Origin of the sequence: Candidatus Solirubrobacter pratensis, from assembly GCF_000425945.1 — a bacterium.
Lineage (GTDB): Bacteria > Actinomycetota > Thermoleophilia > Solirubrobacterales > Solirubrobacteraceae > Solirubrobacter > Solirubrobacter pratensis.
In genome coordinates this window covers 114,286-169,325 of sequence record NZ_AUEK01000013.1, presented here as the reverse complement: position 1 = coordinate 169,325, position 55,040 = coordinate 114,286, and the positions used below count along the sequence as shown (strand labels likewise).

At 71.0% G+C, this 55,040-nt stretch carries 56 protein-coding genes, 2 tRNA genes and 1 pseudogene (2 of these 59 only partly in view); 27 read left to right on the top strand and 32 right to left on the bottom strand.

Features of this window, described 5'->3' with window-relative positions:
- The 7 genes in view from H958_RS43785 to H958_RS0120450 are tightly spaced (at most 46 nt apart) and all read right to left on the bottom strand, a layout consistent with a single transcriptional unit that may run on beyond the window.
- Positions 1–383, bottom strand: the 5' portion of a protein-coding gene (locus H958_RS43785; RefSeq protein ID WP_196807472.1) for a GAF domain-containing protein. Its footprint begins 2,749 nt before the window's first position; only the first 383 of its 3,132 coding nucleotides appear in the window; its start codon is at positions 381–383; its stop codon lies off the left edge, out of view.
- A gap of 46 nt (positions 384–429) precedes the next feature.
- Positions 430–1,452: a sugar ABC transporter substrate-binding protein gene (locus H958_RS0120475; RefSeq protein ID WP_028060014.1), complete on the bottom strand. Its 1,023-nt coding sequence runs from the start codon at positions 1,450–1,452 to the stop codon at positions 430–432.
- A 6-nt stretch (positions 1,453–1,458) separates the two neighbouring features.
- Positions 1,459–2,439, bottom strand: coding sequence for an ABC transporter permease (locus H958_RS39080; RefSeq protein ID WP_231379329.1), 981 nt, complete (start codon positions 2,437–2,439; stop codon positions 1,459–1,461).
- Positions 2,440–2,441: 2 nt separating this feature from the next.
- Positions 2,442–3,983: a sugar ABC transporter ATP-binding protein gene (locus tag H958_RS0120465; RefSeq protein ID WP_028060013.1), complete on the bottom strand. Its 1,542-nt coding sequence runs from the start codon at positions 3,981–3,983 to the stop codon at positions 2,442–2,444.
- Positions 3,980–4,891 carry an NAD(P)-dependent oxidoreductase gene (locus H958_RS39075; protein ID WP_051324578.1) on the bottom strand — a complete coding sequence of 304 codons (912 nt, stop codon included), beginning with the start codon at positions 4,889–4,891 and terminating at the stop codon, positions 3,980–3,982. The genes H958_RS0120465 and H958_RS39075 overlap by 4 nt, the downstream gene beginning before the upstream one ends.
- Positions 4,888–6,975, bottom strand: a complete 2,088-nt coding sequence (locus H958_RS0120455; RefSeq protein ID WP_028060012.1) for a hydantoinase/oxoprolinase family protein — start codon at positions 6,973–6,975, stop codon at positions 4,888–4,890. Before H958_RS0120455 ends, H958_RS39075 begins: the two co-directional genes overlap by 4 nt.
- Positions 6,972–8,723: a hydantoinase B/oxoprolinase family protein gene (locus H958_RS0120450; RefSeq protein ID WP_028060011.1), complete on the bottom strand. Its 1,752-nt coding sequence runs from the start codon at positions 8,721–8,723 to the stop codon at positions 6,972–6,974. The genes H958_RS0120455 and H958_RS0120450 overlap by 4 nt, the downstream gene beginning before the upstream one ends.
- A gap of 373 nt (positions 8,724–9,096) precedes the next feature.
- Here H958_RS0120450 and H958_RS39070 point away from each other — a divergent pair, with 373 nt between their 5' ends.
- Together H958_RS39070 and H958_RS0120435 are read left to right on the top strand one after the other, a co-directional pair.
- Complete coding sequence (locus H958_RS39070; protein ID WP_081686101.1) at positions 9,097–9,648, top strand: (2Fe-2S)-binding protein; 552 nt, start codon at positions 9,097–9,099, stop codon at positions 9,646–9,648.
- On the top strand, positions 9,645–11,984 hold the full coding sequence (locus H958_RS0120435) for a molybdopterin cofactor-binding domain-containing protein (protein WP_028060010.1): 2,340 nt from the start codon (positions 9,645–9,647) through the stop codon (positions 11,982–11,984). Before H958_RS39070 ends, H958_RS0120435 begins: the two co-directional genes overlap by 4 nt.
- A 111-nt stretch (positions 11,985–12,095) precedes the next feature.
- Here H958_RS0120435 and H958_RS0120430 read toward each other — a convergent pair whose 3' ends face one another.
- Both H958_RS0120430 and H958_RS39065 read right to left on the bottom strand, forming a co-directional pair.
- On the bottom strand, positions 12,096–13,016 hold the full coding sequence (locus tag H958_RS0120430; RefSeq protein WP_028060009.1) for an acetamidase/formamidase family protein: 921 nt from the start codon (positions 13,014–13,016) through the stop codon (positions 12,096–12,098).
- Between the two features lie 24 nt (positions 13,017–13,040).
- On the bottom strand, positions 13,041–14,510 hold the full coding sequence (locus H958_RS39065) for an APC family permease (RefSeq protein WP_037410904.1): 1,470 nt from the start codon (positions 14,508–14,510) through the stop codon (positions 13,041–13,043).
- A gap of 184 nt (positions 14,511–14,694) precedes the next feature.
- Here H958_RS39065 and H958_RS0120420 point away from each other — a divergent pair, with 184 nt between their 5' ends.
- Positions 14,695–15,351 (top strand): ERCC4 domain-containing protein, encoded by a 657-nt coding sequence (locus H958_RS0120420; RefSeq protein ID WP_028060008.1) that lies wholly within the window; start codon positions 14,695–14,697, stop codon positions 15,349–15,351.
- 683 nt (positions 15,352–16,034) lie between these two features.
- Here H958_RS0120420 and H958_RS0120415 read toward each other — a convergent pair.
- On the bottom strand, positions 16,035–16,412 hold the full coding sequence (locus tag H958_RS0120415; RefSeq protein WP_028060007.1) for a VOC family protein: 378 nt from the start codon (positions 16,410–16,412) through the stop codon (positions 16,035–16,037).
- A 370-nt stretch (positions 16,413–16,782) separates the two neighbouring features.
- On the opposite strand from H958_RS0120415, the gene H958_RS39060 reads away from it, so the two are divergent.
- Positions 16,783–17,628 carry an enoyl-CoA hydratase/isomerase family protein gene (locus H958_RS39060; protein ID WP_037410903.1) on the top strand — a complete coding sequence of 282 codons (846 nt, stop codon included), beginning with the start codon at positions 16,783–16,785 and terminating at the stop codon, positions 17,626–17,628.
- A 564-nt stretch (positions 17,629–18,192) separates the two neighbouring features.
- Here the strand turns inward: H958_RS39060 and H958_RS0120400 are convergent.
- The gene (locus H958_RS0120400; RefSeq protein ID WP_028060006.1) at positions 18,193–18,741 is read right to left on the bottom strand and encodes a TetR/AcrR family transcriptional regulator; all 549 of its coding nucleotides are present in this window, start codon (positions 18,739–18,741) and stop codon (positions 18,193–18,195) included.
- A gap of 77 nt (positions 18,742–18,818) precedes the next feature.
- Between H958_RS0120400 and H958_RS0120395 the strand changes: the two genes are divergently transcribed.
- On the top strand, positions 18,819–19,514 hold the full coding sequence (locus H958_RS0120395) for an alpha/beta fold hydrolase (RefSeq protein ID WP_028060005.1): 696 nt from the start codon (positions 18,819–18,821) through the stop codon (positions 19,512–19,514).
- 80 nt (positions 19,515–19,594) lie between these two features.
- Here the strand turns inward: H958_RS0120395 and H958_RS39055 are convergent, their stop codons facing one another.
- Positions 19,595–19,912, bottom strand: a complete 318-nt coding sequence (locus H958_RS39055; RefSeq protein WP_037410901.1) for a hypothetical protein — start codon at positions 19,910–19,912, stop codon at positions 19,595–19,597.
- Positions 19,913–21,017: 1,105 nt separating this feature from the next.
- Here H958_RS39055 and H958_RS0120380 point away from each other — a divergent pair.
- Positions 21,018–21,575, top strand: coding sequence for a dienelactone hydrolase family protein (locus tag H958_RS0120380; RefSeq protein ID WP_028060003.1), 558 nt, complete (start codon positions 21,018–21,020; stop codon positions 21,573–21,575).
- 306 nt (positions 21,576–21,881) lie between these two features.
- Here the strand turns inward: H958_RS0120380 and H958_RS49140 are convergent, their stop codons facing one another.
- Positions 21,882–22,520: a cupin domain-containing protein gene (locus tag H958_RS49140; protein ID WP_196807471.1), complete on the bottom strand. Its 639-nt coding sequence runs from the start codon at positions 22,518–22,520 to the stop codon at positions 21,882–21,884.
- 54 nt (positions 22,521–22,574) lie between these two features.
- Positions 22,575–23,329 (bottom strand): annotated as a pseudogene (locus H958_RS47730) (NADP-dependent oxidoreductase).
- Between the two features lie 603 nt (positions 23,330–23,932).
- Between H958_RS47730 and H958_RS0120370 the strand changes: the two are divergent.
- Both H958_RS0120370 and H958_RS43780 read left to right on the top strand, forming a co-directional pair.
- Positions 23,933–24,859: a TIGR03560 family F420-dependent LLM class oxidoreductase gene (locus H958_RS0120370; RefSeq protein ID WP_028060002.1), complete on the top strand. Its 927-nt coding sequence runs from the start codon at positions 23,933–23,935 to the stop codon at positions 24,857–24,859.
- A 264-nt stretch (positions 24,860–25,123) separates the two neighbouring features.
- Positions 25,124–26,008 (top strand): tyrosine-type recombinase/integrase, encoded by an 885-nt coding sequence (locus H958_RS43780; RefSeq protein WP_051324576.1) that lies wholly within the window; start codon positions 25,124–25,126, stop codon positions 26,006–26,008.
- A 26-nt stretch (positions 26,009–26,034) separates the two neighbouring features.
- On the opposite strand, the gene H958_RS46520 is transcribed toward H958_RS43780, so the two are convergent.
- Entirely contained in the window at positions 26,035–26,181 is a 147-nt protein-coding gene (locus tag H958_RS46520; RefSeq protein WP_156028108.1) for a hypothetical protein, read from the bottom strand.
- 371 nt (positions 26,182–26,552) lie between these two features.
- Between H958_RS46520 and H958_RS0120355 the strand changes: the two genes are divergently transcribed.
- The gene (locus H958_RS0120355; RefSeq protein ID WP_028060001.1) at positions 26,553–26,810 is read left to right on the top strand and encodes a hypothetical protein; all 258 of its coding nucleotides are present in this window, start codon (positions 26,553–26,555) and stop codon (positions 26,808–26,810) included.
- 174 nt (positions 26,811–26,984) lie between these two features.
- Here H958_RS0120355 and H958_RS0120350 read toward each other — a convergent pair.
- A tRNA-Pro gene (locus H958_RS0120350) sits at positions 26,985–27,058 on the bottom strand.
- Positions 27,059–27,637: a peptidyl-tRNA hydrolase gene (locus H958_RS43775; RefSeq protein WP_051324575.1), complete on the bottom strand. Its 579-nt coding sequence runs from the start codon at positions 27,635–27,637 to the stop codon at positions 27,059–27,061.
- On the opposite strand from H958_RS43775, the gene H958_RS0120340 reads away from it, so the two are divergent.
- From H958_RS0120340 to H958_RS0120300, 9 genes are all read left to right on the top strand, one after another.
- On the top strand, positions 27,636–28,703 hold the full coding sequence (locus tag H958_RS0120340; RefSeq protein ID WP_051324574.1) for a threonine aldolase family protein: 1,068 nt from the start codon (positions 27,636–27,638) through the stop codon (positions 28,701–28,703). The two genes, H958_RS43775 and H958_RS0120340, sit on opposite strands and share 2 nt — an antisense overlap.
- 86 nt (positions 28,704–28,789) lie before the next feature.
- A complete protein-coding gene (locus H958_RS43770) occupies positions 28,790–30,475 on the top strand; it encodes an efflux RND transporter periplasmic adaptor subunit (RefSeq protein WP_051324573.1) in 1,686 nt (561 codons plus the stop codon).
- The gene (locus H958_RS0120330) at positions 30,472–31,161 is read left to right on the top strand and encodes an ABC transporter ATP-binding protein (protein ID WP_028059999.1); all 690 of its coding nucleotides are present in this window, start codon (positions 30,472–30,474) and stop codon (positions 31,159–31,161) included. The genes H958_RS43770 and H958_RS0120330 overlap by 4 nt, the downstream gene beginning before the upstream one ends.
- The gene (locus tag H958_RS0120325) at positions 31,158–32,375 is read left to right on the top strand and encodes an ABC transporter permease (protein WP_028059998.1); all 1,218 of its coding nucleotides are present in this window, start codon (positions 31,158–31,160) and stop codon (positions 32,373–32,375) included. The genes H958_RS0120330 and H958_RS0120325 overlap by 4 nt, the downstream gene beginning before the upstream one ends.
- On the top strand, positions 32,372–32,935 hold the full coding sequence (locus H958_RS43765; protein ID WP_051324572.1) for a hypothetical protein: 564 nt from the start codon (positions 32,372–32,374) through the stop codon (positions 32,933–32,935). Before H958_RS0120325 ends, H958_RS43765 begins: the two co-directional genes overlap by 4 nt.
- Entirely contained in the window at positions 32,932–33,600 is a 669-nt protein-coding gene (locus H958_RS43760) for a hypothetical protein (protein ID WP_028059997.1), read from the top strand. Before H958_RS43765 ends, H958_RS43760 begins: the two co-directional genes overlap by 4 nt.
- Positions 33,601–33,624: 24 nt before the next feature.
- Positions 33,625–34,284 (top strand): NUDIX hydrolase, encoded by a 660-nt coding sequence (locus H958_RS39020; protein WP_051324571.1) that lies wholly within the window; start codon positions 33,625–33,627, stop codon positions 34,282–34,284.
- Positions 34,285–34,384: 100 nt separating this feature from the next.
- Positions 34,385–34,457: transfer RNA gene (locus H958_RS0120305), tRNA-Arg, on the top strand.
- A gap of 65 nt (positions 34,458–34,522) precedes the next feature.
- Positions 34,523–35,662 carry a hypothetical protein gene (locus H958_RS0120300; protein ID WP_231379320.1) on the top strand — a complete coding sequence of 380 codons (1,140 nt, stop codon included), beginning with the start codon at positions 34,523–34,525 and terminating at the stop codon, positions 35,660–35,662.
- Positions 35,663–35,726: 64 nt separating this feature from the next.
- Here H958_RS0120300 and H958_RS0120295 read toward each other — a convergent pair whose 3' ends face one another.
- Both H958_RS0120295 and H958_RS0120290 read right to left on the bottom strand, forming a co-directional pair.
- Complete coding sequence (locus H958_RS0120295) at positions 35,727–36,536, bottom strand: NAD(P)H-binding protein (RefSeq protein WP_028059995.1); 810 nt, start codon at positions 36,534–36,536, stop codon at positions 35,727–35,729.
- A 9-nt stretch (positions 36,537–36,545) separates the two neighbouring features.
- Positions 36,546–36,980 (bottom strand): ester cyclase, encoded by a 435-nt coding sequence (locus H958_RS0120290; protein ID WP_028059994.1) that lies wholly within the window; start codon positions 36,978–36,980, stop codon positions 36,546–36,548.
- 156 nt (positions 36,981–37,136) lie between these two features.
- On the opposite strand from H958_RS0120290, the gene H958_RS0120285 reads away from it, so the two are divergent.
- Complete coding sequence (locus tag H958_RS0120285) at positions 37,137–37,322, top strand: STAS domain-containing protein (protein WP_028059993.1); 186 nt, start codon at positions 37,137–37,139, stop codon at positions 37,320–37,322.
- Between the two features lie 177 nt (positions 37,323–37,499).
- Here H958_RS0120285 and H958_RS46515 read toward each other — a convergent pair whose 3' ends face one another.
- From H958_RS46515 to H958_RS39015, 3 genes are all read right to left on the bottom strand, one after another.
- Entirely contained in the window at positions 37,500–37,658 is a 159-nt protein-coding gene (locus tag H958_RS46515) for a LysR family transcriptional regulator (protein ID WP_196807469.1), read from the bottom strand.
- Between the two features lie 298 nt (positions 37,659–37,956).
- Positions 37,957–38,946: an SDR family NAD(P)-dependent oxidoreductase gene (locus tag H958_RS0120275; protein WP_196807468.1), complete on the bottom strand. Its 990-nt coding sequence runs from the start codon at positions 38,944–38,946 to the stop codon at positions 37,957–37,959.
- Positions 38,947–39,757: 811 nt separating this feature from the next.
- Positions 39,758–40,612: a helix-turn-helix domain-containing protein gene (locus tag H958_RS39015; protein WP_196807467.1), complete on the bottom strand. Its 855-nt coding sequence runs from the start codon at positions 40,610–40,612 to the stop codon at positions 39,758–39,760.
- Between the two features lie 68 nt (positions 40,613–40,680).
- Here H958_RS39015 and H958_RS48345 point away from each other — a divergent pair, with 68 nt between their 5' ends.
- On the top strand, positions 40,681–41,388 hold the full coding sequence (locus tag H958_RS48345) for an antibiotic biosynthesis monooxygenase (RefSeq protein WP_231379319.1): 708 nt from the start codon (positions 40,681–40,683) through the stop codon (positions 41,386–41,388).
- Positions 41,385–41,972 carry a YdeI/OmpD-associated family protein gene (locus H958_RS0120255; protein WP_028059991.1) on the top strand — a complete coding sequence of 196 codons (588 nt, stop codon included), beginning with the start codon at positions 41,385–41,387 and terminating at the stop codon, positions 41,970–41,972. Before H958_RS48345 ends, H958_RS0120255 begins: the two co-directional genes overlap by 4 nt.
- A gap of 124 nt (positions 41,973–42,096) precedes the next feature.
- Here H958_RS0120255 and H958_RS0120250 read toward each other — a convergent pair whose 3' ends face one another.
- Both H958_RS0120250 and H958_RS46510 read right to left on the bottom strand, forming a co-directional pair.
- Entirely contained in the window at positions 42,097–42,279 is a 183-nt protein-coding gene (locus H958_RS0120250) for a hypothetical protein (RefSeq protein WP_028059990.1), read from the bottom strand.
- 80 nt (positions 42,280–42,359) lie between these two features.
- On the bottom strand, positions 42,360–42,764 hold the full coding sequence (locus tag H958_RS46510; protein WP_156028105.1) for a hypothetical protein: 405 nt from the start codon (positions 42,762–42,764) through the stop codon (positions 42,360–42,362).
- Between the two features lie 4 nt (positions 42,765–42,768).
- Here H958_RS46510 and H958_RS0120245 point away from each other — a divergent pair, with 4 nt between their 5' ends.
- Together H958_RS0120245 and H958_RS0120240 are read left to right on the top strand one after the other, a co-directional pair.
- Positions 42,769–43,716: an NAD-dependent epimerase/dehydratase family protein gene (locus tag H958_RS0120245; RefSeq protein ID WP_028059989.1), complete on the top strand. Its 948-nt coding sequence runs from the start codon at positions 42,769–42,771 to the stop codon at positions 43,714–43,716.
- A 2-nt stretch (positions 43,717–43,718) separates the two neighbouring features.
- The gene (locus H958_RS0120240; protein WP_028059988.1) at positions 43,719–44,645 is read left to right on the top strand and encodes an RNA polymerase sigma-70 factor; all 927 of its coding nucleotides are present in this window, start codon (positions 43,719–43,721) and stop codon (positions 44,643–44,645) included.
- Positions 44,646–44,765: 120 nt separating this feature from the next.
- Here H958_RS0120240 and H958_RS43750 read toward each other — a convergent pair whose 3' ends face one another.
- The gene (locus tag H958_RS43750) at positions 44,766–45,674 is read right to left on the bottom strand and encodes an SDR family oxidoreductase (protein ID WP_081686094.1); all 909 of its coding nucleotides are present in this window, start codon (positions 45,672–45,674) and stop codon (positions 44,766–44,768) included.
- Positions 45,675–46,023: 349 nt separating this feature from the next.
- Between H958_RS43750 and H958_RS0120225 the strand changes: the two genes are divergently transcribed.
- A complete protein-coding gene (locus tag H958_RS0120225) occupies positions 46,024–46,416 on the top strand; it encodes a RidA family protein (protein ID WP_028059986.1) in 393 nt (130 codons plus the stop codon).
- A gap of 170 nt (positions 46,417–46,586) precedes the next feature.
- Here the strand turns inward: H958_RS0120225 and H958_RS0120220 are convergent, their stop codons facing one another.
- Positions 46,587–47,897, bottom strand: coding sequence for a DUF456 domain-containing protein (locus tag H958_RS0120220; protein WP_028059985.1), 1,311 nt, complete (start codon positions 47,895–47,897; stop codon positions 46,587–46,589).
- Positions 47,898–47,990: 93 nt separating this feature from the next.
- On the opposite strand from H958_RS0120220, the gene H958_RS0120215 reads away from it, so the two are divergent.
- Positions 47,991–48,314, top strand: a complete 324-nt coding sequence (locus tag H958_RS0120215) for a PadR family transcriptional regulator (RefSeq protein ID WP_196807465.1) — start codon at positions 47,991–47,993, stop codon at positions 48,312–48,314.
- Complete coding sequence (locus H958_RS0120210) at positions 48,311–49,144, top strand: hypothetical protein (protein ID WP_028059983.1); 834 nt, start codon at positions 48,311–48,313, stop codon at positions 49,142–49,144. The genes H958_RS0120215 and H958_RS0120210 overlap by 4 nt, the downstream gene beginning before the upstream one ends.
- Before the next feature lie 119 nt (positions 49,145–49,263).
- Here H958_RS0120210 and H958_RS0120205 read toward each other — a convergent pair whose 3' ends face one another.
- From H958_RS0120205 to H958_RS0120190, 4 genes are all read right to left on the bottom strand, one after another.
- Positions 49,264–50,208, bottom strand: a complete 945-nt coding sequence (locus H958_RS0120205) for a hypothetical protein (protein WP_156028104.1) — start codon at positions 50,206–50,208, stop codon at positions 49,264–49,266.
- 126 nt (positions 50,209–50,334) lie between these two features.
- On the bottom strand, positions 50,335–51,129 hold the full coding sequence (locus H958_RS0120200; RefSeq protein WP_028059981.1) for an ATP-binding cassette domain-containing protein: 795 nt from the start codon (positions 51,127–51,129) through the stop codon (positions 50,335–50,337).
- On the bottom strand, positions 51,126–52,133 hold the full coding sequence (locus tag H958_RS0120195; protein ID WP_028059980.1) for an ABC transporter permease: 1,008 nt from the start codon (positions 52,131–52,133) through the stop codon (positions 51,126–51,128). Before H958_RS0120195 ends, H958_RS0120200 begins: the two co-directional genes overlap by 4 nt.
- A 42-nt stretch (positions 52,134–52,175) precedes the next feature.
- Positions 52,176–53,213 carry a sugar ABC transporter substrate-binding protein gene (locus H958_RS0120190; protein ID WP_028059979.1) on the bottom strand — a complete coding sequence of 346 codons (1,038 nt, stop codon included), beginning with the start codon at positions 53,211–53,213 and terminating at the stop codon, positions 52,176–52,178.
- 166 nt (positions 53,214–53,379) lie between these two features.
- On the opposite strand from H958_RS0120190, the gene H958_RS39000 reads away from it, so the two are divergent.
- The gene (locus H958_RS39000) at positions 53,380–54,477 is read left to right on the top strand and encodes a LacI family DNA-binding transcriptional regulator (RefSeq protein WP_081686093.1); all 1,098 of its coding nucleotides are present in this window, start codon (positions 53,380–53,382) and stop codon (positions 54,475–54,477) included.
- Positions 54,478–54,511: 34 nt separating this feature from the next.
- Here the strand turns inward: H958_RS39000 and H958_RS0120180 are convergent, their stop codons facing one another.
- Together H958_RS0120180 and H958_RS0120175 are read right to left on the bottom strand one after the other, a co-directional pair.
- The gene (locus H958_RS0120180; protein ID WP_028059978.1) at positions 54,512–54,796 is read right to left on the bottom strand and encodes a YciI family protein; all 285 of its coding nucleotides are present in this window, start codon (positions 54,794–54,796) and stop codon (positions 54,512–54,514) included.
- 98 nt (positions 54,797–54,894) lie between these two features.
- A protein-coding gene (locus H958_RS0120175; RefSeq protein WP_081686092.1) for a M1 family aminopeptidase crosses the window boundary here: on the bottom strand, positions 54,895–55,040 show its final stretch. It continues 2,506 nt past the right edge of the window; the window shows 146 of its 2,652 coding nt (coding positions 2,507–2,652); the start codon falls outside the window, past its right edge; its stop codon occupies positions 54,895–54,897.

Below are 55,040 nucleotides of genomic sequence, written 5' to 3'. Positions count from 1 at the left end.
TCCGTGAAGGACACGACGGCCCCGCGACCGTCCCGCAGATCGAGCGGGACCGAGAGGTAGGAGACGGGGAACATCGAGCCGTCGCGGCGGACGAACCAATCCAGCTCGCTCGTGCTGATGCGGCCGGTCGCCAGTGGCCGGAGGAGCGGGCACTCGTCGGCGGGATACGGCGTTCCGTCCTTGTGCCGGTAGTGGATCGTCGCGTGGCTGTTGTGCCCCGAGAGCTCGTCCGCCCGTTCGTAGCCGAGCGCCCTGATCGCCGCCGGATTGGCGAACCGGATGCGGCCGTCGTGATCGATGACCCACAGGGGCTGCCCGGTCGTCTGGAGCACCGTCGCGAGGAACTCCTCGGCTCCGACCCCTAGGCTGGCGAGATCAATCACGGACGCGGGCATCCGACGCCTACTGGCGCCAGTGTATGACGCGGGCTCAGCCGGAGGGAGGGCGCACGAGCGGCACCGTGGCCAACGTGTAATGGCGCTCACGCGGGGGCTTGTAGAGGTCGATGTTGTCCAGCGTCCACCTGTCGCTCTTGACCACGAGCTCCCTGGGCGGATCGTCGACCCTGTGCTTCCCGACGAACCCGGAGAGCGCCTTGATCAGGGCCCAGCCGGTCGCGACCGGGTTGGGATCGAGCGTCCCGGTGAGGCGATGCTCCCTGATCGCCGTGATCGCGTCGACGTCGCCGTTCTGACCGAACACGATGACGCCGTCGCCCGAGCCGTCGTAGACCTTGCCTCCTTCGGACATTTGCGCTGCCGACGCGCCGAGCGCGGTGGCGTCGTTGTAGGCCCAGATGGCGTCGACGTCGCGGTTCTTGGTCAAGAGGTCCGCGACGATCGGCTGCGCCGAGGCGGCCGTGTCCTTCGTGTTGTGCGCAGTGCCGACGATCGTGAGCCCGTTCTTCTCGGCGTTCTCCGCGAAGCATCTCTCGTACGCCTGGATCGACGGGACCGGCGGGCCGCCGATCTCGAGCACGTGTGCGCCCGGCTTCTCCGCGGCGATGTACTTCGTGAGCTTCGCAACGGGCGAGCCGGCGCCGCAGAGGTTGATCTCCCACCACACCGTCGCGTCGATGCCCGCGCCCGCGGAGTTGACGCCGACGACGGGAATGTGTGCTGCCCCGGCCTGTCGGTATGCGCCTGCGGCCGCGCCGGGGTCAAGTGTCCAGCTCGCGATGCCGGCCTCGCCCTGGGTCACCATCGTGGCGATGTCGGCGACCTGCTTGTCGGGCGACAAGTTGGCGTCGATGGACTCCGCCGTCCAGCCGAGCTCGGAGGCCCCGGCCTTGAACCCGAACACGATGTCCTGCTGGCCCGGTTGCGCGCCGACCGGATCCGAGTACGCCACCTTCGTCGCGTGACCACTCGACGCGTGCCGGTGGTTGCCCCCGCACGCGGCGACGACCAACGCGGCGATCACCGCTGCGGCCTTCGCGGACAGCTTCGCCATGCCCTCCTATTGTGATCGCTCACGCGAAAGCGTGGGCGCCATTCGTCCTGTGCGCAGGGCCCATCCGCCGTCGCGCCGGACGCCGAGCGCGACCGCGGCGATCAGGACCACGCCACTGACGATGCCGTGCCAGAACGAGGACACGTCGGAGAGGGTGAGCCCGTTCTGGACGACACCGAGGAACAGGACGCCGATGATGGTGCCGAGCACGCCGCCCTCACCCCCCGTGTAGGCGGTGCCGCCGATGAGCACCGCGGCGACCACCGTCAGGAGCAGGGTGGGGTCGGCCTGGGGGGATGCGCTGGTGAGGCGGCCGACCTGCACGACCGAGGCAAGTGCGGCCGCGAGCCCGGCGATGCCATACGCGACGAGGACGATGCGCCCGACGTCGATGCCGTTGAGGCGCGCCGCCTCCGGGTTCGAGCCGACGGCGAACAACGCGCGCCCGAAGCCCGTGTAGCGCAGGACGCCGCCGGCGATGAGCGCAAGCACGAGATCGAGGACGAGCAGGATCGGGAACGGGCCGATCTCGTTGTTGACGAGGTCGCTGACGAACGAGAAGCCGGGCTTGCCGAAGACCGTGATCGTCTGGCCGTCGTTGACGACAAGCGCGAAGCTTTGATAGATCGAGAGCGTGCCCAGCGTCACGATCAGGAAGGAGATCCTGAGCTTCGTGACGAGGAATCCGTTGAGGAGGCCGAGCAGGACGCCGAAGACCAGCGTTGCCGCGAGCACCACGGCGATGCTGCAGCCGGCGTCCATCGTGAGCCCGAGGATCATGCCGGCGGCGGTCGCCGCTGACGCGGTCGAGAGGTCGATGCCGGCCGAGATCACGACGAACGTCTGACCGATCGCGAGCAGGAGGACGACGGTGTTCGACTTGGCGATGTTCGTGAAGTTGTCCCATGTCAGGAACACGTCCTGCGCGATCGAGAGGTAGACGCAGACCAGGACGAGCGCCACGAGGACGCCGGCATAGCGGCCCACCGTCAAGCTGCGCGCTCCCGGGGCACGCCGGAGACCGCCACGTGGGCGACCTGCTCCTCCTCCAATCCCGCGGCGGGGAACTCGCCGCGGACCTCGCCTCGGAAGAAGACGAGGATCCGGTCGGCGATGCCGAGCAGCTCGGCGACCTCGGACGAGATGACGATGATCGCGGCGCCCCGCTCGGCACGCTCCTGCATCAGGCGGTAGATCTCGCTCTTGGCGCCGATGTCGATGCCGCGCGTCGGCTCCGAGAGCACGAGCACGTCCAGATCGCGCTCGAACACCCGCCCGAGCACGACCTTCTGCTGATTGCCGCCCGACAGCGCCGTGATGCGGCGCTGGGGGGACGCCGTCAGCACGTCGTAGCGCTCGATCGCCGCGGCCACGCGCCGGCGCTCCGAGCGCAGATCGAGCAGTCCGGCGCGCGTGAGCTCGCCGGTCCACGCGACGGAGAAGTTCTCGGCCACGCTGCGCGTGGGCAGCAGCGCGGCGCGCTTGCGATCGTCGGGGACGAAGCCGATCCCGCTGGCCAGCGCCGCGCGCGGTTGCGAGAGGTCCGCGGGCCGGCCGTGGACGCGCACGCTGCCCTCGCTCGGGATCGCCCCGCCCAGCGCCAGGCCGAGCTCGGCCTTGCCCGACCCGGCGAGGCCGGCGACCCCGACGATCTCGCCGCGGCGGACGCGTAGCGTCGTGGGCCGCAGCATGCCGTCGCGCGAGCGCAGTCCCTCGACCGCGAGGACCGTTTCGCCGGGCTCGAACGCGCGCTTGCGGTAGTAGTCGCGCAATTCGCGCCCGACCATCAGCCGCACCAGCTCGCTCTCAGGTGTGGACGGCAGCGGCACGTCGGCGACGCGGCGCCCGTCGCGGAGCACCGTCGCCGTACTGGCCGTGCCGTAGAGCTCGTGCAGCCGGTGCGAGATCATCAGCACCGCGACGCCGCGCGAGCGCAGGTGCTCCACGACCTCGAGCAGCCGCGAAGTGGTGGCCTGCGAGAGCGAGCTGGTGGCCTCGTCGAGGATCAGCAGGCGCGATGGCGAGGAGACCGCGCGCGCGATCTCGACCTGCTGCTGGAGCTCGAGGCTCAGCTGGCCGACGGCGCGGCGCTCGTCGACGTGAACGCGGAGACGGTCGAGGACCTCGCGCGCGTCGGCGCGCAGCTTGGTCCAGTGGATGCCACGCATGCGCCGGCGCGGCAGGCGGCCGATGAAGAGGTTCTCCGCGACGCTGAGGGTCGGGGCCAGCATGGGCTCCTGCGTGATCGTCACGATGCCGAGAGCGAGCGCCTGCTTCGGCGAGCCGAGGGTGCGCGCCACCCCGTCCACCTCGATCCGGCCGGCGTCGGGGGCGAGCGCTCCGGCGGCGATACGCGCAAGCGTCGACTTCCCCGAGCCGTTCTCGCCTGTGAGCGCATGCACCACACCGGCGTGGAGCGTGAGATCCACGCCGTCGAGGGCCACCACCCCGGGGAAGCGCTTCGTGATCCCGGTGAGACGCAGCACCGGCGGAGCGACCGGCCCGCTCGTGGGATCGCCGACGCTCGTCAACGTGGCTCGACGTCGATGGGAAGCGGTGCGCCGGCCTCCGCGGCGGACATCGCGACGAGCACCGAGAAGTCCTGCGCGCCGTGGCCGGTGTCGCGCAGCCCGGTGAACGTCTCACGCGCGAGCTCGCCCGCGCGCAGGGGCACCCCCAGCTCGCGCGCATAGGCCTCGAGCACGTCCATGTCCTTGACCATCAGGTCCACGGCGAAGTCGGCGTCGGTTCGCCCGGCGAGGACGGTCCGCGGGAGCCAGTCGTTCAGGATCCAGCTCGCGCCGCTGCCGGCGGCGATCGCCTCGCGCACCTTGTCGAGGTCGGCGCCGGCCTTCGCGGCGAGCGCGAGGCCCTCGGCGATCCCGAGCGCGATCACCGAGCCCATCAGGTTGTTCGCGAGCTTCGCGATCTCGCCATGCCCGATCGGCCCGACGTGGACGGGGCGGCCGAGTGTCTCGAGCAGCGGCAGGCAGCGTGCGTACGCCGCGTCGGAGCCTCCGGCCATGATCGCCAGGGCGCCGGCGCGTGCCGCGACCGGGCCGCCGCTGACGGGCGTGTCGAGGATGTCGACCCCGCGCGGCCCGAGCCGACGTGCCAGGTCCTGAGCCGTGGACGGCTTCACCGTGCTGACGACCAGCAGCGCGGCGCCGTCGCGCAGGCCCGCCTCCAGCCCGGTCTCCCCGCCGAGCGCCGTCTCGATCTCCGGCGTGTCGGGAAGCACCACGAGCACGATGTCGCTGCGGTCCGCGAGGCCGCCCGGCGAGTCGGCCGCGTCCACGCCGAGCTCGGCGAGCGCGGCCACACGATCGGCGTCGACGTCGTAGGCGGCAACCTCGACGCCGACGGCCGCGAGCCGCGCGGCGATCGCGCTCCCCAGCGCGCCGACGCCCAGCACTCCGCAGCGCTCGCCGGCGGTCACAGGAATCCCACGCCTTCCAGCCGGCGCGCGGTCTCGGCGCCGCGCTCGCGGCTGTGGATCGCGAACGCCCCGTGGGCGTCGACGTCGAGCGTGAAGCCGCGCGGTACGACGATCGTGGTGCTTGCGAGCTCGACGATCGCCGCGCCGGCGAGCGTCGAGGAGACCGCCAGCGTCCGGCCGTCCCAGACGGGCGTCGGCTCGAGCGCGCGCTCGACGGGATCCCACACCGGGCGCTCTCCGCGCCGCGCGTCGGCGTGGGGGCCGTCGGGGCCGCGGACGAGCTCCGGCTTCTCCGTTCGCCCCAACGCGCTGAGACGGACGGCGAGAACCTCGACAGGTGCGCCGGGCGACGCGTGGCCGAAGAGCCGGTCGTGTTCGGCGTGGAAGGCGGCCTCCGCGGCGTCCACGTCGAGCGGCAGGTCGGCTGCGACGGTCAGCTCGTGCCACTGCCCGATGTAGCGCAGGTCGAGCGAGGCACGCAGCTCCACGGCCTCGCCGGTCACGCCCTCGCGGGCGAGGGTGTGGCGCCCGGCGGCGCTCATCTCGTCGGCCAGGGCGCGCAGGTGGGCCGGGTCAGCGGCGGCGAGGGGAGCCTTGTAGGCGCGCACGTAGTCGTGCTTGAAGTCGGAGAGGAGCATGCCCTCCGCGCAGAAGATCGACGACTCACGGGGCACGAGGAGCGCGTCGACGCCGAGCTCGCGCGCGATCGCCGCCGCATGCAGCGGCCCAGCACCGCCGGCGACGACCAGCGGGAAGTCGCGCGGATCGAGGCCGCGGAGCAAGCTCACGTGACGGACCCCGGTCGCCATCGTCACGTTGACGAGGTCGTACACGCCCGCCGCAGCCTCCTCGACGCTGAGCTCGAGCGCCGCTGCGAGCGGTTCGAGCGCCCGCACGGCGGCGTCGCGGTCGAGTCGCATCCCGCCGTGCTCGAAGGACTCCTCGCCGAGATACCCGAGGACCAGATCGGCGTCCGTCACGGTCGGCTGCGTGCCGCCGCGCCCGTAACAGGCCGGGCCGGGCTGCGCGCCCGCGCTCTGCGGACCGACGTGCAACATGCCCCCGTCGTCGAGCCAGGCGATCGAGCCGCCGCCGGCACCGATCGTGTGGATGTCGATCATCGGCAGCGCGAGCCGCCAGCGGTCGACGATGCCGTCGACTCTCACGAGCGGCTCGCCGCCGCTCACCAGCGCCGCGTCGAAGCTCGTCCCGCCCATGTCCACGGTGATGCAGTCCCGCAGGCCGTACGGCGCGACCTGGCGCAGCGCGGCCGTCGGCCCGGACGCGGGACCCGAGTGCAACGACAGGGCGGCGCGCCGCGAGATCTCGGCCGGCGTCGCGACGCCGCCGTTGGACTGCATCATGAGCAGCGTGCCGGCGAATGCGAGTTCCTCGAGGCGCCTCGTCAGGGCGTTCAGATAGCGGGAGATGATCGGCCCGACGTAGGCGTTGAGCACCGTCGTCGAGGTGCGGTCGTAGTAGCGGACCTGCGGCAGCAGGTCGCTCGATGCGGTGACGTATGCGTCGGGCATCAGCTCCGCGACCAGGTCGTGTGCACGGCGCTCGTGCGCGGGCTCGGTCGGCGAGTGCATGAACGCGATCGCGACCGCCTCTACTCCCTCGGCCGCGAACGTCGCGACCGCGGCGCGCACGTCTGAGCTCTCGAGCTCCGCGAGCTCGTCGCCCTTGTAGTCGATCCGGCCCCGGACGGGCAGCCTCAGGTAGCGCGGCACGAGCGGCCTGGGCGGCGCGAGCCGGTTGTCGTAGGGGTCCTCGCGGGTGCCGTCGCGCAGCGCGAGCGTGTCGCGGAAGCCCTCGGTCACGAGCAGTCCGGTGCGCGCCCCGCTGTGGGTGAGCACGGCGTTCGTCGTGACCGTGGTGCCGTGCACGATCAGATCGAGCCGGGCGACGAGCCCCTCCAGCGTGAGGTCCAGCCGCGCGGCGAGCTCGGCGAGGCCGGTCACGAGCGCACGCGAGGGATCGTCGGGGGTGCTGCTCGTCTTGTGGACGAGCCGCACGTCCCCACCGACGAGGAGGAAGTCGGTGAACGTCCCCCCGACGTCGATCCCGACTCGGTAGCTCACGCCGCGCCCCGCAGGCGCGCCGTCGCCTGCGCGTCGACCGAACGCCCGTCGGCGGCCAGCGCGACGCCGTACTCCCGCGTCGCGGCCCCGGGTGAGAGCAGGCCGTCGCGCACCTCGGCGAGCACGAGCTCGGGGTCGCGCCGGCGGGCGTCCCCGTACCCCCCGCCGCCGCCGTTGACCGCCTCGCACACGGTTCCCGGCGGGATCTGCTCGATGATCTCCTTGGAGCCCCAGTCGCGCGTGCTGCCGTCCGGAAAGCTCAAGCGCAGCTCGTTGAGACTGCCGGGGCCGCCGCCGAACAGGCCCTCGGGCGGGTCGGCACCCTCGGCCGCGACGTCGTCGCCGATCGTCGTGCCCGTTTCGCCCTCGCCGTAGAAGGTCCAGCTCGAAGTGGTGCCGTAGCCGCCGCGCCACTCGCCGTGGCCGGCGGAGTCCGGCAGGTACTCGCAGTAATGCATGAGGTGGGGCGTCGAGAGCTCGAACATCTCCATGTCGGGCGAGCGCATGCTGCCCGGCGTGCCCGTGAAGCCGAGCGCGTCGTAGCCGTCGGCGCCGCGCATCGCGCCCGGACCGCCGCGCTGGAAGATCGTCAGCGACACCGAGGGCTGGTTCGTCCGCGGGTCGATCGCGCTGAGCGCGGTGCACAGGTACTGGTTCCAGCCCGCGGTGACGCGATCGGGCAGCACGTCGGCGAGCGCCCGCATGATCGCCTCGAGCACCTCGTCGCACATCTGGTTGCCGAAGATCGTCGAGGCCGGGAAATGCGGGTCGAGCAGCGATCCCTTGCGGAAGACGGTGTGGACCGGCGCGAACAGGCCATGGTTCGTGGGGATCGTCAGCCCACCGGCGGCCAGGAGCATGAGGAAGGCGATCCGGATCGCGCCGATCGCCGACGCGGCGGGCATGTTCGTGAACCCGGGCGCCTGGTCGTCGGTCTCAGAGAAGTCGAAGGTGATCTCCGACCCGGCGATCGTCACGGCGACCGCGATCCGGTAACGCCTGGCCGGATCGAGGCCGTCGGAGACCATCCAGCTCTCGCCGTGGTACGTGCCGTCAGGCCAGCGCAGGAGTTCGGCGCGTACCCGGCGCTCGGAGGCGTCGATGACGTACTCCATGTGCGCGTTGAAGCGCTCGACGCCATAGCGTCCGAGCACGTCGACGAGGCGGCGCCTGCCGATCGCGCATGCGCCGATCATCGCCTTGATGTCCTCGGCGACGATCTCGAACCGGATGTTCGCCCGCACGAGGTCCCACACATCGCGGCGCAGTTGCCCGCGGTCGTGGATCTTCAGCGGCGGGATGCGGAACGCCTCCTGCCAGATCTCTCGCGCGCGCGGGTCGTAGCCCCCGGCCGTCATGCCGCCGATGTCCGCGACGTGCCCCTTGCTCGCACTCCACGCGACGAGCCCGCCCTCGTAGAAGATGGGCAGGAAGACGCCGACGTCCGCGTTCTGGTTGCCGCCGCTGTAGACGTCGTTGTGGAGGATGACGTCGCCGTCGTGGAGGTCGTCGCCGAAGTACTCGATGATCCGTTGCAGGGGCGGCTGAGCGCCGTTGGCGATGATGGATGCGTACTCGGTCTGGGCCAGCGTGCGGCCGCCGCGATCGAAGATCACGGTCACGAGATCGCCGATCTCGTTGAAGATCGGCGACCGCGAGGCGCGCATCAGCACCGTCGCCATCTCGTGGGAGATCGCCTGCACCCGGCGCTGCAGGACGGAGGCGAGGATCGGGTCCGCGCCGGCCATGGACGCATGAGAGCACAGCGGCCTGTCGACCTCCAAACGCCCGTCCGCGATGGATCAGACGACCGCATGCCTCGACGGGCCGGCCGCGGGTGGCGCGCAGAGCCAGATCTCGCTGCGGGCCGGAACCGGCGGGACGTCATGGTTCACGCGATCGAGCGTCACCTCGCCGACACCGCGATCGTCGCCGCGTCCAAGAAGCCGGCGACCCCGGGACCAGGCCTCGCATCCGCAGGCCTTACGAGATCCGGCTGACGAGCGGCGCAGCGCCAACTCGCTCCGCGTCCGAACGGCCGTGACGGCGCCGGCGTAAGTCCCTCCGGGTGTCTCCGGTGGGTCCCGGGGGCTTGGTGTTCGATGCCGGAAGGAGGGACGGATGCCTCAGCGCACTGTCCGGCTCAATGGTAAGAAGGTGTCGGCGGAATATGGCGATGTGCCCGCGCAGGGCGGTGCGGCCGAGGCCTCGGAGCCGTTGCTGTACTGGCTGCGCGAGCGGCACGGCGAGCGCGGCCCGAGGTTCGGCTGCGGAGTGACGCAGTGCGGCGCTTGTACCGTGCTCGTCGACGGCACGCCGGTACGCTCGTGCACGCGCCAGGTGCACACCGTCGCCGACGGCGCGGAGGTCCGGACGCTTGACGGCCTTGCGTCGGGCAAGCCGCATCCGCTGCAGGCCGCGTTCGTCGACCAGCAGGCGGCGCAGTGCGCGTTCTGCATCAACGGAATGGTGATGGGCTCGCTCGGCTGGCTGGAGAGCCGGTTCGCCGCCGGCGACCGCCGCGTGCCGTCCGACGCCGAGGTGCGCGACTTCCTCTCGGGCGAGACCGCTGCCAAACCGGGCGACCAGCCGCTGAACTACCTGTGCCGCTGCGGAGCGCACAATCGCATCGTGGCCGCGATCCGCCAGGCGGCGGAGGAGATGGTCAAGTGAGCGCGCCGGGCCTCAACACCACGCGCCGCGACTTCCTCACCGGCGCCGGCGCGCTCGTCGTCGGCTTCACGTTCCTCGGCCGCACCGGCGCCGCGCTCGCCGCCAAGCCCGACGGCCTGATCCGCGTGCTCGCCGAGGGCGCGCAGCCCTCGGCGACCGAGTCCTGGCTCGTGCTCACAGAGGACGCGATCACCGTCTACTCGGGCAAGGTCGAGCTCGGGACCGGCATCCAGACCGCGCTGTCCCAGGTCGTGGTCGAGGAGCTGCGGCTCGGCGTCGCCGACATCCAGTACGTGCAGGGCGACACGCGGCTGAGCGTCAGCCAGGGCATCACCGCCGGCAGCAAGTCGATTCAGATCGGCGGCGTGGAGCTGCGGCAGGCGGCGGCCACCGCCTACCAGGCGCTGCTCGAGCGCGCGGCCGAGTATCTCGATGCGCCCGCTGATCGGCTTGTCGCCGAGGGCGGCCGCTTCCGCGTCGCCGACAAGAACCTGAACCGCAGCGTCGCCTACGCGGAGCTCCTCAAGCGCGGCGTGGCGTTCGTCCAGCTCGATCCGAACGTGCCGCTGGTCGATCCGGACGACTACCGCGTCGTCGGCACCAGCGAGCCGCGCGTGGAGCTGCCGGCGAAGCTCGACGCGACGTTCCCGTACACCGGCGACATCTACCTGCCGGGGACGCTGCACGGCCGCGTCATCCGCCCGCCGGGCCGCAACGCCCGCTTCGCCTCGCTCGACGGCGCGAAGGTGGCGCAGCTCGCGGCCGACGGCGTGACCGTCGTCCAGCGCGGCAACTTCGTCGGCGTCGTCGCGCCGACGGAGTGGCTGGCATCGCGCGCCGCCGCCACCCAGGGCCTGGTGACGTGGACCGCGGGCGCCGCGCTGATGCCCCAGGCCACGCTCGACGCCGCGCTGCGCGACCCCGACAACCACTACGGGACGGTCACGGACATGGCGGTGCCGGCAAGCGACCCCGGCGCCGCCGACGCGGCGATCGCCGCCGCCGGCGACGCGGCGGTCAAACGCCGTTACTTCACGCCGTTCTACATGCACGCGGGAGTGGGCGCGTCCGCCGCGGTGGCCGACTTCCGGCCACAGCCGGATCCGGAGACCGGCATCCAGCTGACGCTGTACTCCGGAACGCAGAACGTGACCGGGCTGCGCGACACGGTCGCCGTGCTGCTCGGGATCGAGGCCGCGCGCGTCCTCGTCCTCTACGAGGAGGCGTCGGGCTGCTACGGGCACAACGGCGCCGACGACTGCGCGGCCGATGCCGCCGTGCTCTCCGACGCCGTCCGCAAGCCGGTGCGCGTGCAGTGGCGGCGCCAGGACGAGCACGCCTGGGAGCCGCTCGGCGCGGCGATGTCGCACGACGTCGAGGGCGTCGTGGACGCGAGCGGCATCACGGCTTGGTTGCACCGGATCTACGCGCTGACGGCGAACAGCCGCCCGACGGCCTCGGCGGCGGGCTCGCTGCTGGCGGGCGAGCTGATCGGTTCGCCGCCCGCCATCCTGCCGGCCAACGTGCGCAACTCGTCCGGCCGCAACGCGCCCGTCACGTACGGCTTCCCGCGCCAGCGCGTCGAGGGCAAGCTCGTCAAGAGCTTCGACACGTCGACCGGCGGGCGGCCGGCGTCGCCACTGCGCCACCGCTTCCCGCGCACGACCGCGCTGCGCTCGCTCGGCGGCTACTCGAACTCGTTCGCCAACGAGTCGTTCTTCGACGAGCTCGCGCACGCCGGCACGCACGATCCGCTGGCCCTGCGCATCGCGTCGCTGCCCGACCCGCGGGCGAAGGCGGTCTGCGAGGCGCTGCAGCCGGCGTGGGCGTCGCGCCCGGGCGGGAACGGCCGGGGCGCCGGCGTGGCCTACCACCAGTACGAGACGACCGAGGCGCACGTGGCCACCTACGTCGAGGTCGCCGTCGACGCCGCCACCGGCGCCGTCCGGGTCACGCGGGCGGTCGTCGCGCATGATTGCGGCCTGATCATCAACCCGGACGGCCTGCGCAACCAGATCGAGGGCAACGTCATCCAGGGCATCTCACGCGCGCTGAAGGAAGAGGTCAACTACACGGCCGACCGCATCACCACGACGGTGTGGGAGTCCAACACGTTCAACCCGCTTCCCCAGTACACGCCGATCCGCTTCAACGAGGTGCCCCCGATCGAGATCATCCTGATCGACCGGCCTCGCGAGCCCGCCTGGGGCGCCGGGGAGCCGGCGATCGGGACGGTCGGCGCGGCCGTCGCCAACGCCGTCTACGCAGCCACCGGCAAGCGGATCCGCACGCTGCCGATCACGCCCGCGCGCGTGCTTGCAACGCCGATGACCTGAAGTCGGAGGTCTGCTCCATCCGCTCGCGCATGGCTTCGGGTTCGCCGAGTGTCGCCGGTGGACGCCGGGCAGCTGGAGCGGGGCGACGGTCGGCGGCGTCAGGCCGCGACGCTACGCGAACGGCCGCGGACAGGCCCCGAGCTTCGGGATCGAGAAGCGGCCGATCGTCCCGAACTGCGGCGCCGGCTTGCACGCCTGGGCGACGCCGGCGTCGCACGCGACCGAGAGGAAGATGAACGCGTCCTCCATCGAGAAGCCGTGCTCGTCGACGAGAAGCCGCGCCGCCTCCTCCGACACGCGCTTGAGCGCCTCGTCGTAGTCGTCCGCCGTCGCGTGTGGCACCCAGCGGTCGGCCAGTTCCGTCACCGGCCAGGTCGCCTGCTTGCCCTTGAGCAGATCGAAGCGGACATCGACCTCGCCGGCGATCTCGACGCCGGTGAAGCAGATCTCGCCGTCGCCCATCGACGCGTGCATGTCGCCGACCGCGAACATCCCGCCCGGCTGGCGGACCGGGAAGTAGATGCGCGCGCCCTTGCCGTGCAGGCGGTCGTCGAGGTTGCCGCCGTGGCGGCCGGCGAGGCCGTTCGAGAGCGTGTCCACGTCGGTCGCGACGCCGACGACGCCGACCATCGGCCGCGCGGGGAACGCGACGCGCTCGTTCATCCGGACCTCCCCGTCGCGCACCTGGAACCGCCGCGTCAACGGCGACTGCACCAGGTCGATCAGCTGGCCGAAGCCGGGGATCAGCGTCGCGACGCCCCACTCGGCGGGCCGGATGTCCAGGATCTCGGCGATCAGCGAGTCACCCGGCTCCGCGCCCTTCACGGCGACCGGGCCAGTCGCGCTGTTGATCCGGCTCATGTCGATCCCGGTGACGAGGTCGTCCTCGCTCGTGATCTGTCCGGTGAAGCAGTCGTTCGTCTCGAACGTGACCGTGGCGCCGGCCTCGACCTCGAGCACCGGCTCGAGCTCCGGTCCGAACGACCAGATCACCTGGTCGCGCGAGAGCCGGTGCGCCGTCGTGACCGCCATCGATGCCTCCCTGATGAAATCGGACTATCCCACCTCGACCGCCGACCGCCCCTCCGGCGGGACCGTCTCGTCCTCGACGTACACGCGCTCCATGTCGCCCAGCTTCTCGGGCCGCTTGCGCACGAGCCACACGGTAAGGGCGATGCCCGCGATCGTCCACACGAGCACGACCCAGTTCGCGGCCCTGACCGGATAGTCCGGCGGTGCCTTGTAGAACTGGTAGTAGAGCGGGAAGAAGAACAGCACGATCCCGGCGACCGGCAGCAGCAGGTGCAGGAGCGGATTGAACTCGGCGCGCCGCACCGTCCGGTAGTGCACGATGCTGCCGACCGAGACCAGCATGTAGACGACGATGACGAGCGGCACGGCCATGGTCGCGATCATCGAGAAGCCGGTCAGCGGTCCCCACCGCCAGCCGAAGAACAGCGCGACCACGAACGCGAAGATCGACAGCCAGATGATCGCGACGTTCGGCGTCTTGAACTCGGGGTGCGTGTTCCCGAGCTGGCGCGGCGCGAGGCCGTTGCGGGCGAGCGCGTAGAACACGCGCGTGGCGGCGTTGACCGCCGCGTTCGAGTTCGCCGCGATCGAGTTGCAGATCGCCAGGAAGATGAGGATCCAGCCTGAGCTCCAGAAGACCTCGCCGAGATTGCGCCACGGGTCGGCGCCCGTCGCCTGCTCGACGAAGTTGTCGAAGCCGGCGCCGAACACCCACGCGTACGAGCACAGGATGTAGAACAGGCCGATCGCGATCGCAGAGCCGACGACCGCGCGCGGGATGGTGCGGCGTGGATGCTTGGCCTCCTCGCCGAGCGGCGCCGCCGCCTCGAAGCCGATGAAGGCGAGGATCGCGAACACCATCCCCTTGAACACGCCGCCCCAGTCGCCGGCGGCGTGGCTGGGGTTGAACGGCTGCGCGTTGAGGTCGCCGGCGTTCGAGAGCAGCATCCACAGCGAGAGCGCGGCGAAGACGCCGATTTCGAACGCGCCGAGGATCACGCCGGCCGTGGTCGAGATGCGGATGTCGCGGTACGTCAGCAGGAACACGATCACCGTCATCAGCGCCACCCAGATCCACCATTGGCCGCTGTAGTGGAAGCCGACGTGGTTCTCGAACACGTCGCTCATCGCCCAGCCGAACTCGAGGTAGAGGAACGGCGCCACCAACGGCTCGAACAGGATGAACAGCCAGGCGACGAGGAAGCCCGCCCACGGGCCGAGCGTCCGCGCCGCGTACGTGTACATACCCCCGGCCGACGGGAACAGCTTGGCCAACTGGCCGATTGCGGTGGCGGCGCAGATGCAGGCGATCAGCGCGAGGCCGACCGAGAGCGGCAGCGCCTGCCGCGCGTCCGGCACCGAGATGAAGATCGAGTATGCGACGGCCGCGGCGGGCGCCATGTGCGTGATCGACTGGAAAAGCACCTGCGGCAGGCCGATCGAGTGCTCGCGCAGGTGGTTGAACCCGCGAGACCCGGTGCTTGCGCCCTCCATCGCGACCTCCTCGTGATCGACTGCTCGCCGGAGCAGGGCGCAGTTTCTCAGAAACCTGTCGCGCGGGGGAGGGGGCGCCCACGCTCCGCAGGTCACCGGGGACCTGAAGGGCCGCGCGCGCGTGCCGGTGCCCGGCACGGCTAAGCGGCAGCGTGGTGCTCTTCGTTGCGGGTAGTCACGGAGCATGCTGCTCTTCGACCACGGCGAACGGCGGTCCGGCGTTCCCGGCGAGTTGGAGCGGCTTGGGGTCGACGTGCACGGCACCCGGCTGCCGGCGGGTGACTACGTGGTGTCGGATCGGCTGGTCGTTGAACGTAAGGGTCCGGCGGACCTTGCCGCGTCGATCAAGGATCGGCGGCTGTTCGAGCAGCTTGCGCGGCTCGCCGATGCGTATCCGTCGGTGGTGCTGATCGTCGAGGGCGCGCCGGTGCACATGCACGAGGCGGCGTGGCAGGGCGCGCTCGGCCGTGCGCTCACGCTCGGCGCGAGCGTGCTGCGCACCGGGGGCGCGCAGGACACGGCCGAGTGGATCGCGCGGCTGTACCGGCTGGAAGGCAAGCCTGCGTCCGAGCCGCGCGGCACGCCGCGTGTGCGCCGCGCGACCGAAGACGACCTCCAGACCGCCGAGGACGTCCTGCGCTCGCTGCCGGGGATCTCCACGGTCGGTGCCGGCCGGCTGCTCGCGCACTTCGGCTCGCTCGAGCACGTCTTCGCTGCCCGGCGTGAGGAGTTGCTCGAGGTACGCGGCATCGGGCCGGTGCGCGCACGGACGCTCGACCGGCTGTTCCGGGCAACCGCGCCGAGCGCGACCGGCGGGGACGTCAGCTCGCTCGCGGCTTGACGGGTTGCACGGCGAAGTGTCCACCGTCGCCGCCGGATCGTCACCGCTTCCTTGCTCTTGAAGGGGACGCGCTACGTCGGCTGTTCAAGCGCGATGCGGAGACCGCGCGAGCCGCGAATCGCGGACCGCAGCCGGGCTGTGGGATCGGCGAACTGCGCGGGTAAGGGATGCGGGCCTATCTCGCATGGCGGTCGCGATCGACGCGGAGACCCCGCGAGCGGTGACGGCGCCGGTCACGCTCGATCACCGACACGGGCGGTTCGCGCGCGAGCGATCATCTTCGCGCACGAGACCCAGGAGCACGCTCGTCGCCCACCACGCGGCGGTTGAGCCCGCTTGCCATCGCGTGTGCCTCATCGCTATGGCGACTGTGCTCGAGATCGACCCCGATCGGGAGCTCGCGCCGGGCCGACGTCGTGCCTATACACCGGTACAACGGGTCCGCCGGGTGGCGCTTCTGTGGTCGTCCATTGCAGGCACCAGATCAGCCGTCCGGCTGACCTCCGGCGCGCCGAGGCAGAGCAGGCGCCCCGTACGCGCAAAGCGTGTGCCCACCGCAGATCGCGAGATACCCGGTGCGCAAAGGAGCACGGGCGGCGCCGACCGCGCCGGCGGCTACCCGAGGTGCTCGATCTCGGGTAGCGCCGGGCGACCGCGGCGCTGAGCCGTTGCCGCTCTGCGGACTAGCGGCCCTGTCGTATCTGTAGCCGGTTGCCGTCCGGGTCCTGGAACTGCGCGACGTAGCCCCAGGGAAACTCGAGCACGTCCGAGACGAACTCGACGCCGCGCGACTTCAGCTCCTCGACCGTCTTCCGGCAATCGTGGGTCTCGATCGTGATCGACGCCGGGGGGCGTCCCATCGCCGGCTCGGCCTGCCCCGGTGTCCCGGGCCAGAGAACCAGCTGGAAGTCGTCCCCCTCGACGCCGACGGTCAGAAACCGCGGCCCGTCGGGTGTCGGGTTCTCAACCCGCTTTTCCAGGCCAAGGACGTTCGTATAGAAGTCGAGCGCCTTGTCCTGGTCGCTGACGAGCACGCTCGTGTAGAAGACCTTGTCCAGCATCGCTGTTCCTCCGGTGGTCGTGGTCACTGCTCCCATGACACGCCGCGGGCTGGAAACGTGACAGCCAAGGCCGCACGGATCGACGAGCAGAGCGCGCGACGCCGAGTTCAGGCAAGGCGCTGGTGCACGTCACGGGAAGACGAAAGCGGGCGTCGATCGGGAGGGCGTCACGGTCTCGCAGATCGTTAGAGGCGGCCGAGGCCCTCCTTTGCCTGGGCGAGCAGGAGCGACAGAGCGTGGGGGTTCCGACCGGCCGCGTTGCTCGCACGGCCTCTGCCTTCGCAACCGCCTGAGGTGCCCGCAACGATCACCATTCGGTGCAGCAGCCATCGCCCCGATGTGTTCGGCGGCGAGTGAAAGGACCACGACGATGACCGCATCGAACGCTGCCTCCCCGACCATCGCGGTGCGCAGCGAAGGGTCCGTGCTGTTCGCGGACATCGCGGCGCCGCCCATGAACCTGCTCGGGCCGGAGTTGGTCCGCGACCTGGTCTCGCTCATTCTGCGGGCCGAGGCCGATGATGCCGTTCAGGTGCTCGTGTTCACGAGTGGCGATCCCGACTACTTCGTCGCCCACGTCGACGTGACGCGGATCGGCGAGTACCGCGCGGAGGCGGCGAAGCTCACCGGCGAGCCGTCGATCGCGGCGCTGTTTCATCATCTCGGCGCCAGCCGCCTGGTCAGCATCGCGCAGATCGAGGGTCGGGTCCGCGGTGCCGGCAGCGAGTTCGTGCTGGCGTGCGACATGCGTTTCGCCGCGCGCGAGTCGGCGGTCTTCGGGCAGTTCGAGCCGGCGTTCGGTCTGCTGCCGGGCGGTGGGGCCGCGCAGCACCTCACGCGCCTCATGGGTCGTGCTCGCGCGCTCGAGGTCATGCTGAGCGCCGACGACTACGACGCGGAGCTTGCGGAGCGCTATGGCTGGGTCAATCGGGCGTTGCCCGCCGATCGGCTCGGCGAGTTCGTCTCCTCGCTCGCGCACCGGATCGCGGCGTTCCCGGCGGCGGGCCAGGCGATCGTCAAGGAGCGCGTGAACGCCATCGCGCTCGCGCCCGCCGATGAGTTCCGTCGCGACAGCGATCTCTTCGGCGAGGGTGTGCGCGACCGGGCGGCGCAGCACCGGATCCAAGCCGCGATGCAGCGCGGCTTGCAGACTCGGGACGCGGAGTTGGCGCTGGGCGCGAGGCTGGCCGAGTGGCGCCTCCCGGGTGACGACTAGGGCGTGCCCGGGTGCGACCGCGACGCCCGGAGCGCAGGCCATGCCTCGTCAGCACACGAGAGAAAGAGGCCCCCGATGCATGTTCAACACACGCTCCCCGCTCCGCACAGCGATCCCGACGGTTCCGCGGCTATCCCGACGAGCGCGCTTCTGGGCGGTCGCGTTCTCGCGCCAACTCCGTCTTCCGCTCCGCGCGGCTGGACGGCGGCGCGTCGCCCGCGGACGTGCCGATCGGCGACGCGTTGACGGCGTCGCGCGACGGCGACCGCATCGCGTACGTTCGCTACCAGTCCGGCATCGACACGCTCGCCGTCACCACCAGCGAGCACCCGGCCGGTCGCCATGGAGGCGGTCGCATCGCCCGATGCCCGCGCCAAGCCCATGAGAGCCATGGCGCGTGGTGGAGCCGAAGCGGACCCGCGCGTTGGGAGTGCCGTCGGGAACGAAGGCCGTGACTCGATAGCCGCCGTGGACCTTTGTGATCGAGCCGGGTCCCACGTCGGCGAAGTTGGCGGCGCCTGTGCCGATGAGGAGGCTGCGCCGCGGCAGCGTCCTTCCGGGTCGTCAGGCGCTATCGATGGTGGCGAGGAAGTCGTGGAAGGCCCGGTCGGTGCGTGCGGTGTCGCCGGTGGCGTCGAGGTCCGTGAGCAGGCCGCGGATGACGGCGAGCACGACGGTCGCCAGCTCGGGTCGGCCGAGACTGCGCATGCCTTCCTCGAGTGGTGCGAGCCAGTCGGTCGTCGCGGCCCGCCGGAAGCCGGGCCAGAGCGGTTCTCCCGCGGTGTCGTGGAGCCGGCCGAACATACGGAGGTAGGGCTCGCCCTGCGGCCCGGAGATCACGGACCAGGCGCGGGCCAGGGTGGTCGGATAGGGCTCGTCGGGTCGCAGGCGTATGACGTCGGTGAAGGCCTCGACCTGGCGCCGGCGGGCCTGTCCGAGGACCTCGCGGAACAGTCCGTCACGGGTCCCGAAGTGGTAGATCAGCATCCGGTTCGACGTGCCTGCGGCGGCGGCCAGCGGCCCAAGCCGGTCCGGGAGCCCGTGCTCGAGCGCGTGGTCGGTGCACGCGTCGAGGAGCCGCTGTCTGATTTGGGGTTGGCGCTGCCTGCCCATCGCCTCATGTTTTCACGTAACGATCGGTACGTCTATCGTTGCTCGACGGTAGATCGACACACCACGAGGAGGTCATGATGCGGATCGTTTTCGTGCACGGGGCATGCGTGAAGGACGGATCGTGGTGGTGGCACCGAACCGGTGAGCTGCTGGCCGAGCAGGGCCTCGCCAGCGAGGCGCCCGCCCTGCCGAGTTGCGGCGAGACGGGTGTGTGGATGGATGCGGGAGGGCCCGGGCTGGCCGAGGATGTCGCCGCGGTCCGGCGCGTCTTGATCGCGAGCGACGAGCCGACCGTGGTGGTCGCCCACAGCTACGGCGGGATCGTCACCGCGGAGGCAGCGGCGGGCGTCGAGCCCGTGCGCCATCTGCTGCTCGTGTCCAGCTACCTGCCCGAGGTCGGGCAGAGCCTCTCCTCCTTCGGCGGGGAGGAGCCCGCCCCGTTCCTCGACTTCGACCCCGAGGGCGGCACCTTCAGCGTGCGACCGGACGCCTTGGCTGAGACGTTCTTACAGGACTGCGACCCGGAGATCCAGCGAGGGGCCATGGACAAGACGGCCCGCCAGAGCCTGGCGGTGCTCGAGCAGCCGGTGCAGTCGGCGGCCTGGCAGCAGGTGCCCTCGACGTACCTCGTCTGCGCCGAGGACCACGGCACCCCCGCCGAGTTGCAGCGCCAGTTCGCCGGTCGGGCGGGCAGCGTCGTGGAACTCGACGCCGGCCACCACCCCTTCCTCTCCCAGCCCGCCGCCGTCCGCGACCTGATCCTCGCGCTGTGACGGCGACCACCGGCGTGCAGGCGGACCACCGAGAACTCCTACTCCCGGCGAGCGGATCGTCGAGCGCGCACCCTCGCTCGTCAGGCCCCCCAGCCGACGGCGTCGCCGGTGTCGAGCGCGCGCCAGAACGTCGTTTCCGGTGGAGAGGTCACGCCGGCGGCCTGCATGACCGGGCCGATGTCGGGTCGGGCCTCATTGAAGAAGGCGTGGAAGCTGTCCGCGTCGGGCCATTCGTCGACGGCCATGTATTGGCCATCGGCGCCGTACCAGCGATGGGCGATGAGCCCGTGACGCTTAGCGACGTCCATAATGCGACCGATCGCGTCGGCGTGCGCGGCGGTCGCCTGCTCGAACCTCGCTGGATCGCCGCTCACGCGCAGGGTGACGATGACTGACATGGCTCCTCCTCGTCGTCTGCTTGGCGAGCCTACTCCGCCGCAGGGACCTAACACCAGCCCTCGCGAGAGCAGCGCGCCCACCCGGCCCGGCCTACAGACACGCCCGCCAGCGGGCTCCCGCTTTCTCGTCGAGCGTCGCCTTGGTGTCAACGGCGCGGTTGGACCGGAGGCCGTGGTTGTGGTCGGTGTGCCGACGGGGCCAGGCGGCGTAGCCGATCAGCTTGCGTGGCGACCCGAAACGCGCGAGATCGCCGATCTTTGACGCCAACGTGGGCGAGCAGGTCGCCGCGCCCGGGGTGTGCGTCATCGACCGCGAGGCGGCGGTGTCGAGAACTTGGCCGCTCGTGAACGACCCTGCGCTCGGTGTTCACCATGAGCGAGCTGCCCGCCGCCGCGCTGGTCGGGCCGGTCACGAGGCACACCGTGGCGCCGGCCGTCAGTGAACAGCGAGGGGTTGCCCTTGCGGTCGTCGTGTCGCGCCCCCGTCTGGACGGCGAATGCCACAAAGTTCCCGCCGTTGGCTCCCGGTCGCGACGGTCTCGTCCAGCAACGAGAGCGGTTATGCCGCGGTTGTCCGCGGCTAGGTCGAGCGCAGGCCGGCGCCTCGTCGTCCATGAGCTCGGCTGCTGGGCAGCGTTACCGCGAGCCGCCTCGCGTCCACGAGCGGGAAGATCTGGTCGTCCGCCGACCAGGCGATCAGTGCGGGGCGCTCGAACTGGGCAGTCGTTCGGCCGCGCGCAGCGTCGTCTCGGGCGCGAGCGAGGCGGTGAAGCGCCGCAGGCCGTGACGCACGCGGCGGTCGCAGAGCGGCGGTGACAGCCATTCGCGGGCGAGGTCGCGCCGTCGTCGGGCCGGGTACGGCGCGAACTCTCGTCCGGGCGATCGCAAGGCGGCCACATCGGACCCGACCGTCCCGCCGCGGCTGGTGCTTACGCGCGCGAAACGCGAGTCACACATCACGGCGCAATTGACTCGCAGCGCGCGCGGACGCGGGGGACGCCCGCGTTCGTCCGAAAGCGCGAGATGTGGCTGTCCCGTTAGAGGATCGGTCAGGGGGGACGGAGATGAGGCGCGACGGCGTGCGATGCGATTACGCTTTCGCCGCATGGCCGAGGTCGTTGTCTTTCATCACGCGCTCGGGTTGACCCATCCGCTACGCCGGTTTGCCGAGGAGCTGCGGGCCGCCGGCCACGTAGTGCACACGCCCGATCTCTTGGACGGCCGAACGTTCTCCGAACTTGAGGACGGCGTCGCCTACTCAGAGCAGCTCGGGGGGCCGATGGCGGTCGTCGAACGCGCCCGTGCTGCCGTCGCGTCACTTCCCCAGCAGGTCACGTATGTGGGGTTCTCGCTCGGCGTGCTGGCGGCGCAGTCCCTTGCCCAGACGCGCCCGGGCGCACGGGGAGCCGTGCTCTGCTACGCGGCGCTGCCGCTCGGCGAGTGGGGCGACAACTGGCCGGCGACCTGGCCGAACGGCGTCGAGCTACAGCTGCACATTCTCGAGGGCGACGAGGACTTCGCGTTCGCGCAAGGGCTCTCCGAGACCGTGCCCGACGCCCAGCTCTTCGTCTACGCCGGGACCGAGCACTACTTCGCCGAGCACGACGACGAAACGGCACGCCTGCTCACGAACCGGGTACTCGACTTCCTCCAGGCGCAATAGACGGATTCATGGCCGGCGTTTCGCTACCCGAACCCCCAGAGGGGCCACACCGCCGGCGGCCACATGTATGCCGCCCGTGGGGTCCGGGTGTCCCGCAAGCTCCGCCCTATGAAGCGTCCGCTGAGGGCCCGCATGGGCACCACGTCGGCGAGCGCGAAGCGCCGACGGTGCAGGAGCTCGAAGATCGTCGCTCTCGCAATGAGGGCGAGACCCAGCAGCGCTGGAGCGGCCCAGAGTGCCCATATTCGACGCCTTCGAGCCTTCGGTCGTCGAGACCTGGTGTCCTGTCAGGTGGAGCGCTCGCTGTTAGTTGAGCGAGCGGCTGTAGCCGGCGAAGGATCGTCGGGATGCCGGCGCCGACCGCGGGGAGCGCCGTGCCCGTGGGTAGCGCTCGCACACTCGCTCAGGTGTACCGACACTTCGGTGAGGTCGACGCCGCTGAAAGATTGCCGCTGCACGACCTCGCCCTCGCCCGCCGGAGTCACCTTCCGATGCTGAACACATCGGTAGTGAATGCCCTTGGAATGCCCCTATTTTGCCGGATCGTCGACTTTGAGCTTCTCCCGTGCGTGAGATGAAGACGACGAGCAGCTTCGCTGGTTTCGTCCGGTTGGTATTTGCGGTGAGCACGTGGTGGGCGCCGGGCTGTTCGACCCAGTTTTCGCCTTGGTGGTAGGTACGCGTCGGCTCGCCCTCGAGTCTGCTGGCGACAGTTCCCTCGAGCACGTAGGCATAAACGAAAGCTGCGCCGTGACGATGCGGCGCCGCACGTGCCCCTGGAGGGAAGTCTACGATCGCCGAGGTGAACGTCTTGCCCTCGACATTCGGAAGCGCCGTTTGGAACAGCGAGGACAGCGTCTCGGACGGCGCTCGCCCGCTGGCAACAACTGGCTCCTTGCCGGTCGCGCGCTCTGCCGAGTTCCCGCATGCGGTGGCCGTGGCCATGATGCCGGCAGCTATAAGGCCGCAGGTGAGCCATCTTCTGACCATGCTGCTCTCTTAGCCGGTGTCGGTGATTCGGATGATCGTCTTGCCGTGGGTGCGTCGGTCGGGGACGAACGCGGCGGGCGCCTCGGGGAGCGTGCGCACGGCTCCGACGATCGGCTTGAGCCGGCCGTCCCGCACCCGCTGTGCAAGGTCGGTGAGCCGACCGCGATCGGGTTCGACGACAAAGAAGATCGCCCGCCCGTCATCGGGCCGCACCTCGACCGGCGAGACGATGCTGACGAGCGTGCCGCCGGGGCGCACCAGGCCGGCCGAGCGATCGCGGATATCGCCGCCGATGACGTCGAACACGAGGTCGACCTCGCCGACATCGTCCAGTTGATCGGCCTGAGTGTCCACGAAGTCATCGACGCCGAGACCGAGTGCGGTCTCCCGATCGGCGGCCCTGCCGGTGCCCATCACTCGGGCTCCTACTTCGCGCGCGAGTTGCACCGCGATCGATCCGACACCGTCGGCCGGGAGTGGGGCGAGGTTGCGCGCCTCCACCGCCACGTACTCGGCCAGTGAGCCGTTGCGGGTCCAGTCGCTCACTCCGAACACCTGCTGACCCACGGTAAGGCCGGTGGTTCCGTAACCGAGCTCGGCTACGACACCCGACAGCTCGTGTCCGGGCACGCTCCGAGTCCGGTCGCGGCCGGCGCGATCGCACCAGGTTCCCGGCCAGTCAAGCTCGCCGGGGTGAACCCCGCGGCATCCACCCGCACGATGACGTCGTTCTCGGCGGCGCGGGGATATGGGACCTCCGTCAAGGAGAGCCGACCGACACCGGCGGTGCGGTCTCGAACGGTATGGCATGCATGGCAAGTATCCGTATGTGGTGCGGAGTCTCGGGATTCGAGCGCACGGCCCATCCGCACTCACATCAACCCATCGTCTTGAGGGCCACCAGCACACTGGATAACACGGGCGGCACCTTTACCTCGCAAACGCGGCAGGACTGGCAAAGCTCTTGCGCCATGTGCACCCGAAGGTCTTGCATGTTACGCGCGCAATTGTGTACAATCGCGCCTTCGAGGTTCGTGCGGTAGCGCGGTGATGCATGCTCGAGTCGTCATGTGCTCGTTCGGTAGCAGGAATCGAGCGAGACTCTGCCTGCCACGAATACAGAATGAGACTTTCGGGCTGGCAGCCCGGGTTCGGCGTTGACGGGACCGTACGCCCGCTCAAACGGCGCGGCTGTGACAAGGACGCGCAACGGTGGCCGTGAACGACGAGATCGACGGCACGCGGGACGGCCCAGGCCGCGAACGCGGTCGACGGCCCCACGGCGGACGGCCTCGCCGCGGCCCTGATCGGGTTCTCCTTCGTGCGGCTGCGCCGGCGGCCCTGAGCAACGAACCTAGCCTGAGGAAATGCGGATCGACGGCAACCAGCTGCGCTTCGGCATCCATTCCGGGCAGCAGAACGCGAGCTTTGACGAGTACCTGGCGATCTGGCGGTTGGCCGAGGAGGTGGGGTTCGAGTGGGCCTCGGTCTTCGACCACTTCCAGCCGATCCAGTCCGACCCCACCGGCCCGTGCTTCGAAGGGCTGACCCTGCTGTCGGCGATGGCCGCCCACACCACCCGCCTGCGCTGCGGGATCATCGTGAGCGGCGTCACCTACCGCAACCCGGGCGTGCTGGCCAAGATCGCGGCCACGATCGACCACGTCTCCGGCGGCCGGATGGAGCTCGGCGTCGGCGCGGCCTGGAACCAGGCCGAGCACGACCAGTACGACATCCCGTTCCCGCGCATCGGCGTGCGCCTGGACATGCTCGACGACGCCTGCCGGATCCTGCGCGCGCTCTGGACCGAGCCGCGCGCCACCGTCGACGGCCGCCGCCTGAGCGTGCACGACGCGCTCTGCGAGCCCAAGCCGCTGCAGCACCCGATGCCGCTGTGGATCGGCGGCTCGGGTGAGAAGCGCACGTTGCGGATCGTCGCCGAGCACGCCACCGGCTGGAACACGTTCTTCGGCGACCCGGCCCAGTTCCGGCACAAGCTCGACGTGCTCGAGCGCCACTGCGGCGACGTCGGCCGCGACCCGGCCGAGATCCGCAAGCAGATCGTGATGGTCGCGGTGCTCGGCGCCACCGAGGCCGAGGCGCACGCACGCGCCCGCGACGAGGGGCCCAACGACAGCCGCGTCATCGGCACGCCCGAGCAGTGCGTCGAGCTGCTGCGCCCGTACCGCGAGCTCGGCGTCGGCGACTTCCTGGTGCTCGCCCGCCCACCGCTGGACGAGCGGACGATCACGCTCTTCGCGCGCGAGGTGGCGCCTGCGCTACGCGCCGCGTAGAACGGTCAGCGGACTCGCGCACGAGCCTCGGCGGCGCCGATGAAGCCGCGCCAGCCAACACCTTTGGAACGCGCTCGCAGCCAGACGACGAGCGCGTCAACGCGGGCTGTTGCTGAAAGCCGGCGATGCCGGTGTCGTCGTCGGCGGGCTACATGCTGCGCGCCCGGGTGACGGCCACAACGTTGCGCCGGTCCGCTGGGCGGCGCACAACGCGCCCGCGGCGGATCCGAGCCGGCCGTCCGGCGGTTCCGACAAGATCCGCGGGTGTCCGCTGACCAGATCCTCGCCGACTACGACCGCTGGGTGCAGCGCCAAGCGCTCGCCGCTCGCACCCGCGCCGGCTACCGCCGCTGGGTCAGCGAGCTCGTCGCCCACCTGCAGGCCGGCGACGAACTGCGCAGGTTCCTCGCCCGCGACGGGGAGCACGACCGCCGCGCCCTCCTGGGGGACTGGCGCAGGCGCCTCGTCGACCGCGCCCTCGCGCCCTCGACGGTCAACCTCGCACTGGCCGCGGCGACGTCGCTGCTGGACTCGCTCGCGCTGCCCGCACCGCGCGTGCCGCGCGTCGAAGTCGACCCCGTGCCGCCGCGGGCCCTCACGCCGGAGCAACTACGCGAGGTTCAGCTCGAGACCGACCGTCTCCGGTCGACCCGCGACCGGGCGATCATGGAGCTGCTATTGCGCACGCGCCTGCGGATCGGCGAGCTCGCCGACCTGGACGTCGGTGATGTGCGCCTGACGCAGCGCACCGGCGAGCTCGTCATTCGCCACGCCAAGGGTGACCGCCGCCGCGTCGTGCCCCTCAACCGTGGCGCCCGAGCCGCGCTGCGACCGTGGCTCACCGACCGCCAGAACCATCCAACCGGGCCGGAGCGCGATCGCGGGCCGCTGTGGATCTCCCGGACCGGCGAGCAGCTGTCGGTGCGCTCGATCACCAAGCTGGTCACGAAGGTGATGGCGGCGGCCGGCGTGCAGGAGACCGCGCACGGGCTGCGGCACACGCTCGCGACACGGCTGGTCCGGGAGCACGGCCGCGACTTGGCGCTGGTTGCCGACGTGCTCGGTCGCGCCGATGTCAGGACCACGCGCCGTTACGCGCGCTCCGGGATTGAGGATCGCCGCGCGGCGCTCGAGGCGCTCGACCGCTGACAACGCGCCTCCCGGGCCGTGCTCGATCACGCCGCCAGGTCGGCCTCGTCGTCGGTGGCGTGCGGGTCGCGCAGTGGTCGCAGCGCACCATTGAGCTGCGGGTGGGCGAAGGTGTAGCGGCCGTCCGCGAACACGTCGTGGAGCCCGGTCGCGCGGCCGTCGCGGGCGAGCAACCGCCCTGCGCAACGAGTAGCTCCGCACCGCTGCGGGGCACTGCGCTTGCCCAACTGGGCGTTCGAGTCGGCGGCGCTCGACCTCGCGCTGCGCCAGGCCGGCCGCTCCCTGCACGACGCGCTCGGACGCGAGCCGCAGCCGGTGCGCTTCGTGACCTCGCTCGGCCTCGGCAAGCAGCCTTCGATCGAGCCGGTGCGCCGGCGGCTCGCCCGCTCGCCCGGTGTGCGCTTCAAGCTCGACGCGGAGGCGACCTGGGCGCCGGCGCTCGTTGACGAGGTCGCAGCGACCGGCGCGGTCGACACGATCGACTTCAAAGGCCATCACGGCTTCGAGGTCGAGGACCGGGGCGCTGGGTGCGCTGTACGACCACGTGCTCGCCGCGTTCCCGGACGCCTGCCTGGAGGACCCGCACGACCTGCCCGAGATCGCGCAGCGGCTCGGCGATCACATCGAGCGCGTCTTCTACGACTCGCCGATCCGCACCGCCGAGGACATCGGCGCGACGCCGCTGGCCGCGCGCGTGGTGAACACTCCGGTGAGCCTCCGTGAACGCCGCCTGACCGTCGCGGCCCACGCGGACGACCGGGGTCACGGCGGGCCACCACAGGTACCTCACCGCCGTGCCTGACTTCCCACCCGCGGAGCCCGGGCTCGCCGGCACGGCGTCGCCGGCAACCACACGCGCGTCCGGGCCGACACCGGGCCGGCACCGACAAGAAGCCGGCAGCTCCCCGGCGCTACTCCGGCGATTCGGACTGCAGCGGATGCGCGACGCCCCGCATCCGCAGGCCTTCCCAGTGAATCGGGGCGCCGGGATTTGAACCCGGGACCTCGTGCTCCCAAAGCACGCGCGCTACCAGGCTGCGCCACGCCCCGTCAGCCGGCGAGTATCGCAGGAGCGAGGGCCCGGACGGTTACGGTTCCCGGTGCGACTTCGGTGAGCCCGGCGTCGACGACCTCGGCGATGCAGCGCGGCAGCGCGTCGAACTCGGCCGGTGTGGGGAGGACGACGCGCGCCGGGCAGCCCGCGTCGGTCCACGCCGGCAGCGCGTCGGCGGCCATGACCGCCGCGTGGGCGATCTGGGCGAGCGTCTTGCCCGAGCTCATGGCGATGCGCGGGTTCAGCGCGTAGGTGAGGCGCCCGTCGGGCGCGGCACCCGCCGGCGGCGGCTCGAGCTCTGTGCTCATCGCCTGCAGCTTGGCGAGCAGCGGCGCGCGCTCGGAGCGGCGCACCGGCGGGAGCGCGGCGACCGCGTCGCCGGCCAGCGCGTGCGGGAGCTCGAGCACCTGGTCCCACTGCCCGCCGGTGCGCGCCCGCAGCGTCACCTTCCCTGGCCGCTCGCGCCACTGCTCGGGGACCTCGAAGCCGCGCACGCACGCGACCGCGGCGGCGCCCGCAAGCTCGCCGCCGGTGGACAGATCGGAGAACGCGCCGCGCCGGACGACGAGGTACATGCGATACGGATCGATGCGGATATCGTCGTGGCCCGTGCGCAACTTCGCCAGCGACAACTACGCCACGGCCCTGCCCGAGGCGCTCGAAGCCATCGCCGCGGCCAACCACGGCCCGGCCGTCTCCTACGGCGCCGACGACTGGACCGCGCGGTTGCAGGAGCGCGTGCGCGAGCACTTCGGCGCCGCCGCCGTCGCGTTCCCGGTCTTCAACGGCACCGGCGCCAACATCGTCGGCCTGCGCTCGATGCTCAAGCCGTGGCAGGGCGTCATCTGCGCCGCGACCGCGCACCTGAACGTCGACGAGGGCGGCGCCCCGGAGGTGCTCGGCGGCATCAAGCTGCTGACCGTCCCGACGCCTGACGGCAAGCTCACCCCGGAGCTGGTCGATCGCCGGATGGTCCGCATCGGCGACGAGCACGCTTCGCAGCCCGGCGTCGTATCGATCACGCAGTCGACCGAGCTCGGCACCGTCTACACGCCGGCGGAGATGGCGGCGATCGGCGAGCACGCGCACGCGCACGGGATGCTCTTCCACGTCGACGGGTCGCGCCTGGCCAACGCGGCGGCGTCGCTCGACGTGCCGCTGCGCGCGATCGCGACCGACGTCGGCGCCGACGTCGTGTCCTTCGGCGGGACCAAGGTCGGGCTCGTGGCCGGCGAGGCGGTGATCGTGCTGCGCGACGATCTGACTGATCCGGTGCGCTATCTGCGCAAGCAGACCGTGCAGCTCGCGTCGAAGATGCGCTTCATCTCCGCGCAGCTGGAGGCGCTGCTGACCGGCGACCTGTGGCGCCGCGCGGCGGGCCACGCGAACGCGATGGCGCGGCGGCTGGGGGAGGCGGTCGAAGGGCTCGACGGCATCCGGCTCACGCAGGCCGTCCAGGCCAACGGCGTCTTCGCGATCCTGCCCGAAGGTGCCGCCGAGCGCCTGCAGGAGGACTTCCACTTCTACTTCTGGGAGGAGCACACCCGCGAGGTGCGCTGGATGTGCGCGTGGGATACGCGCGAGGAGGACGTCGACGCGTTCGCGGCGGCGATCTCGCAGCTCGTCGGGTCCCTCGCATAGGCGGGGGAACGCGCCTGATTTAAACACTTCTTCAGCTTCTCCCTCGGCGCCCTTACATAGGTCTGGCTTCCTTCTGGCGGTCACGGATGCCGCCACGGAAGCCGCCACGTAAGAAGCCGCCACGACGGCGCCGTCCCGCGAAGCCGAAGCAGCCTTCGGCGCGCCGCGGGCTTCCGGCCGTTCCGGTCCTGCTGGGGCTCGGCACGGCCGCCACGGTCGTCGTCGCGGTGCTGTCGGTCGGCTCCTCCTCCCAGGCCACGGTCTCCGAGCGCGTCGTCACGGTCTCCCGGGGCGTCGTGCAGACGGTCGTCTCCGGCAGCGGGAACCTCGCGCCGGCGAACCAGCTGGACGTGAACTTCGGCACCACCGGCCGGATCAAGAAGATCTACGTCAAGGAGGGCGAGCACGTCTCGCAGGGCGACCTGCTGGCCAAGCTCGACGACGCGAGTCAGCGCGTCGACCTGGCGCAGGCGCAGGCGCAGCTCGTGGACGCCCAGGACGCGCTCGACCAGGTCGAGTCGGGCGGCACGACCGCGCAGACGGCGTCGCGCGGCGGGACGGCGACGGCGACGGAGGCGGTGGCGACTGCGTCGGACGGCGGGACCATGGTCGCCGTCGCGGCGCAGGTGAGTCCGCCGCCGACGCCGTCGCCCTCGGCGACGCCGACGGCAACGCCCAAGCCGGGCGCGACCGCCACGCCCGATCCGCGCGCGACGCCGACGCCCCGCGCCACGGCCACGCCCAAGCCGCGCGCCTCGGCCACTCCCAAGCCGCGCGCCTCGGCGACGCCGGCGCCGGTGCAATCGGGCGGCGGCTCGCGCGGCGGCGGCTCGTCGTCCTCCTCCGGCGGAGGCTCGTCCTTGAGCTCCGGGGGCTCGGCGGGCGGCGGCTCGACGATGAGCCTCCAGTCTGCCCAGGCCGGCGTCGAGAGCGCCGAGCTCGCGGTCAAGGAGGCCCAGGGCGCGCTCGACGCGACCACCCTGCGCGCGCCCGCCGCGGGCACGATCGCGTCGATCTCCGACGACGTCGGCGACACCGTCGGCAGCGGCTCGTCGTCGTCGTCCTCCTCGTCGGGCTCGGGCTCGGGCTCGGGCTCGGCCGGAGGCGGCGGCGGGGCCGCGAGCTCGGGCGCGAGCAGCACGAGCAGCTCGGGCTTCATCGTCCTCGCGCAGCTCTCGCGGCTGAAGATGGAGGTCGCGCTGAGCGAGTCCGACATCGGCAAGGTCGAGACCGGCCAGAAGGCGACGGTGACGATCAACGCCGTCTCGGGCGAGCAGGTCGGCGCGCACGTCACGGCGATCGGCGTGCTCTCGAGCTCCAGCGGCTCGGGCACCAGCAGCGCAGTCAGCTACCCGGTCACGGTGACGCTCGACCAGAACGCCGACGGCGTCCGCGCCGGGATGAGCGCGACGGCCGACATCATCACCGGCCAGGCCTCGGGCGTCACCGTTCCCAACCAGGCGCTTCGCGGCTCCACCGTCACCGTCGAGCGCAACGGCGAGCGCACCACCCAGCGCGTCCAGACCGGCGTCGTGGGGGACAGCACGACCCAGGTCGTGAGCGGGCTGAACACCGGCGACAAGGTCGTGATCACGTCCACCAGCGCGCTCGCCGGCAGCACGGCCGGCGGACGGACGCAGGGCGCCGGCGGCGCGGGCGGCTTCGGCGGCGGACTCGGGGGCGGCGGCGGCTTCGGCGGCGCCGGCGGCGGAGGGTTCCGCGGCGGCGGCGGCGGCTTCGGCGGCGGCGGCGGGTTCCGCGGCGGCGGATGAGCACGGCGGTCATCGAGCTGCGCGACGTCTCGCGCACCTACCAGGTGACCGAGGACGTCATGGTGCACGCGCTGCAGAGCGTCTCACTGCTGATCGAGCGCGGCGAGCACGTCGCGATCATGGGCAGCTCCGGCTCCGGCAAGAGCACGCTGATGCACATCGCGGGCTGTCTCGACTCGCCGACGGCGGGGACCTATCTGCTCGACGGCGTCGACGTGCGCGACATCGACGAGGACGACCTGTCGGACCTGCGCAACCGCAAGATCGGGTTCGTCTTCCAGGCCTTCAACCTCGTCCCGCGCACGAGTGCGCTCGCCAACGTCGAGCTGCCGCTCACCTACGCGGGGCTGAGCCGGGCGCAGCGGCGGCGCCGCGCGACCGACGCGCTGCTCGCCGTCGGGATGGGCCAGCGGCTCCACCACCTGCCGTCCGAGCTCTCCGGCGGCCAGCAGCAGCGCGTCGCCGTCGCGCGCGCCATCGTCACCAACCCCGCGCTGGTGCTCGCCGACGAGCCGACCGGCAACCTTGACTCGCACTCCACGCACGAGGTGCTGGAGCTGTTCGCGTCCCTGAACGCCGAGGGCCGGACGGTCGTGCTGATCACGCACGAGGAGGACGTCGCTGCGCGCGCGCGGCGCGTGATCCGGCTGGCCGACGGCGAGGTCGTCGAGGACCGCCGGACATGAACGCGCGCGAGACGCTGCGCATCGCGCTGGCCGGGATCGCGGCGAACAAGCTGCGCTCCGGCCTGACGATCCTCGGCATGACGATCGGCGTCGCGGCCGTGATCATCCTCGTCGCCGTCGGCAACGGCTCCAAGCAGGCGGTCCAGGCACGCATCAACGCCCTCGGATCCAACGTCCTGCTCGTGCAGGCGCAGGGCGGCCGCTTCGGCCCGGGAGGCGGAGGCGGCGCGTCGGTCACCTTCGACCAGCGCGACGTGGACGCGCTGAGCGACAGCTTCAACGCGCCTGACATCAAGGCGGTGTCGGCGGTCGAGAACGCGACCGGCACCACGCTGGTGAGCGGATCGGTGAGCTACCAACCGAGCACGTTCACCGGAACCGTGCCGTCGTACCTCGACACGCGCTCCTACACCGTCGCGACGGGCCAGATGTTCTCCTCGGCCGACGTGAAGGCGCACAAGCGCGTCGTCGTGCTCGGGCCGACGGTCGTGCAGAACCTGTTCTCGGGCGCCGATCCGGTGGGCCAGACCGTTCGCGTGAACGGCACGGGCTTCCAGGTCATCGGCGTCACCGCGCCCAAGGGCTCCAACGGAGCGCAGGACCAGGACGACGTCGCGTTCGCGCCGCTCACCGCCGTGCAGGACTCGCTGACCGGGTACGGCGGGCTGAGCTCGATCACCGTGCAGGCGAAGTCGGCCTCCGCGCTCAACGCCGCGCAGGCCGAGGTCGAGTCGATCCTCTATGAGCGCAAGAACGTCACCGACCCGACGAACCCCGGGTTCTCCGTGATCAACCAGGGGTCGGTGCTCGAGGCGTCCGACGCGACCACGAACGTGTTCACGACGCTGCTCGGCGCGGTCGCGGCGATCTCGCTGCTGGTCGGCGGAATCGGAGTGATGAACATCATGCTCGTCTCGGTCACCGAGCGAACGCGCGAGATCGGGATCAGGAAGGCGATCGGCGCGCGGCGGTCGGACATCCTCGCCCAGTTCCTCGCCGAGGCGGTGCTCGTCTCGATGATCGGCGGGCTCACCGGAGTGGCGGTGGGAATCATCGGCAGCCACTTCAAGATCGCCGGCGTCGAGCCCTCGATCGCCCTGTACTCGGTCTTCCTCGCGTTCGGCGCCTCCGTCCTCGCCGGGCTGTTCTTCGGCACGTATCCCGCAGGCCGCGCGGCGCGCATGCGCCCGATCGACGCATTGAGGTTCGAATGACCACAGCAGAGCTGGAGCTTCCCCGGCGGCCGCGCCGCAAGCTCGTGACGCCCTTGACCGCCTCGCTGACCGCCGTGCTGCTCGCGGCGCTCGGGTTCATCGGCGGCGTGCAGATGCAGAAGTCCTCCGGGAGCACACCGTCCACGGGCGGCGCGGCGGCGGGCGGGTTCGCTCGCGGGGGCGGCGCGGGTGGCGGCGGCGCGGCGGGCGGTCGCGCCGGCGGTGGCGCGGGCTTCGGCGGGGGCGGTGCGGGCGGCGCCGACGCGACGACCGGCTCGGTCGCCAACGTCGACGGCAAGACGCTCTACGTGACCGACTCGAGCGGCAACACGATCCGCGTCAAGACGACCGGCAGCTCGAAGGTCACGCGGACCGCGACCAGCAAGGCCACGGACGTGCACCCGGGCGACACGGTGATCGTCCAGGGGACGAAGTCCAGCAGCGGCACGGTGACGGCGACGTCGATCACCGCGACCGCCAAGAACGCGACGAGCGGGCTCGCCGGGCTGTTCGGCGCTCGCGGCGGAGCACCAGCGAATCAGGAAGGAAACGGCGGATGAGCGAGGACAAGACGACGGTGCTCGAGGAGCCGCACGACCAGGACGAGGAGTACGACGACGACTACCGCGGGCCGGGGCGCACGATCGCCATCGCCGCCGTCGTCGCGATCGCGCTGGGCGCGATCGGCTACTTCGCCGGTCACGCCGGCGCCGGCGGCGGCCCGTCGACGTTCGCCGAGGCCGTCCAGCAGGCGCAGGACGGCAAGCTCGCGTGCGGCGACACGGGCGTGGCCGCGGCTCCGACCGGGGGCGGCGCCGGCGCGGGCGCGGCGGGCACGGGCCAGGCGGGTGCGCCTCCGCGCGGGGGTGGCAGCCAGTTCCTCGTGCGCGCGATCTGCCAGGGCCGCCAGAACGGCGGCACGGGCGGTCAGAACGGCGGCACCGGCGGTCAGAACGGCGGTGGCGGCTTCGGCGGCCGCGGCGGGTTCGCGGGCGGGTTCGGCGGCGTGGCCGGCCAGGTCCAGTCGATCAGCGGCGACACGCTGACGCTCCAGGGCCGTCAGGGAACCGTAAAGGTCAAGTTGAGCTCTAGCACGACGGTTCGCAAGAGCGCCACGGGCTCGGTCGGAGACATCAAGCCGGGTGCCACAGTGACGGTCGCCGGCACGGGCCAGAACAACGAGAACCCCGCCACCAGCGTCACGATCGTGCCGGCCACGCAATGACCGGCTCCGTCATGCTGGGGCCGGATGCGAGCGACCAACGATGCCGGCTATGACGCCCCGATCGGCCTGACCGCCGACCCGGTCGTCTTCACTCTGCTCGACGGAGCGCTCTGCGTCCTGCTGGCCCGCCGGCTCGAGGAGCCGCAGCGGGGGATGTTCGCGCTCCCGGGCGGCTTCGTCGGAACCTCCGAGTCGCCCGAGCAGACCGCGGAGCGCAAGCTGCGTGAGAAGACCGGCGTCGGCTCGGTGCATCTCGAGCAGCTGCGCACCTATGCCGACCCGTCCCGCGACCCGCGCGGGTGGCTGCCCTCGATCGCCTACATGGCGCTGGTCAGGCCGGAGATCCTGCCCGCGTCCCCGCCGGCCCACCGCGACGCCTCCTGGCACCCGCTCGCCGCACTCCCGCCCCTGGCGCTCGACCACGCCGGGATCGTCGACGACGGCCTTTGGCGCCTGCGCGCACGGGTCGCCGACAAGTCCTGGTTCGTGAGCAAGGGAGCGGGCCTGCTCCCCGAGCCGTTCACGCTGCGGCAGGCGCAGCGCCTGTACGAGGCGCTGCGCGGCGAGCGGGTCGACGCGGCGAACTTCCGCCGCGACGTCCTCGCGACGGGTCTGCTCTCGGACACGGGCGAGCAGCGCTCGGAAGGTCCAGGGCGCCCTGGACGCCTCTACCGGCGCACCTGACCGCTGGCGTCCCGCCCGACCCGGGTTAAGCTCCCGGGCCGAGCCCCTGTAGCTCAGCTGGATAGAGCAGCGGACTTCTAAGTCCGCGACAGGCGGCCACGCCCCCGTAGCTCAGTGGACAGAGCAGCGGCCTTCTAAGCCGACGGTCGGAGGTTCAAATCCTCCCGGGGGCGCTGGTTGCAAGGCCTTGCACAGAGCCAGATCTGTGCAAGGCTCGACAAGGCCGCCTCTACTCTCCATGGGGCGAAACGAGGGCGTAACGGGGGCGCAGCGACGGTCCGGTGCACTGCCGGGGGCGGTCTCCGGGCACTTGCAGGTCAGGGGCACGGAGCGGGCGCGCAAGTACTTCGCGTTGTGGGTGGATGCCGGCGGCGCGAAGCACGCGAGGACGCTCGGCAAGGCTCACGTCAGGGACACGGGTCGGCGCACCGCTCGCGGTGCGGTCGTTTGGCGCGCCGGAAACGGCGACTGCCCGCCGGGCGCGCTCACGCCCAAGATGGGCGAGGACGTGCTCGACCAGATTCTCGACGACGCGCGCACGCCACGCGCCGAGCCTCCGCGTGTGGACACGGGTGCGATTCCGACGTTCGGGGCCGCGGTCGAGCTGTGGCTGTCCTACTTGCGCGTCGAGAAGCAGCGCAAGAAGAGCACGTTGCGCGACGCGACGAACGCCGCGAATACGTATTTGCTGCCGAGGTTCGGCGCTGAGACGCCGCTGTACGAGATCGAGCGCTTCGAGGTCTCGGTGCGAGTGGGCGGTCGCAACCGTTGGGAAGTCCGTGAGGAGCGGCGTGACACGTTCACGACCGAGGACGTGGACGAGTTCCGGCGCGAGCTGCTCGATTCGCATCTGTCGCCGCGGACCGTGCAGAAGATCCTCGTGTTGCTTCACGGTGTGTTCCGGCTCGCGAAGCGGCGGAAGCTGATCGAGTCGAATCCGTCGGCCGACGCCGAGCGGGTCTCGCTCGTTGACAGCGGCAGGTTCAGCATTCTCGAGCCTGCCGAGTTCGAGAGCGTCTACCGAGCGACGCTCGGGCAGCTCGACGAGCGCCCGCGGAGCTCGCGCGAGGGGGACGCGATCGATGAGTTGTCGGATGCCCAGCGCGACATGTTCGCCGGCGCGCTGGCGACGATGTTCTACGCGGGTCCGCGGATGGGGGAGACGCGCGACGTGCAGTGGCGCTGCGTGGTCGGTGCTGCGGATCGAGTCGGGGTTCGTCGAGGGCGAGCGGTCGACTCCGAAGGGCAAGCGGGCCCGATCGGCGCCGCTCGTGCCGCTGCTGGCTCAGCGCCTCGCCGCGCTCAGCACGCGGGCGAGGTTCACCAGCGCCGACGACTACGTCTTCTCCACCGCGCTCGGTGGCCGCGTCACGGATAAGCGCCTGCGGTCGGTGTTCTACGCCGCCCTCATCGCGCCGATGGAGGGCCGAGCGTTGTGGTGGCTAGCGGAACTTGTCGGCGTGGTCGTGCGCCCATTGAGCGAAGGGGCGTGCCGGCCTGTCGGTGATCTCTCGGACCGTTTGCGTGACGATTTCGGGGTCATGTACGAACGAGGCCCACGTTTCTAATGCGCTGGAGGGGATTCCGGTGAGTTCGTCGCGTAGCTGGTCCGGTTGGATCTCTTCCCAGCGCAGCTCGCGTCCTAGGGCCGTTCCGATCGCTCGGACCTGCTCGATCTGGGTGATGGCTTCCGGCCCCGTCAGGACGTGCCGCTGGCCGGCGTGGCCGGGCTCGGTCAGCGCCCGCACAGCGATGTCGGCGATGTCGCGCTGGTCGATCAGCGACCGTGCCGCCTCCCCGTAGACCCAGCGCACGGCATTATCGCGGCGGATCTGGTCGGCCCACATCAGCGTGTTGGCGGCGAACCCGGTCGGTCGCAAGAACGTCCACTCGTCGAAGGAGTGCTCCACGGCGTGCTCGACCGCCGCCCAAGAGGACTCGGGTCTTCGGCTCGCCGCCTCGGCAGACAGGTATACGACGCGGGACGCGTGGCCGCTGATCGCCTGCACGAGCTCCTCGGCACCGCGGCGCGTGAGGAACGGCCAGACCAAGAAGACGCTGTCGCTGCCGCTGACTCGGTTGGCAAACCCAGCCGCGTGTGGGAGCTCGCCGGGCACGAGCTCGACCTGGGGCGGCAGGCCGGCTGTGTCCGGGTCTCGAACCAGCGCCCGCACCGACTCGCCGCGCTCGACAAGCGCCGAGACGACATGACGGCCGACCTTGCCGGTCGCTCCGATCACGAAGTGTCTCATCGACGTTCCCTACGCCGGGACCGCGCCGAGCTGGCGCATTTGCGAGAGGACGTCGACGACCCCCCAGGTCTCGGCGATTCGGCCGTCTGCGAAGCGGAAGATGAAGATCTCGTCGTAGGTAACGGTTTTGCCAGTTGGTGGGATGCCCATGTACTCGCCTTGGTGGGTTCCGGTAACGACGTTCCTGCAGACGACCTTGTCGCCCTCTGCGATCACGTCCTCCACCGCGACGTGGAGGTCGGGGTAGGCCTGAAGGAGGGCTGCCCACACCTGCTTGAGCAATTGCGCGCCCGTCGCTTCAAGCGGCAACGGCGTGTGGATCCGTGCGTCGGGCTCGACGAGCTCGTCGATCATCCTCGAGATCAACTCGATATCGCCGCTGTTGATGGCGTCGTCGAAGCGTCTAAACGTGGCCTTGTTGGCTGTCGTCTGAGCCGTTGACATTTGGCTTCCTCGCTAACGATCTCGTTGTCGAGCGAAGGTACCTGCACGTACGGTCATCTATCGATTCTCGACTTCGCGCCCGCTCCGGCAGCCCCTCATGAAGGCTCCCGTTCGAGCCTCCGGAGTTCGAGTGCGACGTCATTCCCGAGCGCAACCATGTGCGCGTCGCGGCGGCGGCCGAGCTCGACATGGCGTCCGCACCGGATCGCCGAGTTCCGCGACGCGGGCTTCGACCACGTGATCGTGGATCTTCGGGCGCTCGATTTCGTCGACTCGACCGGGCTACGACTCCTGCTGGAGCTGAACTCCGCTGCCCAGCCGACTCGCACCGGCTGGAGCTGATCGCCGGGCGCGCATGACCGCTGCCCGACCCACCTCGGCGTCGAACGCGCGCGGTCCTGCCATCGACCTTCGCCGGCGAACGCGGATCGGCTCGCTGCTCGAGTTCGATCCGGAGCTCGGGCGGCTCCTGAGCCGTGAGCGCGCAGCCGCTGCCGGGCACGACGTGCTCGTAGCGGTTCACAGACGCCCGTGCACCAACTGCGCGCCGAGCTCGCGGATGATCCGGCTGACGCGCGCCGACGTCACATGCGGCCGTTCGGCGGTCCGGCCGAAGTGCAGCTCCTCGCACAGCGTGAGGAACACGTGGATCTCACGGAGCTCGACCGTTGGCCACATGCGCTCAATGGCCGCCGACCTGCGGCCGGCACCCAGGTCGCGCGTCCGACCTGGCACCACGCAGCGACTTGAGCGATCCCCAGGAAACGTCGCGCGAGCTATGCGGGCCGACGCGCAACTCTCGGCTCGGATCGGCCGACCCTACCAGTGCTGACAGGTCGCGAACGGCTCGGAGTAACGGCTGCGCACCCGGCGACCGAGGCGCACAGGATCGGCGGGCGGGCAAGCATCAGAGCCGTTCACGGCAGGCGTCGGCTGGCGTTCTTCACGATGCGAGCGACGAGCGGCGACGCGTGGCTCAGGCGACCACGGCCGTGGACCGGCTCAGATCGTCCCATCGGTCGAGCTCGCGTGCTTGGGCGGCGAGCTTGTCGTGGATCGCGTTGACCGCTTCGACGCCCAGCGCAAGCCGAAGCGGCGGCGTCGGGTCATCGGCGATCGCCACGATCGCCGCCGCGACACGCTCCGGGTCGTTCGGCTGGCTGCCCGCCAGCTCGGCGAACCACGTAAGCGCCCGGCCCACGCTCTCCTGGTAGTGGTCACCCGTCGGCGGCGTGATCACCGCCCGCTCGCCGAACTCCGTGCGGGTCGGCCCGGGCTCGACGAGCGTGACCCTGATCCCCAGATGTTCGACGTCATGACGGAGTCCTTCGCACAGTCCCTCGACGGCGAACTTGGTCGCCGCGTACGCCGACTCGCCGGCGACCGCAGGCGCAACACCCTCGAGCGAGGAGATCTGAACGATCAAGCCCGAACGCTGCGCACGCAGCTGAGGCAGCGCGGCGCGAATCGTGTTCATGGCGCCGAACACGTTGGTCTCGAAGCCCTGATGAAGCTGATCGTCGCTCAAGTCCTCTAACGCACCGAACAGGCCCACTCCGGCGTTGCTGACGACGACGTCGATGCGCCCGAAGCTCGCGACGGCGCGCCGGACCGCGTGCTGCGCCTGGGCCGCGTCGGTGACGTCCAGCGGGCGCACGACCACGCGCCCCGGATGACGATGTTCGAGCCCCCGCACGGCCCGCACGTCCCGACAGGTCGCGACGACCCGGTCGCCGCCGCTCAGCGCGCGCTCCGCGAGCGTTCGACCAATGCCCGAGGCCGCGCCGGTGATGAACCAGACGCGGCTGCTGTCGTTCGATGCCATCGATATCACTCCTCCTAACGGTCCGGCGGCCGCAACCCGAAGCGCAAGCCCACAGGAAGCAGCCTGCCCGTGGCGCCGGCGCCGCAACATGCGAATCGAAGGAATTCGCCGGCTCTCATCCTCGGAACGACTGACGACCATGGTGCCGACATGCTGGCTTGCCGCCGAAACCCAAGCCTCGTGCAGGTTGCGGAAATGCTGGAACCGTCGATTCGCAGCTCGCAAACGAAGTGGCGAGCTCCCGGCCGTGCGCGGGACCGCCGGCGAGCAGGTCGGCGATCCCGCGCCGTGTCGGATCGGCAATCGCCCGGCAGGTCGCGCCACAGCGGATTAGTCGAAACCCGAAAAGATCGCCGCCCAACGCAGCCGCCGGCGCCGCGACGGTGCGTTTCTACTCTCCAGCTACTCCCAACCGGCTGGATTCGACGGGCTCGTCCCGGCTTACTGAGCCCAGCAAGCCGCAACTGGCCGTACGGGACGAGTTTTCGTCGTTCTTCTAATCCGCAGGTCGCAGGTTCGAATCCTGCCGGGGGCGCTGAAATCCCTGCACATTGCCATGTGTGCGGTTTGGGTCCGTTTGCGTCCATTGCCCGGACCTCTATTCTCCAGCGGGCGAAACGCGGGCGGAGCCGGTCGCGCAGGCCGACTCGGACGGACCGGATTGGCGACGATCGACCGGATATCCCGCTCGATCTGCGCGCGTTCCGCAGACATGGCACGGGCCGACGCCGACGACGTGATCCCAGGCGGCGCGCGCACGGAGTGGCTTGTCGCGTTTGCGTACGGGCGTCGGCACCAGCCCCCTGAACGGCCTTCGCGCCGGACGAGACGCGGCGGTCCCGCGGCCGGCCGATCTCGCTGAGCGCGGCGACCAGCACCGCACCGACGCCTGATCTTCCGTGCTTCCCGCCCGCATCCTGCGCGGGCCATCGCGTACGACCGGACCGGACGGCTACGCGGAGCGCGACGCGCTTCCGTACCCAGAAGCCGCGTTCTGGTCCTCGCGTGCCCGGGCCGCCTCGGCGGCGTATTCGGCCGGTGAGCGTCCGACGACGAGCCGGAAGTCGCGGATGAAGTGCGCGTGGTCGTAGTAGCCGAGGTCGAGTGCGAGCTCGGTCCATCGCGGGGGACTCGTTGCGGTGAGCTGTTCGGCCGCCTGGTGGATACGGAGGCGCTTGAGGACCCACTTGGGCCCCACGCCGACGTAGCGCCGGAAGAGGCGCTGCAGGGTGCGCGACGCGACGTGGTGCATGGCGGCGAGGTGCTCGACGCGAGCGTCGGGCCCGACGTGACGCATGCTTTGGATGACATCGGCGACGAGCGCTGCGTACGGGTCGTCGACGTGGGCGCGCGGTGCTAGGCGCGCTTCGATCTCGGCGACGACCGCGTACAGCGCGCCGGGGGCGGCGTCGAATTCGCACTGGTTCAGGTCATTCCCGAAGGCGGCTTTGAGCGAGACGCGGCCATCGGTGATGCTGGAGGCCTCGATGCCGGTCAAGGCGGTGAAGGCGCCGGGCTTGAACTTCGTGCCAATTGCCCAGCCCTCGCCCCGTAGCAGGCGGACGTCGCGCGTGGTCGGCACGCCCCACACCCACGAGCCGTGGGGTTCGATCACGAGGTTCACGGAGGGATGGGGGAGGACCTCCTGCTGGAAGGGCTCACGGCCGCGGAGGTCCCAGCGGACGATCCAGTGTCGGTCGACGACGCGCTCGAGCTGTGGCGACGGCGGGAGGCCCTCGAGATGAAATGAGCGACCGTGCTCCCATGGCCGCAGGAGCCCGTGGTTGTCCGTGGAGGTTGTGGGCACGGGCGGATTTTTCCAAGACGCGGCCGGCGGCCGCGCTTACGGTGCGGCCAATGACTTCGATGACGCCGATGACACGCACCGCAACGTTTCGTGCCCGGGACGGGCGGGGCGCGCAACTCGCCGAGCGGCTCCTGCACGCCGCGTCACTGATGGCCGATGTGCCCGGGTGCGAGCTGTGGCTCGTGCAGCGCGACCTGGACGACGCCGACATGATCCGCGTCACCGAGATGTGGGCGAGCCGCGAGCACTACGACGCGGCGTTCAACCTGCCTGGCGTGGAGAGGAACGCCGCGCAGGTCATGGGTCTCCTAGACGGACCTCCCGAGGTTGCCGACGGCGAGCCGCTCGGCGGCGCGCGCATGCTGCGGGGGTCGACGGGCGCGACCGGGTTCTCGATTCTCGACGCGCCCGACCTCTCCAAGGACACCCAGCTTCTCGAGCGCTACGACCTCGACGACGTCGGCGAGGCGCGCTACATCCGCGAGCACCTCGGCGCGGTGCAGACGGGGCTGACGCACTACCGGCTGCGTTCCGGCCGCCGGCAGGGATGGGCGCACCGCCACACGGTGGCCGAAGAGATCTACGTCGCCGTGTCCGGCAGCGGCCGCCTCAAGGTCGACGACGAGCTGTTCGAGCTGCGGCCGCTGGACGCGGTGCGGGTCGCGCCGGCCTCAGCCCGCGAACTCGAGGCGGGCCCGGACGGGCTCGAGGTCCTCGCCTTCGGGTCGCACTCACCCGGCGACGGCGAGATGGTCGCGGACTGGTGGATCACGTGACGACTCCGCGCAGCGCCCCGGAGCCGGTGCTCCGATTCGGTAGCGCACCCGATCTCGAGGCGTGGCTCGACGCCAACCACGACGGCAGCCCTGGCATCTGGCTTGAGATCGCCAAGAAGGGCTCGCGCGATCGCTCGGTCACCTACGCCGAGGCGATCGAGGTCGCGCTCTGCTTTGGGTGGATCGACGGGCAGAAGCGGCGCGGCGACGACGATCGCTGGCTGCAGGGCTTCACGCCGCGCTCAACGCGCAGCCGGTGGTCGAAGATCAACCGCGACAAGGCCGAGCAGCTCATCGCTGCCGGCCGGATGCGTCCTGCCGGGCTCACCGAGGTCGACCGCGCACGCACGGACGGCCGCTGGGCCGCCGCCTACGAAGGGCAACGGAGCGCCGCGATCCCTGACGACCTGGCGCAGGAGCTCGACCGCGACCCGAAGGCTGCCGCCGCGTTCGCCGAGCTCGACGCGCAGAACCGCTACTCGATCGTCTGGCGGATCAACGACGCCAAGCGACTCGAGACCCGCGCCAGACGAGTCGCCAAGTACCTCGACATGCTGCGCCGCGGCGAGCGCATCCACGGATGACGTTCACCCTCGACCTGCGGTGCAGATGAGGACTGTCGTCGTCCGCCGAGCTGGTGACCGTCACACCACCGCACCCGTCATCGCCGCAGGTGCACCCCCCAACTTGGACGGCTGCCTTTCCGACCTATCGCGGCGATGGCGTGCAAGTGATCCAGCGCGCGCCGGTGATCGAGGTCAGGCCGCGGTGTTCGATCTCGCCATTGCCCATTTTCAGGTGGTCGACCAGCCTGACGCCGTCAATCACCGGCTCGATCGCTTCGCGCAGGCCGACGGCCAACCCGATCGTCCACATCGAGTCCGGCCACATCGCGCAACTGCTCTAGCCGTTGTCGGTCGCGAGCGTGAGCCGGCCGGGTCTGAGCTGGCGCTCTGCGGCGGCCCGCTCGATCACGGCGATCGCTTCGGGTGCCCGGCAGCCGGCTCGACCTGCCGGTTCACGTCGATATTCCGAGCGTGCGGTTCGGGGACGAGATCGAGGCGAGCGCGTACTTCTTCGTGGCCGAGGCGCTCACCAACGTGGTCAAGCACGCCCATGCCGGCCACGCCGAGGTCACGGCAACCGTGGAGGACGGGATGCTCTACGCCACCGTTCGCGACGACGGGATCGGACGCGCCGATCCGGGCGGGCACGGCCTGGTGGGGGTCGCCGACCGGCTGATGGCGCTCGGGGGGCTCGAGATCGAGAGTCCGGCCGGCGGCGGCACGCTGCTCGGTGGTTTCCTTCGTCGCACGGCGGCTGTCACAGCGCGGTGGGCCATCTCGTCTGTCCTCGCAAGAGACCCGAAAGGACACGACGATGAAGATCTTCCTCGCAGGAGCAACAGGCGCACTTGGCCGCCAGCTGGTTCCCCGGCTCGTCGAACGCGGGCACGAGGTGACCGGGATGACCCGCAGCGAGTCCAAGCGGCAGCTGGTTCAGGAGCTGGGCGGGCGGCCGGTGGTCGCCGACGCGCTCGACCCCGAGTCGGTGGCCGACGCCGTGGCTCGGGCCGAGCCCGAGGTGATCGTGCACCAGCTGACGGCGATCCCGCACGCGCTCGACATGCGTCACTTCGCGCGTGACTTCGCCCAGACCAACCGGTTGCGCACCGAAGGCACCGATCACCTGCTGGCCGCCGCCCGCGCCGTGGGCGTGCGCCGCTTCGTGGCGCAGAGCTACGCCCCGGCGGTGTTCGCCCGCGTCGGCGGCCCGGTGAAGACCGAGCAGGACCCCGTGGATGCGAACCCTCCGAGTGCGATCCGCACGACGCTCGAGGCCATCGTGCATCTCGAGCGGGCGGTGACCGGGGCGACCTGGACCGAGGGCGTCGTGCTCCGCTACGGTGGCTTCTACGGACCCGGCACCAACGTCAGCTTCGGGCCGGAGGGCACGATGGTGGAGGCCGTCCGCAAGCGCAAGCTCCCGCTCGTCGGGGACGCCGGCGGGGTCTGGTCCTTCATCCACATCGAGGACGCCGCCGAGGCGACGGTAAGCGCAATCGAGGGCCGCGGACGCGGCGTCTACAACGTCGTGGATGACGAGCCGGCGGCCGTCGCGGAGTGGCTGCCCGCCGCCGCGGCGGCGTGGGGCGGGTCCGCCCCGCGGCGCGTTCCCCGCTGGCTGGGCCGCCTGTTCGCCGGCGAGTTCGCGACGGTGATGATGACCGAGGCCCGCGGCGCGTCGAACGCCAAGGCCAAGCGGGAGCTGGGCTGGGCGCCGCGCTACGCGAGCTGGCGCGAGGGCTTCGCGACGGGGATGAAGTGACCGTGGCGGCGCAGGAGCTCTACCAGGAGCTGAGGCCCGGCGCCTTCGGGATCGCCTACCGCATGCTCGGCAGCGTGAGCGAGGCCGAGGATCTCGTCCAGGAGGGGCTCCTGCGCCTTCACCGAGCGCTCGAAGACGGTGAGCCGCTCGGATCGCCGAAGGCCTACCTGTCCACGATCGTCACCCGCCTGGCGATCGACCACCTGCGCTCGGCGCGCGTGCGCCGCGAGACCTACGTCGGGGAGTGGCTGCCCGAGCCGCTCATCACCTCGGATGAGGATGACCCGTCTCGCCACGCGGAGATGGCCGACTCGCTGTCGCTGGCTTTCCTGGTGCTGCTGGAGAGCCTCTCGCCGGAGCAGCGGGCAGTGTTCCTGCTGCGCGACGTGTTCGACTACCCATACGACCGGATCGCGGCGATCGTCGGCAAGAGCGAGGCGGCCACGCGCCAGATCGCCACACGCGCGCGCCTTCACTTGGCCGACCGCAGGCCGCGCTACGAGCCTTCCCGCCGGCGCCGTGAGGAGCTGGCCGAGCGCTTCTTCGCCGCCGCCGGGGACGGCGATCTGGAGAGGCTCGAGTCCCTGCTCGCAGAGGACGTCGAGCTGCACGGCGACGGCGGCGGTCGAGTGCCCGCGCTCGCCCGCGCCCTATACGGCAGGCGCCGAGTGGCCCACACGCTTGCCGGCTGGATCGCGCTGGGCGGTCGCGCGGGAGGCATCGAGTTCCGGCGGGCCAAGGTCAACGGCCACCCCGGCGCGGTGATCACCGGCGCGGACGGCGGGCTGATCGGCGTCTGGTCGCTCGGGATCGCCGAGGACCGGATTCAGTCCATCCGCTCGGTGGTCAACCCCGACAAGCTCGCGCACCTGGGGCCGGTGAGCGGTTTGACGGCGATGCTCGAGAACGCGCGGCGAGACGGCGGCTAGTACGCCGAAGACGGCGGCGGCGGCGCCGACGGGCAGGTCGCCTGTTCGAAATCGCATCGGCGTCCTGCAGGATCGCCCGCGCGACAAGCACCCGCTGCCGCCACGAGTGCGGCGCGGCGTCTATGACTGGATCGCCTGCAGCTGGAGACGCAGACGCTGCAGCGTGGTGCCGAGGTCTGGGAGCTCGAGGCCGAGCTGCGTCGCTGTCGCCGTCGCGTCGAGTCGCGTGTCGACGGGCACGGGTTGCGTACCGACGATCGCAGGGTCGGGATCGACGACGTCGATCCGCTCGGGGTCAAAGCCGAATGCCTGTGCGCTGCGACGCGCGAGCGTCACGCGATCGACGTGCTCGCCGCCGACACAGTGCAGCGTGCCCGTCGCGGCCTGTTCGAGCGCTCGGAAGATGAACTCGGCCGCGTCCGTGGCCAGCACGGGGGTGGCGAGGCGGTTGAGGCCCGGGCCGTCCCAGACCTTGAAGCGACGGCCGGCGGCCAGCGCGTCGGCGACGGACGCGGCGAGATAGCCGAAGCCTGCGTCCTGTGCGCGCGGCGTCGATGGGTGCGCGCGATGGATGCCTTGGACGGCGGCGATGCGGGCGATCGTTCCGCGCTCCGCGCGCTCGGCGACGACGAGCTCCGACGCCGCCTTCAGGAAGCCGTAGGTGTTGACCGGGTTGGGGGACTCGTTCTCGGGAGCGGGGCCTTGGGTGCCGTCGAAGACCCAGTCGGTGGACACCAGGACGACGTGCGCGCCCGCGCGGTTGGCCGCGTCCACGACTGCGCGCGTGGCGCCGACGTACGCTTCCCACGCTCGTCGGCGGTCGGTGAGGAGGCCGGCCGGGTCGTTCCAGATCGCGGCGTGGACGATGGCATCCGGGCGCGTGGCCTCGACGTAGCGGTTGACGGCCACCGCGTCGGTGACGTCGAGCTCGGCGCGGCCGGGCGCGAGCACCTCGGCGTCGTGGTGATCGAGGACCTCGACGATGTTGGAGCCGACGAAGCCCGAGCCACCGGTGACCAGCACCCTCATGCCGTGACGATCTCCTCGGTGGGCACGGCGCGCCCCTCGCGCAACGAGCGCCAAGCCGCCAGGCCGATCATGAGCGGCGCGCGGGCGTCCCGCCCGATGACGCAGGCGTCTTCCCTTCGCCGACCGCTCGCACGAACGCAGTCCACTCGTGTAGGCAGTACCCCGCCGTCGCTTCCGTCAACAGCGGAGAAGCAAGCCGTCATCTCGAGCGCCACGTCGCCGCCGAACGAGCCGCAGCCAGGACCACCACGACCGAGCCGGCCGCTAGCCTCGCGGCCGCTCACTGATCACCAGACCGCCACCACGACGTTCCACGGCGAGCGGGACATCCTCAGGAAGGGACACCACCGTGACCACTCACCCCACGCCGGTCGACCCCCCACAGCTGTATCGCAGCCCCGCCTTCGCGCAAGGCATGATCATTCCCGCCGGGCCGACGCTATACGTCGGCGGGCAGAACGGAACGGACAACACCGGCGCTCTGCTCGACGGACTCGAAGCGCAGACCGAGCAGGCCATGCGCAACGTGCTCGCCGTGCTCGCTGAGGCCGGGACTGGCCCCGAGCATGTTGCCAAGCTGACGATCTATCTCGCCGCCGGAGTGGACCCCGGATCGGCCTATGCCGCAACCCGTTCGGTATGGGGCGACCGCCGCACCGCCGTCACCGTCCTTGCTGTCACACCGGCACGACCCGGCGCTCTCGTCGAGATCGAGGCAGTCGCCACGATCCCTGATCATTAGCCGATCGGTCCTTCGGCGCACGAATCACTTCGGATTTCGCGTGGCCGATGATGCGGCGGTCCGCGCGGCGCGCGAGCGCTTCCGTGCGGCCGGACGACCCGGTGTCTCCGGATGCCGACGTCGCCGGCCTGGAAGCGGCTCCTCGTCGCACCCGCCGATCGTGAACCGCTTCAATGCCTCGGGACGCTCGTCGGAGCCGGTGGCGCGAGGCGCTCGATGAAGTAGTGCAGCGTCAGGAAGCGCCGGCCGGCGAGCGAGAAGCTGTGGTCGGTCCTGAGCTCTCCGTCGACGACGAAAACCTCGATCCGCTCGTGGAACGCGAGCAGCTTGAGCACGGTCAGGGCGTCACGCTCGGAGTCGATCGAGCTGAGGTAGTGGCCCGGGAACGGGAGCGCAGAGCGCGACCCCAGCACCAGGCCGTCCCCGTCGGCGTTGTGCGGCTCCAACGTGGCGGTGAAGTTCGAGCTCGGGATCGGGAAGCCGACGCTCACGTAGCCGCGGCCCTCGTGCCGGAAGCTGGTGTAAATGCCGACATAGATCGGTCGGCCTGAGTCCGCGAACGTCCGGATCCAGCCGCGGATGTCGATCTCGTCGTCATCGTCGAGGTCGATCGTGTCGATCGTGCTCACCATCCCGCGCTGCGCCTCCTCGATGTTGGACGGGATCGCCGCCTGCCCGAGCGGCTGCGCGACGAAGCGCTTGAACAGCTCGTAGACGGGCTTCATCCACGGCCGCCACTCGGGGACGATCGTCAGCTTGAACCGGCTCGTGTGCTCGTAGAACTCGCGGATCAGAGGGTGTACGAGCCGCGCATCGAACTGCGGCCCATCCAGAGCGTCCAGCGAAGCGAGGATCCCGACGTCGGGCGGATTGCGGCGGAAAGTCCCACCGCGCACCTCGGCGAGCTGCTCCACGTAGTCGGCGCCGACGTACTTCGAGCGCGCCTCGAATGGCACCACGTAACGCAGCTCCGCCGCCGGGACCTCCTGCGCCATCACCCGCACCAACGGCCGGTTGCGGTACGCGACTGCGGCGATCGCGCGGTAGACGATCGTCACCGCGGCTGCCACCAGCGCCGGCCCCGCGTCGTGCAGGACGGCGCCGACCATCGCGCCGACCGCGACGCCGAGCGCCACCTTCAAAGGCCGCAGCCCGATCAGACCGAGCAGCGCGCCGGACAGGATCCCGACGACCGGCGGTGAATCGAACAGCAAGCCGAGGAGCGCGCCGACCAGCGACATGGCGAGCGCGCTCCCGAGGATGCGCTGCGGCAGCGGCGGCGCGTCGGCCGGCCCGAGTCGCAAGCGCATGATCGCCTCGGCAGGCGCGTAGACGACGGCTCCCGCCGCGGCGCCGGCCGCCGCGCCGACGCCATGGACGTCATGCCCGAGCACCGCGCCCGCCGCGGCGCCGAGCAGCGCGCCCCACACGAGTGAGTCGCGCACCTGCCCCGACCGGCTTCGCTTGCGGCGGTCCTCCATGCCGGGGCAGTATCGCTAGCCGCCGGGCGGGCGGGTGCGGTCTAGCCGTATGTCGAGTACCGACATGTCGATGATCGATATATGGTGGCGGTCATGGAGTTCCGAATGCCGAGCTACATCGCGCTGGCGACGCTGATCGACGGACCATTGCACGGCTATGCGATCGTGCAACGCGCCGCAGAGCTCTCGAACGGGGAGGTCCGTCCCTCCACCGGCACGCTGTATGCGCTGCTCGAGCGGGCGATCGCCGAGGGGCTGGTCGTCGCCGGCGACCCCTACCGGGAAGGCGGCCGCGAGCGTCGCGACTACTCCCTCACGCCGGAAGGACGCCGCGAGCTCGAGGCCGAGACCCGGCGGCTGGAGCGAGCGGCGCGCACCGTGTCGCGCCGGCTGCGCGCGACGGCGGTGGCGCAATGAGCCGCGACCGCGTCGTACAGGTGGCGCTGCTGACCTATCCGCCGCAGCTGCGACATGAGTTGGGCGCCGAGATGACCGCGACGGCGCTCGAAGTCGCCGAGGGCTCGCGGCGGCGGTTCGGCCGCGAGCTCGCCGATCTCGTGCGGCTGGGCCTGCGGGCGCGCGCGACGCGCACGGCGAGGACGGGCAGCCGGCGCGTGATCGCCGACGGGCTCTGCCTGGCCGGCGTGTGGCTGATGACGCTCGACCTGAGCACGCTGCTCTCGCAGACCGTGCGCGGCATGCAGGATCCGCTGCTGGCGCCGGCCTCGCTCGTGCTGCTCGGCATCGCGCTCGCGCTTGCGCTGGTCGGGCACGATCGTGTCGCCGGCGCCGCGGCGCTGGTCTGGACCGCGGCCCGGCTTCCCGCGCTGTTCGACCATCACCCGACGCTGAAGCTCGCGGTGCTGGCCGTGTCGCTGCCCTCCATCGTCTGCTTCGCGGCGCTTGTGATCGCCCCGCGGAAGCGTGAGCTCGACCTGCGCGGGCTCGCGTGGCTCGTGATCCCCGCGACGCTCGTCGCGACCCTGGGTCCTCCGAAGTACGAGCAGTCGCCGCTGCTGCTGGCGGTCGTGGCGGTCGCGGCGATCCTCGTCGTCGTCTACGCCGTCGCGATGCTGCCCACGGACCCGCGCGTCGCGATCGCGGGCGCCGTGCCGCTCAGCGCCGTCGGGCTCGGCGCCCCGGGTGCGGGCGACGGCGTCGTCCTGCTCGTCATCGCCGCCGCCCCGCTCGTCCTCGTCTTCACCGTCACGAGGATCCGGCAGCTCCGTCGAGCCGCGCCGCTGTGAACAAACGGCCGACGACGCGAGCTAGGCGTCGCCGGCCCTGAGAGGCAAAGCGATCGGGACGCCTCCGGTCAAGCGGACAACCGCCTGCCGTGCCGGGCGGGCGCGGCGACTTGGTGCGTCTAGCGCAGGCGGATCGGCGGCGCGGGCTCGAACGTGAGTCCGTCGACGCGGTGGATCGTCGTCGTGCAGTCGCGATCGGGGGGACAGGCCGTGCCCTGGACGGGAGCCGCGTAGTAGGCCACGCCGGCGTCGTACGCGAAACCGCCCGCCACGGCGGGGATCCGCGTCGGGACCCGCTCGTCTCGCCCCCGGGTGCGGTTGAAGCGGTGGATCTCGCTGTAGTCGTCGTCGCCCGAGCTCACCAGCAGCCAGTAGATCGAGCTGCCGTAGGCGGTCGGGTTGACGTCGGTCAAGAAGTCGACGGCCGCGCCGCTGCCCGGCACGGTCGCCAGGCGCCGCGACGGCGCGCCGGCGCTGCCGGCCAGCCACGGCTCGTTGCTCCATTCCAGCGAGCGCGAGAACGGCACGCGCGTCCCGCGCAGATCGAGCGTGAGCGCGGTCAACGCCGACACGCGGCGCGACCTGCCGCCGCCGGCCAGCGGGCGCTGGTAGATGAACCCGCGGTGCCGCGAGCGGTACACGCGCGAGAACACCAGCGTCCCGCGCCAGACGGCGCCGGCGATCTCGTCGTCGCTCGGGCTGTCGGCGTTCGCGAGCCGGCGCTCGATCCCGGTCGTGAAGTCGAACGCGTACAGATCGCAGCCCGTGCTCGCGGACTCGCAGCGCGGGTAGACCGCCAGCTCGTGCCCGTCAGGGCCTGGGCCGATGTCGGCCCGGAACGGCTGCGCCTGACCGGCGACCGGCAGGGTCCGGCTGGTGCCGCCGCCGGCGAGCAGCGTGAGACGGTAGGCGGAGCCGTCCCAGGCGCTGTAGAGCAGACGGCCGGCGTCCGCGGCGAGGGGCGTCGCGCGCGCGGTCGTCGCGATGGTCGTATCGGAGGCCGCCGCGACGGCCGGCAGGGCCGGCATCGCGACCGCCACGGCGAGCACGCATCTCCATGTCATGCCGTCCACGATGGCGGGCCCCGCGAGGCCCCCCGGACCCCAACGGGGTGAAACGACATCCACCTCCTATCGCCCAGCAGGACCGGGTGCCGGGCGTGACCGCGGCCCCGCGGGAGCGCACAGCGTTCAGGTCACCGCCGAGGGCACCTTCGCCGGGTCGAGCGCGCCGGTCATGATCGCCACGCCGTCGGAGGAGCTGACCTGCCGGGGGTCGATCACGGCGATCCGCCTGCCCAGCCGCTGGACGTGGATGCGATCGGCGACCTCCCACACCTGCGGCATGTCGTGGCTGATCAGGATCACGGGCAGTCCACGGTCGCGCACGCGGCGGATGAGGTCGAGCACCTGTCGCGACTCCTTGACGCCCAGGGCCGCGGTCGGCTCGTCCAGGATGATGACGTGGCGTGCGAAGGCCGCGCTGCGTGCGACGGCGACGCCTTGGCGCTGGCCGCCCGACAGCGTCTCGACGGGCTGGCGCATCGAGCCGACGCCGATGTTGAGCTCTGCCATCGCCGATCGGGCGGTCTCGGCCATGGCGCGCTTGTCGACCATGCGCAGGACCGACCCAAGGACTCCACGGCGGCGGATCTCGCGTCCCAGGAAGACGTTCTCGGCGATGTCCATGGCGGGGGCCACGGCGAGGTCCTGGTAGACGGTCTCGACTCCGTGCCGCCGGGCGTCCAGCGGCGAGTGGAAGTGCACCCGCTGACCGTCGAGCCGGATCTCGCCGCCGTCGGGCACGATCGCGCCGGAGAGCGCCTTGATCAGCGTCGACTTGCCGGCGCCGTTGTCGCCGATGACGGCCAGCACCTCGTTGGGCCGCAGCTCGAAGTCGGCGCCGTCCAGGGCGGTGACGTGCCCGTAGCGCTTCACGAGCCCGCTGGCCTCGAGGACGAGAGTCGTGACCGGTGCCGCCGTCATCGCTGCCTCCTGCGCGCGAGCTGGTCGACGGCGACGGCCACGATCACCAGGACGCCGGTGATCAGCACCTGGTAGATGGACGCGACGCCGATGAGCTGGAGTCCGTTGCGGATCACGCCGACGATCAGCGCGCCGATCAGCGTCCCGACCACGCTGCCGCGGCCCCCGAAGAGGCTCGTGCCACCGATCACCACGGCGGTGATGGAGTCCAGGTTGTCGGTCTGTCCGGCCTGCGGGTCGCCGACGTTCGTGTACCCGATCAACAGCAGCGCCGCGATGCCGTACAGCAGCCCGGCGGACGCGTAGACCGCGAGCAGCACCCGGTTCGTGTGGATGCCGGTGAGGCGCGCCGCCTCGGCGTTGTCGCCGATCGCGTACACGTGCCGGCCGCCCGCGGTCTGGCGCAGGATGAAGAAGACGACGGCGAACAGCACGAGCATGAGCACCGAGCCATAAGCGACGGCGGTGTTGCCGACGTCGAACGTCGTGCCCATCCACGTGATCGCGCTCGGCACGTTGCTGATGGTCTGATCCTTCGAGTAGATGTGCGTCAGCGCGAACGCGATGTTCAGCGTGCCGAGGGTGACGATGAACGGCGGCAGTTGCAGCCGGGTCACCAGCCCGCCGTTGAGGACGCCGAACCCGGTGGCGACCAGCAGGCCGATGGCGATCGCCAGCAGCGGCGCCACGCCGCCGTCGACCGCCAGCTTGGTCATGAAGATCGACGAGAGCGCCATGACCGCGCCGCATGACAGGTCGATGCCCGCGGTCAGGATGATCAGCGTCTGGCCGATCGCCAAGGTGCCGACCACCATCACCTGCTGGGCGATCAGGGAGAGGTTCGCGCCGGACAGGAAGCGGTCGGACTTGATCGAGAAGAACGCGATCGCGATCGCCAGCGCGAGCAGCGGCCCCGCGACCGACACCGCGCGGGCTCGGACCAGGAGTCCCGGGCGACGCTCCTGCGCCCGGGACTCCTGCGCGTCCGTGACGACGCCGGTCATCCGGCCTGGAAGGGGAAGGGGAGGGTCATTGCGCTCGACCGATCAGCCCCAGCAGTTCGCGATGCCGAACTGCACGTCCTTGCTGGGGACTCCCGCCATCGGCTTCGCCGTGATCAGGTTCACGCCGGTGTCGTGATACCCCGAGACCTTCGCGCTGTTGCGCACCGAGTCGACGATCGCCTGCACGCCCTCGCTCGCCATCTTCAGCGGATACTGCTGCGAGGTGGCGGCGATCTTGCCGTCCTTGACGCCCTTCACCCCGGTGCATCCGCCGTCGACCGAGACGAGCAGGACGCCGTTCGCCTTGCCCGCCTTCTGCAGCGCGTTGTACGCGCCGAGCCCCGACGGCTCGTTGATCGAGTACACGAGGTTGATGTTCGGGTCCTTCTGCAGGCAGTTCTCCATCGCCGCCTGCCCCTTGGCCTGGTCGCCCTGCGTGTACTGGCTGCAGACGATGTCGGGCGAGTTCTTCGGGATCCCCAGACCCGAGAGGAAGCCGTTGTGGCGCAGGTCGCCGACCGTGATCCCCGGGTTGAGGTCCATCATCGCGATCGTCGGCTTCTTGCCCTTCATGGCCGCCTTGGCGTACTGGCCGATCAGCTTGCCGGCGGTGAAGTTGTTGGTCGCGAACAGCGCGTCGGCCGCGGTCTGCGGCTCGAGCGGCGTGTCGAGGGTGATGACCTTGACGCCCTGCTTGCGCGCCTTCTCCACGGTCGGCACGATTGCCTTGGTGTCGCTCGGGACCAGCAGGATGCCCTTTGCGCCGGCGGCGATCATGTTGTTGATCGCGGTGACCTGGCTCGCGTTGTCGCCGTCGTACTTGCCGGCCGCGGTCATCAACTTGACGCGCGCCTTCGTGGCGGCCTTCTGGGCCCCGGCCTTCATCTTCACGAAGAAGGGATTGGTGTCGGTCTTCGTGATCAGGCCGACGGTGATGTCGCCGCCGCCGCCGCCACCGCCGTTGCCGGACGATTCGCTGCTGCTCCCGCAGGCCGAGACTCCGGCGACGACCAGCCCGACGGCTACCGCGAGCGCGACCGCCCGAGTCGCGACGTGCCGAAGGCGCTCAACATGGATCATCGATCCCTCCTCCCAGAAGGCTTCACTCAGGAACGTCCCTAAGCGAACGTTTCGAGGCTATCGCTGCCTCTGGGATTTGGCAAGCGCATCGCACCACGCCTCGGCTTACGCCGCTTGACGCTCGCCGTAACGTTCCCGACGTGAGAACGTTCACAGGGAACGTTCGATGACCGTCCGCGAGCGCGGGCCCGCGCGCCGCTCGACGATGCGCGAGGTCGCCGCGGTCGCCGGCGTCAGCCTCAGCACGGTCTCCCGCGTCGTCAACGGAGTCGAGGTGCAAGCCGAGCTGGCCCGCCGGGTGCGCGAGGCGGTCCGGCTGCTCGACTATCGCCGCGATCTGACGGCCAGCACGCTTCGCCGTTCCGACCGCGCGTCGGCGACGATCGCCCTGCTGCTCGAGGACGTCGCCAACCCGTTCTTCTCCGCGCTGCTCCGGAGCGTCGAGGACGTCGCGGAGCGTCGCGGCATGCTCGTGTTCGCCGGCAGCTCGGACGAGGATCCCACGCGTGAGCGAAAGCTCGCCCAAGCGTTCCTGGCCCGCGGCGTCGACGGGTTGATCATCGCGCCGACCGGCGGCGACCAGAGTTACCTCGCCCGCGATCAGCGAGCGGGCGTCGCGCTCGTCTTCGTCGACCGCCCGCCGCGGTTCATCGACGCCGACGCGGTCGTGACCGACAACGCCGGCGGCGCCGACGCGGCCGTCTCGCATCTGGTCGCCGGCGGCCACGTCAGGATCGGGTTCCTCGGCGACCGGCCGGAGATCCACACCGCCGTCGAACGGCTGCGCGGCTACCGCGAAGCGCTCTCGCGCCACGGGATCGGCGGCGATCCGGCCCTGATCCGCCAGCCGCTGGTCCGCGCCGACGAGGCGTTCGAAGCGACGCGCGAGCTCGTCCTGGGGCCCGCCCCTCCGACGGCGCTGTTCACGAGTCAGAACCTGATCACGATCGAAGCGGTGCGCGCGCTGCACGCCCTCGGGGTGCAGGATTCGATCGCGGTCGTCGGCTTCGACGACGTCGCGCTCGCCGACGTCGTGAGCCCCGCACTGTCCGTCGTCGCGCAGGACCCGGCCGCCGTCGGCCGCGCCGCCGCCGAGCTCCTCTTCGCCCGCCTCGACGGCGAGCGCAGCCCTTCCCGCCAGGTGATCCTCCCGGCGACCCTCGTCGCCCGCGGATCCGGCGAGATCCGGCCCACCGGCCGCCGCCTCGACGGCCGTACGCGGGACGGGGCGGCGGCGAGCTCGACTCAGCCGCCCGGAGGCTGATTCGCGGCGAGCGCCTGCATCACGGCCCGCAACTTCAGAGCAGCGGGTCGAGTCCCGCGGCGGTCTGCGATGCGCGGAACTGGATGACCTCGCACGTCGCCACGCCGCCGCTGACGAACGGGTCGCTCGCCGCGAGCGCCTCGATCTCCTCCCGATCGTCGCCGCGCGCCAGGATGACGCCGCCCGTGCGCGGAATCCGACGCCCGGAGACGAGGAAGCGGCCGGCCTCGTAGTGCTCGTCCAGCCACGCGACGTGCTCGCGCATCAGCGCGTCGACCTCTGGGAGGGGCTTGACGTACGTGAGCACCAGGACGAACACCGCGGTCGGAAGGTACCGCCTCGCGCGACGTCGAGCCGGCGCGACCAGAGACGCGATATCGCCGGGGCCCGCCAGCGCGGCAGGCCCCGGGGATGCGCCTAGGGCGTCGTCGTGGACAGCGTGAAGGTGAGCGTCGTGCTGTAGCTGCCGGTGCGCAGCGGGTCGGTGGATCCGATCGACTGGGTGAAGTCGATCGCCACCGCGTCGTTGGACACCGGGGCCGCCCACGTCACCAGGCTCAGCG

Excerpts from the sequence above, each read along its gene's own strand:
- H958_RS0120395 (WP_028060005.1), top strand. The coding sequence starts at position 18,819 with ATGCGGATCGTTTTCGTGCACGGGGCATGCGTGAAGGACGGATCGTGG.
- H958_RS43770 (WP_051324573.1), top strand. The coding sequence starts at position 28,790 with ATGCCGCCACGGAAGCCGCCACGTAAGAAGCCGCCACGACGGCGCCGT.
- H958_RS0120210 (WP_028059983.1), top strand. The coding sequence starts at position 48,311 with ATGAGCCGCGACCGCGTCGTACAGGTGGCGCTGCTGACCTATCCGCCG.
- H958_RS0120275 (WP_196807468.1), bottom strand. The coding sequence starts at position 38,946 with ATGGTCGTCAGTCGTTCCGAGGATGAGAGCCGGCGAATTCCTTCGATT.
- H958_RS39055 (WP_037410901.1), bottom strand. The coding sequence starts at position 19,912 with ATGTCAGTCATCGTCACCCTGCGCGTGAGCGGCGATCCAGCGAGGTTC.
- H958_RS0120340 (WP_051324574.1), top strand. The coding sequence starts at position 27,636 with ATGCGATACGGATCGATGCGGATATCGTCGTGGCCCGTGCGCAACTTC.
- H958_RS0120245 (WP_028059989.1), top strand. The coding sequence starts at position 42,769 with ATGAAGATCTTCCTCGCAGGAGCAACAGGCGCACTTGGCCGCCAGCTG.
- H958_RS0120415 (WP_028060007.1), bottom strand. The coding sequence starts at position 16,412 with ATGCTGGACAAGGTCTTCTACACGAGCGTGCTCGTCAGCGACCAGGAC.
- H958_RS0120295 (WP_028059995.1), bottom strand. The coding sequence starts at position 36,536 with ATGAGACACTTCGTGATCGGAGCGACCGGCAAGGTCGGCCGTCATGTC.
- H958_RS0120190 (WP_028059979.1), bottom strand. The coding sequence starts at position 53,213 with ATGATCCATGTTGAGCGCCTTCGGCACGTCGCGACTCGGGCGGTCGCG.
- H958_RS0120475 (WP_028060014.1), bottom strand. The coding sequence starts at position 1,452 with ATGGCGAAGCTGTCCGCGAAGGCCGCAGCGGTGATCGCCGCGTTGGTC.
- H958_RS39070 (WP_081686101.1), top strand. The coding sequence starts at position 9,097 with ATGCCTCAGCGCACTGTCCGGCTCAATGGTAAGAAGGTGTCGGCGGAA.
- H958_RS0120400 (WP_028060006.1), bottom strand. The coding sequence starts at position 18,741 with ATGGGCAGGCAGCGCCAACCCCAAATCAGACAGCGGCTCCTCGACGCG.
- H958_RS0120195 (WP_028059980.1), bottom strand. The coding sequence starts at position 52,133 with ATGACCGGCGTCGTCACGGACGCGCAGGAGTCCCGGGCGCAGGAGCGT.
- H958_RS0120330 (WP_028059999.1), top strand. The coding sequence starts at position 30,472 with ATGAGCACGGCGGTCATCGAGCTGCGCGACGTCTCGCGCACCTACCAG.
- H958_RS0120250 (WP_028059990.1), bottom strand. The coding sequence starts at position 42,279 with ATGTGGCCGGACTCGATGTGGACGATCGGGTTGGCCGTCGGCCTGCGC.
- H958_RS39020 (WP_051324571.1), top strand. The coding sequence starts at position 33,625 with ATGCGAGCGACCAACGATGCCGGCTATGACGCCCCGATCGGCCTGACC.
- H958_RS0120300 (WP_231379320.1), top strand. The coding sequence starts at position 34,523 with ATGGGGCGAAACGAGGGCGTAACGGGGGCGCAGCGACGGTCCGGTGCA.
- H958_RS0120220 (WP_028059985.1), bottom strand. The coding sequence starts at position 47,897 with ATGGAGGACCGCCGCAAGCGAAGCCGGTCGGGGCAGGTGCGCGACTCA.
- H958_RS49140 (WP_196807471.1), bottom strand. The coding sequence starts at position 22,520 with ATGGCCACGGCCACCGCATGCGGGAACTCGGCAGAGCGCGCGACCGGC.
- H958_RS48345 (WP_231379319.1), top strand. The coding sequence starts at position 40,681 with ATGACACGCACCGCAACGTTTCGTGCCCGGGACGGGCGGGGCGCGCAA.
- H958_RS39000 (WP_081686093.1), top strand. The coding sequence starts at position 53,380 with ATGACCGTCCGCGAGCGCGGGCCCGCGCGCCGCTCGACGATGCGCGAG.
- H958_RS0120325 (WP_028059998.1), top strand. The coding sequence starts at position 31,158 with ATGAACGCGCGCGAGACGCTGCGCATCGCGCTGGCCGGGATCGCGGCG.
- H958_RS0120420 (WP_028060008.1), top strand. The coding sequence starts at position 14,695 with ATGCTGCTCTTCGACCACGGCGAACGGCGGTCCGGCGTTCCCGGCGAG.
- H958_RS0120380 (WP_028060003.1), top strand. The coding sequence starts at position 21,018 with ATGGCCGAGGTCGTTGTCTTTCATCACGCGCTCGGGTTGACCCATCCG.
- H958_RS39060 (WP_037410903.1), top strand. The coding sequence starts at position 16,783 with ATGACCGCATCGAACGCTGCCTCCCCGACCATCGCGGTGCGCAGCGAA.
- H958_RS0120430 (WP_028060009.1), bottom strand. The coding sequence starts at position 13,016 with ATGGCGGTCACGACGGCGCACCGGCTCTCGCGCGACCAGGTGATCTGG.
- H958_RS43765 (WP_051324572.1), top strand. The coding sequence starts at position 32,372 with ATGACCACAGCAGAGCTGGAGCTTCCCCGGCGGCCGCGCCGCAAGCTC.
- H958_RS0120370 (WP_028060002.1), top strand. The coding sequence starts at position 23,933 with ATGCGGATCGACGGCAACCAGCTGCGCTTCGGCATCCATTCCGGGCAG.
- H958_RS0120205 (WP_156028104.1), bottom strand. The coding sequence starts at position 50,208 with ATGACATGGAGATGCGTGCTCGCCGTGGCGGTCGCGATGCCGGCCCTG.
- H958_RS0120290 (WP_028059994.1), bottom strand. The coding sequence starts at position 36,980 with ATGTCAACGGCTCAGACGACAGCCAACAAGGCCACGTTTAGACGCTTC.
- H958_RS43750 (WP_081686094.1), bottom strand. The coding sequence starts at position 45,674 with ATGAGGGTGCTGGTCACCGGTGGCTCGGGCTTCGTCGGCTCCAACATC.
- H958_RS46515 (WP_196807469.1), bottom strand. The coding sequence starts at position 37,658 with ATGTGGCCAACGGTCGAGCTCCGTGAGATCCACGTGTTCCTCACGCTG.
- H958_RS43760 (WP_028059997.1), top strand. The coding sequence starts at position 32,932 with ATGAGCGAGGACAAGACGACGGTGCTCGAGGAGCCGCACGACCAGGAC.
- H958_RS0120450 (WP_028060011.1), bottom strand. The coding sequence starts at position 8,723 with ATGGCCGGCGCGGACCCGATCCTCGCCTCCGTCCTGCAGCGCCGGGTG.
- H958_RS0120200 (WP_028059981.1), bottom strand. The coding sequence starts at position 51,129 with ATGACGGCGGCACCGGTCACGACTCTCGTCCTCGAGGCCAGCGGGCTC.
- H958_RS43775 (WP_051324575.1), bottom strand. The coding sequence starts at position 27,637 with ATGTACCTCGTCGTCCGGCGCGGCGCGTTCTCCGATCTGTCCACCGGC.
- H958_RS0120285 (WP_028059993.1), top strand. The coding sequence starts at position 37,137 with ATGTGCGCGTCGCGGCGGCGGCCGAGCTCGACATGGCGTCCGCACCGG.
- H958_RS0120215 (WP_196807465.1), top strand. The coding sequence starts at position 47,991 with ATGGAGTTCCGAATGCCGAGCTACATCGCGCTGGCGACGCTGATCGAC.
- H958_RS39065 (WP_037410904.1), bottom strand. The coding sequence starts at position 14,510 with ATGGAGGGCGCAAGCACCGGGTCTCGCGGGTTCAACCACCTGCGCGAG.